The 57,671-nt window shown below is 62.2% G+C and carries 49 protein-coding genes, 2 pseudogenes and 1 riboswitch (2 of these 52 running past the window's edge); of the genes and pseudogenes, 31 read left to right on the top strand and 20 right to left on the bottom strand.

What is annotated here, in order from left to right; all coding sequences use genetic code 11:
- On the bottom strand, positions 1–324 hold the start of the coding sequence (moaA, locus tag PZL22_RS10575; RefSeq protein ID WP_003535091.1) for a GTP 3',8-cyclase MoaA. The gene continues 726 nt to the left of window position 1, outside the view; the window shows 324 of its 1,050 coding nt (coding positions 1–324); its start codon is at positions 322–324; the stop codon falls past the left edge of the window.
- Positions 325–483: 159 nt separating this feature from the next.
- On the opposite strand from moaA, the gene PZL22_RS10570 reads away from it, so the two are divergent.
- Positions 484–858 (top strand): gamma-butyrobetaine hydroxylase family protein, encoded by a 375-nt coding sequence (locus PZL22_RS10570; protein ID WP_013844515.1) that lies wholly within the window; start codon positions 484–486, stop codon positions 856–858.
- 42 nt (positions 859–900) lie between these two features.
- On the opposite strand, the gene PZL22_RS10565 is transcribed toward PZL22_RS10570, so the two are convergent.
- A complete protein-coding gene (locus PZL22_RS10565; RefSeq protein WP_027994208.1) occupies positions 901–1,392 on the bottom strand; it encodes a MarR family winged helix-turn-helix transcriptional regulator in 492 nt (163 codons plus the stop codon).
- Between the two features lie 44 nt (positions 1,393–1,436).
- Here PZL22_RS10565 and PZL22_RS10560 point away from each other — a divergent pair, with 44 nt between their 5' ends.
- Together PZL22_RS10560 and PZL22_RS10555 are read left to right on the top strand one after the other, a co-directional pair.
- Positions 1,437–2,354: an alpha/beta fold hydrolase gene (locus PZL22_RS10560; protein WP_003535085.1), complete on the top strand. Its 918-nt coding sequence runs from the start codon at positions 1,437–1,439 to the stop codon at positions 2,352–2,354.
- A gap of 95 nt (positions 2,355–2,449) precedes the next feature.
- Positions 2,450–3,058 (top strand): pyridoxamine 5'-phosphate oxidase family protein, encoded by a 609-nt coding sequence (locus PZL22_RS10555; RefSeq protein ID WP_003535083.1) that lies wholly within the window; start codon positions 2,450–2,452, stop codon positions 3,056–3,058.
- Positions 3,059–3,104: 46 nt separating this feature from the next.
- Here the strand turns inward: PZL22_RS10555 and fumC are convergent, their stop codons facing one another.
- A complete protein-coding gene (fumC, locus tag PZL22_RS10550; protein ID WP_003535082.1) occupies positions 3,105–4,496 on the bottom strand; it encodes a class II fumarate hydratase in 1,392 nt (463 codons plus the stop codon).
- A 498-nt stretch (positions 4,497–4,994) separates the two neighbouring features.
- Here fumC and PZL22_RS10545 point away from each other — a divergent pair, with 498 nt between their 5' ends.
- Entirely contained in the window at positions 4,995–6,890 is a 1,896-nt protein-coding gene (locus PZL22_RS10545; RefSeq protein WP_003535080.1) for a L,D-transpeptidase family protein, read from the top strand.
- Positions 6,891–6,922: 32 nt separating this feature from the next.
- Here the strand turns inward: PZL22_RS10545 and PZL22_RS10540 are convergent, their stop codons facing one another.
- Positions 6,923–7,606, bottom strand: a complete 684-nt coding sequence (locus PZL22_RS10540) for an HAD family hydrolase (RefSeq protein ID WP_010969520.1) — start codon at positions 7,604–7,606, stop codon at positions 6,923–6,925.
- Positions 7,607–7,825: 219 nt separating this feature from the next.
- Here PZL22_RS10540 and rpiA point away from each other — a divergent pair, with 219 nt between their 5' ends.
- From rpiA to PZL22_RS10515, 5 genes are all read left to right on the top strand, one after another.
- Positions 7,826–8,521, top strand: a complete 696-nt coding sequence (gene rpiA, locus PZL22_RS10535; RefSeq protein ID WP_003535076.1) for a ribose-5-phosphate isomerase RpiA — start codon at positions 7,826–7,828, stop codon at positions 8,519–8,521.
- Positions 8,522–8,629: 108 nt separating this feature from the next.
- A complete protein-coding gene (locus tag PZL22_RS10530; protein WP_003535074.1) occupies positions 8,630–9,172 on the top strand; it encodes a DUF2059 domain-containing protein in 543 nt (180 codons plus the stop codon).
- 204 nt (positions 9,173–9,376) lie between these two features.
- Complete coding sequence (gene gor / locus PZL22_RS10525) at positions 9,377–10,768, top strand: glutathione-disulfide reductase (RefSeq protein ID WP_003535072.1); 1,392 nt, start codon at positions 9,377–9,379, stop codon at positions 10,766–10,768.
- A gap of 232 nt (positions 10,769–11,000) precedes the next feature.
- Positions 11,001–12,374, top strand: a complete 1,374-nt coding sequence (locus PZL22_RS10520) for a class II 3-deoxy-7-phosphoheptulonate synthase (RefSeq protein WP_003535070.1) — start codon at positions 11,001–11,003, stop codon at positions 12,372–12,374.
- A gap of 135 nt (positions 12,375–12,509) precedes the next feature.
- Complete coding sequence (locus PZL22_RS10515) at positions 12,510–12,905, top strand: GFA family protein (RefSeq protein ID WP_003535067.1); 396 nt, start codon at positions 12,510–12,512, stop codon at positions 12,903–12,905.
- Between the two features lie 21 nt (positions 12,906–12,926).
- Here PZL22_RS10515 and PZL22_RS10510 read toward each other — a convergent pair whose 3' ends face one another.
- The 4 genes from PZL22_RS10510 to PZL22_RS10495 all read right to left on the bottom strand — a co-directional run bounded on the left by PZL22_RS10510 (position 12,927) and on the right by PZL22_RS10495 (position 18,926).
- On the bottom strand, positions 12,927–13,865 hold the full coding sequence (locus PZL22_RS10510) for a hypothetical protein (protein WP_015007651.1): 939 nt from the start codon (positions 13,863–13,865) through the stop codon (positions 12,927–12,929).
- Positions 13,866–13,970: 105 nt separating this feature from the next.
- Complete coding sequence (locus PZL22_RS10505; protein WP_284718642.1) at positions 13,971–15,704, bottom strand: TadG family pilus assembly protein; 1,734 nt, start codon at positions 15,702–15,704, stop codon at positions 13,971–13,973.
- A 1-nt stretch (position 15,705) separates the two neighbouring features.
- Complete coding sequence (locus PZL22_RS10500) at positions 15,706–16,128, bottom strand: TadE/TadG family type IV pilus assembly protein (RefSeq protein ID WP_003535062.1); 423 nt, start codon at positions 16,126–16,128, stop codon at positions 15,706–15,708.
- Positions 16,129–17,006: 878 nt separating this feature from the next.
- Positions 17,007–18,926 (bottom strand): LTA synthase family protein, encoded by a 1,920-nt coding sequence (locus tag PZL22_RS10495; RefSeq protein WP_003534093.1) that lies wholly within the window; start codon positions 18,924–18,926, stop codon positions 17,007–17,009.
- A 268-nt stretch (positions 18,927–19,194) separates the two neighbouring features.
- On the opposite strand from PZL22_RS10495, the gene PZL22_RS10490 reads away from it, so the two are divergent.
- On the top strand, positions 19,195–20,877 hold the full coding sequence (locus PZL22_RS10490) for an NAD+ synthase (protein ID WP_284718641.1): 1,683 nt from the start codon (positions 19,195–19,197) through the stop codon (positions 20,875–20,877).
- A 2-nt stretch (positions 20,878–20,879) separates the two neighbouring features.
- Positions 20,880–21,707, top strand: coding sequence for a TolB family protein (locus PZL22_RS10485; RefSeq protein WP_003534098.1), 828 nt, complete (start codon positions 20,880–20,882; stop codon positions 21,705–21,707).
- Positions 21,708–21,717: 10 nt separating this feature from the next.
- Here the strand turns inward: PZL22_RS10485 and PZL22_RS10480 are convergent.
- Positions 21,718–22,739: pseudogene (locus tag PZL22_RS10480) on the bottom strand (LacI family DNA-binding transcriptional regulator).
- A 97-nt stretch (positions 22,740–22,836) separates the two neighbouring features.
- On the opposite strand from PZL22_RS10480, the gene PZL22_RS10475 reads away from it, so the two are divergent.
- From PZL22_RS10475 to bluB, 3 genes are all read left to right on the top strand, one after another.
- On the top strand, positions 22,837–24,030 hold the full coding sequence (locus PZL22_RS10475) for a phytanoyl-CoA dioxygenase family protein (RefSeq protein ID WP_003534100.1): 1,194 nt from the start codon (positions 22,837–22,839) through the stop codon (positions 24,028–24,030).
- Positions 24,031–24,401: 371 nt separating this feature from the next.
- Entirely contained in the window at positions 24,402–25,223 is an 822-nt protein-coding gene (locus tag PZL22_RS10470; RefSeq protein ID WP_003534101.1) for an SDR family oxidoreductase, read from the top strand.
- A 39-nt stretch (positions 25,224–25,262) separates the two neighbouring features.
- Positions 25,263–25,475: riboswitch (cobalamin riboswitch) on the top strand.
- A gap of 45 nt (positions 25,476–25,520) precedes the next feature.
- On the top strand, positions 25,521–26,204 hold the full coding sequence (gene bluB, locus PZL22_RS10465) for a 5,6-dimethylbenzimidazole synthase (protein WP_003534102.1): 684 nt from the start codon (positions 25,521–25,523) through the stop codon (positions 26,202–26,204).
- 458 nt (positions 26,205–26,662) lie between these two features.
- Here bluB and PZL22_RS10460 read toward each other — a convergent pair whose 3' ends face one another.
- The 4 genes from PZL22_RS10460 to PZL22_RS10445 all read right to left on the bottom strand — a co-directional run bounded on the left by PZL22_RS10460 (position 26,663) and on the right by PZL22_RS10445 (position 32,013).
- Positions 26,663–27,790, bottom strand: coding sequence for a DUF2865 domain-containing protein (locus tag PZL22_RS10460; protein WP_284718640.1), 1,128 nt, complete (start codon positions 27,788–27,790; stop codon positions 26,663–26,665).
- Positions 27,791–27,957: 167 nt separating this feature from the next.
- Positions 27,958–28,602, bottom strand: a complete 645-nt coding sequence (locus PZL22_RS10455; protein ID WP_003534106.1) for an acyl-homoserine-lactone synthase — start codon at positions 28,600–28,602, stop codon at positions 27,958–27,960.
- Positions 28,603–28,758: 156 nt separating this feature from the next.
- A complete protein-coding gene (locus PZL22_RS10450) occupies positions 28,759–29,496 on the bottom strand; it encodes a helix-turn-helix transcriptional regulator (protein ID WP_003534108.1) in 738 nt (245 codons plus the stop codon).
- A gap of 204 nt (positions 29,497–29,700) precedes the next feature.
- A complete protein-coding gene (locus PZL22_RS10445; protein ID WP_003534110.1) occupies positions 29,701–32,013 on the bottom strand; it encodes an NADP-dependent malic enzyme in 2,313 nt (770 codons plus the stop codon).
- Between the two features lie 243 nt (positions 32,014–32,256).
- On the opposite strand from PZL22_RS10445, the gene PZL22_RS10440 reads away from it, so the two are divergent.
- Positions 32,257–33,102: a UDP-2,3-diacylglucosamine diphosphatase gene (locus PZL22_RS10440; RefSeq protein WP_003534112.1), complete on the top strand. Its 846-nt coding sequence runs from the start codon at positions 32,257–32,259 to the stop codon at positions 33,100–33,102.
- 248 nt (positions 33,103–33,350) lie between these two features.
- Positions 33,351–34,574 (top strand): MFS transporter, encoded by a 1,224-nt coding sequence (locus PZL22_RS10435; protein WP_003534115.1) that lies wholly within the window; start codon positions 33,351–33,353, stop codon positions 34,572–34,574.
- On the opposite strand, the gene dgcA is transcribed toward PZL22_RS10435, so the two are convergent.
- Positions 34,526–35,509: an N-acetyl-D-Glu racemase DgcA gene (gene dgcA, locus PZL22_RS10430; RefSeq protein ID WP_003534117.1), complete on the bottom strand. Its 984-nt coding sequence runs from the start codon at positions 35,507–35,509 to the stop codon at positions 34,526–34,528. The genes PZL22_RS10435 and dgcA overlap by 49 nt on opposite strands.
- A 185-nt stretch (positions 35,510–35,694) precedes the next feature.
- Between dgcA and PZL22_RS10425 the strand changes: the two genes are divergently transcribed.
- The 6 genes and pseudogenes from PZL22_RS10425 (at position 35,695) to PZL22_RS10400 (ending at position 40,414) form a co-directional block, all read left to right on the top strand.
- A complete protein-coding gene (locus PZL22_RS10425) occupies positions 35,695–36,834 on the top strand; it encodes an ABC transporter permease (protein ID WP_003534118.1) in 1,140 nt (379 codons plus the stop codon).
- Positions 36,835–36,845: 11 nt separating this feature from the next.
- On the top strand, positions 36,846–37,655 hold the full coding sequence (locus PZL22_RS10420; protein WP_003534120.1) for an ABC transporter ATP-binding protein: 810 nt from the start codon (positions 36,846–36,848) through the stop codon (positions 37,653–37,655).
- A 90-nt stretch (positions 37,656–37,745) separates the two neighbouring features.
- Complete coding sequence (locus tag PZL22_RS10415) at positions 37,746–39,116, top strand: MlaD family protein (RefSeq protein WP_003534122.1); 1,371 nt, start codon at positions 37,746–37,748, stop codon at positions 39,114–39,116.
- An 81-nt stretch (positions 39,117–39,197) separates the two neighbouring features.
- Entirely contained in the window at positions 39,198–39,812 is a 615-nt protein-coding gene (locus PZL22_RS10410; protein WP_003534124.1) for an ABC-type transport auxiliary lipoprotein family protein, read from the top strand.
- Positions 39,813–39,964: 152 nt separating this feature from the next.
- Positions 39,965–40,129, top strand: a complete 165-nt coding sequence (locus PZL22_RS10405; protein ID WP_324280307.1) for a type II toxin-antitoxin system RelE/ParE family toxin — start codon at positions 39,965–39,967, stop codon at positions 40,127–40,129.
- Positions 40,122–40,414 (top strand): annotated as a pseudogene (locus tag PZL22_RS10400) (addiction module antidote protein). The gene PZL22_RS10405 and the pseudogene PZL22_RS10400 overlap by 8 nt, the downstream one beginning before the upstream one ends.
- A gap of 75 nt (positions 40,415–40,489) precedes the next feature.
- Here the strand turns inward: PZL22_RS10400 and PZL22_RS10395 are convergent.
- Positions 40,490–40,768 carry a BON domain-containing protein gene (locus tag PZL22_RS10395; protein ID WP_003534126.1) on the bottom strand — a complete coding sequence of 93 codons (279 nt, stop codon included), beginning with the start codon at positions 40,766–40,768 and terminating at the stop codon, positions 40,490–40,492.
- Positions 40,769–40,852: 84 nt separating this feature from the next.
- Positions 40,853–41,764 (bottom strand): oxygen-dependent coproporphyrinogen oxidase, encoded by a 912-nt coding sequence (gene hemF / locus PZL22_RS10390; protein ID WP_003534128.1) that lies wholly within the window; start codon positions 41,762–41,764, stop codon positions 40,853–40,855.
- A gap of 202 nt (positions 41,765–41,966) precedes the next feature.
- On the opposite strand from hemF, the gene PZL22_RS10385 reads away from it, so the two are divergent.
- Entirely contained in the window at positions 41,967–42,227 is a 261-nt protein-coding gene (locus tag PZL22_RS10385; RefSeq protein ID WP_003534130.1) for a hypothetical protein, read from the top strand.
- Positions 42,228–42,367: 140 nt separating this feature from the next.
- On the top strand, positions 42,368–43,555 hold the full coding sequence (locus PZL22_RS10380; RefSeq protein ID WP_003534132.1) for an MFS transporter: 1,188 nt from the start codon (positions 42,368–42,370) through the stop codon (positions 43,553–43,555).
- Here PZL22_RS10380 and soxR read toward each other — a convergent pair.
- Positions 43,552–44,037: a redox-sensitive transcriptional activator SoxR gene (gene soxR, locus PZL22_RS10375; protein WP_003534134.1), complete on the bottom strand. Its 486-nt coding sequence runs from the start codon at positions 44,035–44,037 to the stop codon at positions 43,552–43,554. The two genes, PZL22_RS10380 and soxR, sit on opposite strands and share 4 nt — an antisense overlap.
- A 78-nt stretch (positions 44,038–44,115) precedes the next feature.
- Here soxR and PZL22_RS10370 point away from each other — a divergent pair, with 78 nt between their 5' ends.
- Positions 44,116–44,688, top strand: coding sequence for an NADPH-dependent FMN reductase (locus PZL22_RS10370; RefSeq protein ID WP_033049110.1), 573 nt, complete (start codon positions 44,116–44,118; stop codon positions 44,686–44,688).
- A 52-nt stretch (positions 44,689–44,740) separates the two neighbouring features.
- Here the strand turns inward: PZL22_RS10370 and PZL22_RS10365 are convergent, their stop codons facing one another.
- Positions 44,741–45,202, bottom strand: coding sequence for a tRNA (cytidine(34)-2'-O)-methyltransferase (locus PZL22_RS10365; RefSeq protein WP_003534138.1), 462 nt, complete (start codon positions 45,200–45,202; stop codon positions 44,741–44,743).
- Positions 45,203–45,677: 475 nt separating this feature from the next.
- Between PZL22_RS10365 and PZL22_RS10360 the strand changes: the two genes are divergently transcribed.
- The 6 genes from PZL22_RS10360 to PZL22_RS10335 all read left to right on the top strand — a co-directional run bounded on the left by PZL22_RS10360 (position 45,678) and on the right by PZL22_RS10335 (position 54,260).
- A complete protein-coding gene (locus PZL22_RS10360) occupies positions 45,678–47,531 on the top strand; it encodes an ABC transporter ATP-binding protein (RefSeq protein WP_284718639.1) in 1,854 nt (617 codons plus the stop codon).
- Between the two features lie 59 nt (positions 47,532–47,590).
- Positions 47,591–49,513 (top strand): ABC transporter ATP-binding protein, encoded by a 1,923-nt coding sequence (locus PZL22_RS10355; RefSeq protein WP_080573547.1) that lies wholly within the window; start codon positions 47,591–47,593, stop codon positions 49,511–49,513.
- A gap of 314 nt (positions 49,514–49,827) precedes the next feature.
- The gene (gene petA / locus PZL22_RS10350; RefSeq protein ID WP_003534144.1) at positions 49,828–50,406 is read left to right on the top strand and encodes a ubiquinol-cytochrome c reductase iron-sulfur subunit; all 579 of its coding nucleotides are present in this window, start codon (positions 49,828–49,830) and stop codon (positions 50,404–50,406) included.
- Positions 50,407–50,420: 14 nt separating this feature from the next.
- Positions 50,421–51,701: a cytochrome b gene (locus PZL22_RS10345; RefSeq protein ID WP_003534151.1), complete on the top strand. Its 1,281-nt coding sequence runs from the start codon at positions 50,421–50,423 to the stop codon at positions 51,699–51,701.
- Positions 51,702–51,733: 32 nt separating this feature from the next.
- On the top strand, positions 51,734–52,609 hold the full coding sequence (locus PZL22_RS10340) for a cytochrome c1 (protein WP_003534153.1): 876 nt from the start codon (positions 51,734–51,736) through the stop codon (positions 52,607–52,609).
- 454 nt (positions 52,610–53,063) lie between these two features.
- Entirely contained in the window at positions 53,064–54,260 is a 1,197-nt protein-coding gene (locus PZL22_RS10335) for an IS256-like element ISRm5 family transposase (RefSeq protein ID WP_284718509.1), read from the top strand.
- A 93-nt stretch (positions 54,261–54,353) separates the two neighbouring features.
- Here PZL22_RS10335 and PZL22_RS10330 read toward each other — a convergent pair whose 3' ends face one another.
- The gene (locus tag PZL22_RS10330) at positions 54,354–55,316 is read right to left on the bottom strand and encodes an IS110 family transposase (RefSeq protein WP_284718538.1); all 963 of its coding nucleotides are present in this window, start codon (positions 55,314–55,316) and stop codon (positions 54,354–54,356) included.
- A gap of 692 nt (positions 55,317–56,008) precedes the next feature.
- Positions 56,009–57,671: the 3' portion of an apolipoprotein A-IV repeat region-like domain-containing protein gene (locus PZL22_RS10325; protein WP_284718638.1), read on the bottom strand. The gene runs 4,607 nt beyond the window's last position; only the last 1,663 of its 6,270 coding nucleotides appear in the window; its start codon lies off the right edge, out of view — the gene reads right to left on this strand; the stop codon is at positions 56,009–56,011.

Below are 57,671 nucleotides of genomic sequence, written 5' to 3'. Positions count from 1 at the left end.
TCCCGCTTCGATCTCCTTGCCGAGTTCGCGAATGAGGAACATGATGTTCTTACGCACCAGCGGCTCCCCGCCGGTGAGCCTCAGCTTGCGCACGCCCTTGGCAATGAAGGCGGAACAGAGGCGCTGGAGTTCCTCCAGCGTCAACAGGTCCTTCTTCGGCAGGAAGGTCATGTGTTCCGCCATGCAATAGGTGCAGCGGAAGTCGCAGCGGTCGGTGACCGAGACGCGCAGATAGGTGACCGCGCGGCCGAATGGATCGACCATCGGGGCAGTCGTGGTGTCGAGCGGTCTGGCGTCGGTCTGGTCTATAGCGGCCGTGTTCAAGTCTTTTCTCCCTGCGCATTCAATGTCGTGGTCAAAAAGGGTCGCGTCAAGGCGCTTCCTGTCGCAAACTGTTTCAAATATCTGGAAAGCCGTCTGCGGACGATTTCCGACCGTTCAATTCTGCTTTACTTGAACGGGGCCGAACACGGAGCAATGACGATGAGCGTATTCTGGCCCACCGAACTGCGGATATCTAGGGATCGCCACCGCCTGTCCGTTACCTTCGACGACGGCGCGGCCTTCGACCTTTCCGCGGAACTCCTGCGGGTCCTCTCGCCCTCGGCAGAGGTGCAAGGACACGGCCCCGGCCAGCGGGTGACGGTCCCGGGCAAGCGCAACGTCCAGATCATCTCGGTCCAGCCGACGGGAAATTACGCGGTGCGAATCGGTTTCGACGATTCGCACGACACCGGCATCTACACCTGGACCTATCTGCGAGAGCTCGGCGAGAAAGGCGAAGAGTTGTTCAAGGCCTATGAGCAGGAACTCGCCGACAAGGGTATGTCGCGCGACAAGCCCGAAAAGCCGCGCTGACGTCTGGCTGCGTCCGGTAACCGCCGACCGGGGAAGCCTCGTTCAGCCTCCCGCCGCCAACTCATCGTCCTTGAGCAAGGTGGCGATGATCCGCTCCATCGACTCGGCGACCTTGACGCAGTCCTCGATCGGCTCCCCGCCGTGCGAACTCTCGATGAGCGCCGTCTGAATTTCCATTGCCTCCTCGGTCAAGGTCCTTCCTGCTGAGGTCAGCGACAGACGCAACACGCGTTTGTCTCTTGCGTCGCCCCGCCTTTCGATGAGGCCGCGCTTTTCGAGCTGCGGCAGCAGCATGCTCATGTTTGAGCGGCCGACGAGCAGCTTGCGTGCAAGCTCCTGCTGGGTGATGCCGTCGAAACGGTAGAGATTGACCAGGATGTCCAGGTGCGGCGGCTTCACATCGAGATGGGTCAGCCGCCGCGTCAATGTCTGCTGCATCAGCTGACAGGCGCGGGCAACGGCGATCCAACTTCGAAAACGAGGATGATCCCAGGGAAAGTGGTGGCTTTCGATCTGTGCTTGCTTTTTGTTCATCGTTGTACAATTATGTTCATGGTTGAACATTAGAAAGCGCCACTATGCCATCCTTTGCGATCAAGGTCATCCGTCTATCGCTTAAGGCCGTTTCCGCGTTTTCGGCCGACAAGGCGGGCAAGTCCGCATTCTGGATATTCTGCCGCACCCCGAGCCGGAAGCCAAAAAACGGCAAGGAGGCGGCGCTGCTCAAAGCGGCAGTCCCGATCATGCAACGATCGCGGAAGGTCACGTTGTCCTTTGCGGGCGGCTGGGCTGCCGCTCGGCATTTCGAACGGCGGATGGGCGGCCGCGGGCCGCGGGTACTGGTCGCGCACGGCTGGGGATCTCGCAGCGACTATCTGGCAACGTTGATCGACGGGCTGCTCTCCTCGGGCGCTGAGGTGGTGGCGCTCGACTTGCCGGGACATGGAGCGTCGCCCGGGCGGACGCTGACCATGCCGCAAGCGGTGAGGGCGATCGATGCGGCGTGGCGCCATTTCGACGGATTCGATGTCGGTATAGGCCATTCCTTCGGCGGCGCGAGCCTTGCTTGCGCGGCCGGGGCAGTGCTCTGCGACGTACCGGCGCGCGTTCCCGGGAAACTGGTCCTGATCGGTGCGCCAAGCGAAATGACATGGCTCTTCAGGGGCTTCGGCCGGACGGTGGGGCTCGCGCCGAAGGCGCAGGCAGCTTTCGAGGGCATGGTGGAGCGGCTCTCCGGGCGTCGCATCGAAGGTTTCGATGCCACCCGCATCCTGGCGGCACTCCGCAAGCCGGTTCTGGTCATCCATGCCGAGGACGACAAGGAAGTCCCTGCCGATCACGCGCGCCGCTACGGCGCTGTCGGACCAAATGTAGAATTGCACTGGGCGAACGGTCTCGGGCATCGCCGCATCGTTTCCGCCGCTCCGGTCATCGAGAGGATCACGGAATTCCTCTGGGAGCGCAGGAAAGAGGCTCCCATGTCAAAAATCGCCTGATGGCGTCATCAGGCCGTCATGCTATTCCTCGAAACGGCGCGCAGAGATCGCGATTTTCGGCGTGGCAGCCGTAGCACCGTTGCAGGAGGGATGAGATGACGATTATCGGAACGGTCGAGGAGTTGCAGGCGCTCTATGGCGGAACGAGCGAGGCATCGATCGTCAAGGTAACCAGTGCACTGACGGCCGAATACAGGGAAATGATCGAAGCCTCGCCCTTCGCAGCGCTCGCCACCGTTGGTCCTGAGGGACTCGACTGTTCGCCGCGGGGCGACGATCAATGCGTCGTCCGCATCGCGGACGACAAGACCGTGCTGATGCCCGACTGGCGCGGTAACAACCGGGTGGACTCGCTTGCCAATATCGTGCGCGATCCGAGAGTGGCGCTGCTCTTCCTCGTGCCCGGATCGAATACGACCATCCGCATCAACGGCACCGCCGTCGTCAGCGTCGACCCTGCCTTGACCGGTTCCTTCGAGGTCGATGGGAAGCATCCGCGCAGCGTCATCGTGGTCACGATCGGCGAGGTCTATTTCCAATGCGCCCGGGCCCTGATCCGTTCGCAGCTCTGGAATGCGGAGCGCTTCGCCGATGCGGCCTCGCTGCCGACGCCCGGCGCGTTGCTGAAAGCTGCCAAGGCCGATTTCGACAAGGAAAGCTACGACCGGGAATGGCCCGGCCGCGCCGCGAAGACGATGTGGTAGGCGGCCGCGGCGGCACCATGTCGAGCCGCGGCCGCATGAAGTGCGATCAGGCCGGGCCGATCATGGTTTCGGGGCGGACGACGGCGTCGAACTCCTCGTCCGTGACGTAACCGCCGCCGACGGCCTCCTCGCGAAGCGTGGTACCGTTCTTGTGGGCGGTCTTGGCGATCTTGGCCGCGTTGTCGTAGCCGATCTTCGGCGCAAGCGCAGTCACCAGCATGAGCGAACGGTCGAGCGCCGCCTTGATGTTGTCCTCCCGCGCCTCGATCCCGACGACGCAATTGTCGGTGAAGGAGATAGCCGCATCGGCGAGCAGTTGCACCGACTGCAGGAAGTTGTACGCCATCAGCGGATTGTAGACGTTGAGCTCGAAGTGGCCCTGGCTGCCGGCAAAGGTCAGCGCCGCATGATTGCCGAAGACCTGGACGCAGACCTGGGTGAGCGCCTCGCACTGAGTCGGGTTGACCTTGCCCGGCATGATGGACGAGCCCGGCTCGTTTTCCGGCAGTGAAAGCTCGCCGAGGCCGGAGCGGGGGCCGGAGCCGAGGAAGCGGATGTCGTTGGCGATCTTGAAGAGCGCGGCGGCGGTGGCGTTGATTGCCCCGTGGCTGAAGACCATCGAGTCGTGGGCGGCCAGCGCTTCGAACTTGTTCGGCGCGGAAGTGAAGCCGATGCCGGTGATGGCAGCGATTTCCTCGGCGACCTTCTCGGCAAATCCGACCGGCGCATTGAGCCCGGTGCCGACCGCGGTCCCCCCCTGGGCGAGCTCGCAAAGGCCGGGGAGCGTCATCTCGATCCGTTTGATCGAGGAGGCGACCTGCGCCGCATAGCCGGAAAACTCCTGCCCCAGCGTCAGGGGCGTTGCGTCCTGCGTGTGGGTGCGGCCGATCTTGATGATGTGATCGAAAGCCTTCACCTTCTCTTCGAGCGCCTTGTGCAGGTGCTTGAGCGCCGGCAGCAGATCGTGGATCACGCGCTCCGCACAGGCGATGTGCATGGCGGTGGGATAGGTGTCGTTCGACGACTGGCTCATATTGACGTGATCGTTCGGGTGAACCGGCTTCTTCGAACCCATGACGCCGCCGAGCAGCTCGATCGCACGGTTGGAAACGACCTCGTTCGCATTCATGTTCGACTGGGTTCCGGAGCCCGTCTGCCACACGACGAGAGGGAAGTGTTCGTCAAGCTTGCCGTCGATCACCTCCTGTGCGGCCTTGACGATGGCGTCGCCGATCGCCGGGTCGAGGCGGCCGAGCGCCATGTTGGCGCGGGCAGCCGCCTGTTTGACGATGCCGAGTGCGCGCACGATTGCCAGAGGCTGCTTTTCCCAGCCGATTTTGAAATTGCCCAGCGATCGCTGCGCCTGGGCGCCCCAATAGCGGTCGCTCGCCACTTCGATGGGGCCGAACGTATCTGTTTCCGTGCGGGTCGATGTCATCGTGATACCTGCTTTCGTCATGCGGTTCATGAAGCCGAGGCGGGGAACCGGGTCCAAGGCCGATCTTACTCCCCGCTGCCGGGCATTTCTCTGCCTTGGCCATGCTGCCTTGTAAAGGGGCCGCGGGGGCTCGGAACACCTACAATCGTTTGAATTGCCGCCGAGCGGCAAGCTCCGACCGGGCATCGCCGACATGGGTTTTCGGCCGGCAGCGATGTGTCCTTTCCGTCACATCCGCAATCTTCCGTTGCGCGTCTTCCTTGTGTCGCAGGGAACATCGGCACCGCGCCCGGCCGGGCAAAGTAGATGCAAATCAGATTTTTAGGCGAAGGGGCATGGCTGAAAACGGATCGCGGCGAGACGCGGGCCGCGGATTCGGGAGGCTTCGTTTCCTTTTCATTCACCATCCTTTTCTATAACTCTCGGAGCACGAGGGCGTGGCGAGAATCTGGCGGCGGCTGCATTCGGCGGCGACGCAATACGGGGACGTTTGTATCTATGAGAATCATCAAGTCGGCAGCGATTGTCACGCTCATGAGTGGCTGTGTGGTTGCAACCATGGATGTGCAGCCGGCGTCTGCAATCACCTTCATGGACTTCATCCGCGGAGGCAAGAAGCGCGACGTGCAGGAGCAGGTGCAGCCTCGGCGGCAGCTTCCCGGCGTGGACATGTTCGCGCCGCAGCGGCTTGATCAGAAGGCGGCGAAGCCACCGCGCATCACCGGCCCGCGCTATTATACCTACAAGGCGGAGCCGCTGCGCCGGATCGCGACGGATCGTCTGGTCGATCCCGTCGTCACCGGCTCGGTGCTCAACGGGGCCCTGCCGCCCATGCTGCGCTCGCCGCTTGCCGACGCGCGCCAGTTTCTTCCGGAAGTCGATGTGCGCGCCCCCGCCGAGGTCGCAAAAGCGGTCGAGACTTTCTACGGCACGCGGACGGATTTCCTGTGGATCGAGGGGACGGGCGTCAGCGGCCGTGCCAAGGCGGCGCTTGGCGTCTTGTCCGACGCTGCGAAGGTCGGTCTCGACCCGCTCGACTACGCCGTCATCGTTCCTCCGGAAGATTTCGACCGCGGCGACATGATCGCCCGCGAGAAGGATCTGGTGCGTTTCGAAATCGCGATGTCCGCGGCCGTGCTCACCTATGTCCAGGATACCGTGCGCGGCCGTATCGATCCGAACAGGATCTCCGGCTATCACGACTTCAAGCGGAAAAACGTCGATCTTCTCGGCTTTCTGGAGAAGATCGAGACAAGCAGTGATGTCGCGGCGCTTGTCGAAAGTCAGAATCCGAAAAGCGCACAATTTACCGCATTGAGGCAGGAACTCGAACGGCTTCGGACGCAGGTGGAAGCCGCGCCACGGGTGGAGATCGCACCGGGGACGTTGTTGAAGCCCGGCGAAAGCAATCCGGAACTCGCGAATGTTATCGCCGGAATCAAGTTGAAAGCTTCGGAAGCGTTGAAGACGGAGCATGCGGTCGTGCTCGCGGCATATGAGGGGACGCCGGACTATACGCCCGAGCTGGTGCCGCTCGTCGAGGCCTTCCAGAAGGAATATGGCCTGAAGGCGGATGGCATTGTCGGGCAGGCGTCGATACGCGCCCTCACCGGCGGCGATACGACCGAAGGGAAGATAGACAAGGTCGAAATCGCGATGGAGCAGGCGCGGTGGTTGCCGGATGGGCTTGGCGACCGCTATGTCTTCATCAACCAGCCGGCCTTCACCGCGTCCTATACGGAACAGGGCACGGAGCAGTTCTCCATGCGCGTGGTCGTCGGTTCCAAGGCCAACCAGACATATTTCTTCCAGGACGAAATCCAGACGGTCGAAGTAAATCCCTATTGGGGCGTGCCGCAGTCGATCATCGTCAACGAAATGCTGCCGAAGCTTAGAAACGACCCGGGTTACCTGGACCGCATGGGTTATCAGGTGGAAGTCGGCGGCCGCGTCGTTCCTTCCACCGCGGTGAACTGGTACGGATCGACGAACTCGATCGCCGTGCGCCAGCCGCCGAGCAGCGACAATGCGCTCGGCGAACTCAAGATCCTCTTCCCCAACGCGCACGCGATCTATATGCACGACACGCCGTCGAAGAGCTTCTTCAAGCGCGACCAGCGGGCGCTAAGCCATGGCTGCGTGCGTCTTGCCGATCCCCGGCGGATGGCGGCGGCGGTTCTGGGCGTAAGTGTCGACGAGGTCGGCATGGAAATATCGGGCGGCCGCAACAAGGCGCTGCCGGTATCCGCCAAGGTCCCGGTCTATGTTTCCTACTTTACCGCCTGGCCGAACAAGGACGGAACCGTCGAGTATTTCGACGACGTCTACGAACGCGATATGTATATGAATCGCGCTTTCGAGGCCACGCGCAAGGCGCGGAGTCTGGAAGGATGAGGAGGTGGGCCGCGTTACACGAGCGGCCCCTTTCACTTCGGCTTGCGGGAGAGCACAGTCTCGACCAGATCCGGTGTCAATTCGTCGAAGTGCCCGATGATACGATCGGGCAGCAGGCTTTCGATCGGCACGTCCGAATAGCCGAAGGGCACGACGATCGACGGAACAGAGGCATTTCGGGCGACGAGAACGTCGTTGAGACTGTCGCCGACCATGACCGCCCGTTCGGCCATCCCCCCGGCATTCGAGACCGTCGACAGCAGGTGGTCGGCATGCGGTTTGCGGACGGTGAAGGTATCGCCACCGGAGATCGCCGCAAAGCGGCCAAGTAGTCCCAACCCTTCCAAAAGACGCTTTGCCAGCATTTCCGGCTTGTTGGTGCAGACTGCGAGTTTCAGCCCCGCATCCTGCAGGCGATCGAGCGCTTCGATCAGCCCCGGATAGGGAAGGGATTCACCCGGCATCGATCCGTGATAAAAATCGACGAACTCTTTCATCTGCCAGGTCAGTTCTTCTTCGGCGATCGTTCTGCCGCGAAGCGCGAAAGTCCTCTCGATCATGGCCCGTGCGCCGTGGCCGACCAGATGCGTGAGATCCGCATAGGTCACCGGCTCGATACCGGCTTGCGTCACCGCATGGTTCAAGCTGGCGACAAGATCGGGCGCTGTGTCGACGAGCGTACCGTCGAGATCGAAGACGACTAGGGGCAGGGACACCGGCAACCTCGTTCTGCAAAACCTTGTCCGTCCGGGTAGGCGAAGTCGGCGCGGAATGCAATGGCGACCTAGGTCGTAGCGCTGCCGGAATCCGGTTCCGGCCGTGCATTTTGACTTTTGTTTGCCGCGGCGGGCGTGTAAGTGTCTCAGCGGAATTGGAGGGTGGCGGCCGAGGGCGACGCCCCCGCCTGACGTGGATCGAGAGGGAGCGAGTGGCGCATGGACGCCCGCCAGATGAAGATCAAGGCCGCCGAAGCGGCACTTGAACATGTCGAAAGCGGCATGCGGCTTGGAATAGGCACAGGCTCGACGGCTGAAGAATTCGTCCGATTGCTGGCCGAGAAAGTGGCATCCGGCTTTCAGATCTCCGGCGTTCCGACGTCCGAGCGGACTGCGCGCCTCTGCCTCGAGCTCGGTGTGCCGCTAAAGTCGCTCGACGAACTGCCGGAACTGGACCTGACGATCGACGGGGCCGACGAGGTCGACGGAAAGCTGCGCCTGATCAAGGGCGGCGGCGGTGCGTTGCTGCGCGAGAAGATCGTTGCGAGCGCCTCGACGCGGATGATCGTCATTGCCGACGAATCGAAGGTCGTGGACGTGCTGGGCGCTTTCAAGCTGCCGATCGAGATCAATCCTTTCGGCCAGGTCGCCACGAGGCTCGCGATCGAGAAGACCGCTTCGCGGCTGGGTCTGGCAGGGGAAATCGTCGTACGATCCTCCGGCGATGGAGTCTTCATGACCGATGGCGGACACCTCATTCTCGATGCATCTTTTGGCCGTATTCCTGATGCAGATGCGCTCGCGGTGGAGCTGAACGCCATCCCGGGGGTCGTTGAGCACGGGCTTTTCATAGATGTGGCGTCGATGGCGATCATTGCCGGTCCTGAGGGAGCGCGCACGCTTACGGCGTCTTGAGCTTCGGCTGAGTGGCGCGGGGCGTATCGAGAGACAGATTTTGCACAGGTCAGCCAGGCGGCGGCTATCGGCCGGGCGGCACGTGCCAACACAGGAGCATGGATAAATATGAACAAATTCGCAGGTCTTGCCCGCACTTTCGCTACTGCTGCGATCCTCGTTTCGGTTTCGGTTCCGGCGGTACGGGCACAGGACGTGACGGAAGATCAGATCAAGGCTGCGCGTGCGACGATCGCGGCGCTCGGCGTGACCAACAGCTTCGACAACATTCTGCCGAACCTCGCCGAACGCCTGAAGAACACGCTCATTCAGGCGTCGCCGAACCATCAGGAACTGATCACCGCGACCGTGGACGAGAAGGCGCTCAGCCTCGCCGGGCGGCGTTCGGATCTGGAGCGCGAAGCCGCGACCATCTACGCGAAGACCTTTACCGTCGAAGAGCTGAACGCCATCGCCGACTTCTACAACTCGACCGCGGGCAAGAAGCTTTTGAACGACGGCCCGATCGCCTCGCGTGAGATGCTGAAGGCTGCCGACATCTGGGCGGCAGGCGTTTCGCGCGACCTGACCAGCGAAGCGACGAAGTCGCTCGATGAGAAGATAGGCAATGCGCCGGCGGCAAATGCAGGCGCTGCGGCGCCCGCCCAATAAGCCCTCGGGCGAACCGGCGGTCTGGCCACCCGAAGCTGACCGCACGAGGTCGGCCGCAAGACAGGAGCCCGGAGTGATCCGGGCTTTTCTTTTTTTGCGTCGCAATACTATATCAGGGGCGAAAGGCGACTCCGTTCGCGCTTTCCAGCCCGACGTCTTCCGGCCGACGGCGTATTCGACATTTCATTTCCTGCAGGAGTTCCCATGAGCGCTTTCGACTATGACCTCTTCGTGATCGGCGGCGGTTCGGGCGGTGTGAGAAGCGGGCGGCTGGCTGCGGCGCTCGGCAAGAAAGTGGCGATCGCCGAGGAGTTCCGGTATGGCGGGACGTGCGTCATTCGCGGCTGTGTACCGAAGAAGCTCTATGTTTATGCCTCGCAGTTTGCGGAACATTTCGAAGATGCGGCGGGCTTCGGCTGGACCGTCGGCGAGAGCCGTTTCGATTGGGACAAGCTCGTTGCCGCGAAGGAACAGGAAATCGCCCGGCTGGAGGGTCTTTACCGTAAGGGCCTGGCGAATGCCGGCGCCGAGATCCTGGATACGCGCGCCGAGCTCGCCGGTCCGAACACGGTGAAGCTGCTTGCCAGCGGCAAGACCGTCACGGCGGAGCGCATCGTTATCGCGGTCGGCGGACATCCGAGCCCGCATGACGCGCTGCCGGGCCACGAACTGTGCATCACCTCCAACGAAGCCTTCGATCTTCCGGCGCTGCCGGAATCGATCCTCATTGCCGGCGGCGGCTACATCGCCGTGGAATTCGCCAATATCTTCCACGGGCTGGGCGTGAAAACGACGCTGATCTATCGCGGAAAGGAAATTCTATCCCGCTTCGATCAGGACATGCGGCGCGGCCTGCACGCAGCCATGGAGGAAAAGGGAATCCGCATCCTCTGCGAGGACATCATCCAGTCGGTGTCGGCGGATGCGGACGGACGGCGTGTGGCGACGACGATGAAACATGGTGAGATCGTCGCCGACCAGGTGATGCTGGCGCTCGGGCGCATGCCGAACACAAATGGTCTCGGGCTTGAGGCCGCCGGCGTCAGGACCAATGAGCTCGGCGCAATCATCGTCGACGCTTTTTCGCGCACCAGCACGCCGGGGATCTACGCGCTCGGCGATGTGACCGATCGCGTGCAGCTAACCCCCGTGGCGATCCACGAGGCCATGTGCTTCATCGAGACGGAATACAAGAACAATCCGACTTCGCCGGACCACGACCTGATCGCGACCGCCGTGTTCTCGCAGCCCGAGATCGGCACGGTCGGGATCACGGAAGAGGAAGCGGCCCGGAAATTCCAGGAGATCGAGGTCTATCGCGCCGAGTTCCGGCCGATGAAAGCGACGCTCTCCGGCCGTAAGGAAAAGACGATCATGAAGCTCGTCGTCAATGCCGCTGACCGCAAGGTCGTCGGGGCGCATATTCTCGGCCATGATGCCGGCGAGATGGCGCAGCTGTTGGGGATTTCGCTGAAGGCCGGCTGCACGAAGGACGATTTCGACCGGACGATGGCGGTTCACCCGACGGCGGCGGAGGAGCTCGTCACGATGTATCAGCCGAGCTACCGCGTGAGGAACGGAGAGAGGGTCGGCTGAGCCTCTCCCGTCGGCGTCGTGGCGGTCCACGTTTTCTGGTAGGATGGCTTTCCAAGCCCCCTGTTAACGTTTATAAGCCCGCATCCGCGAAAGTAGTCCGCCCGGGCGTTGTGGCAGATCGCAGGTATCGGCAGGGCTGCCGACGCGGGCGCATGCAAATCCGGATGCCGGGCGGCGTGACGGCCGCAGGGCGCGACGCGGGTCGATCCGCGTCAGACAACAGGTGATGGAAATGGCACAGACTTGGACTCCGAACAGCTGGCGGCAAAAACCCATTCAGCAGGTGCCGGACTATCCGGACCTCGCAGTGCTCGATAGCGTGGAAGCGCGTCTTGCCAAGTATCCGCCACTTGTCTTCGCCGGAGAGGCGCGCCGTCTCAAGAGCGCGCTTGCCAACGTTGCCGAGGGGCGCGGCTTCCTGTTGCAAGGGGGCGACTGCGCCGAGAGCTTCGCCGAGCATGGCGCCGATACGATCCGAGATTTCTTCCGCGCCTTCCTGCAGATGGCCGTCGTCCTGACCTTCGGTGCGCAGCAGCCGGTCGTCAAGGTGGGCCGCATTGCCGGCCAGTTCGCCAAGCCGCGCTCGTCGGGCGTCGAGAAGCAGGGCGATGTGACGCTGCCGAGCTACCGCGGCGACATCATCAACGGCATAGAGTTCACGGAGGAGGCACGCGTGCCCAATCCGGAACGTCAGGTCATGGCCTATCGCCAGTCCGCGGCCACGCTCAACCTGCTGCGCGCCTTTGCCATGGGCGGTTACGCCAATCTCGAGAACGTCCATCAGTGGATGCTCGGTTTCGTCAAGGACAGCCCTCAGGCAGAGCGCTACCGCAAGCTCGCCGACCGCATATCCGAGACGATGGATTTCATGAAGGCGATCGGCATCACCGCTGAAAACCATCCGAGCCTGCGTGAAACGGATTTCTTCACCAGCCACGAAGCTCTGCTGCTCGGTTACGAGCAGGCGCTCACGCGCGTCGATTCGACCTCGGGCGACTGGTACGCGACGTCCGGCCACATGATCTGGATCGGCGACCGTACGCGCCAGCCCGATCACGCGCATATCGAATATTGCCGCGGCATCAAGAATCCGCTTGGCCTGAAGTGCGGCCCGTCGCTGACGGCGGACGGCCTTCTCGAACTGATCGACATCCTCAATCCCGCCAACGAGGCGGGACGTCTCACGCTGATCTGCCGCTTCGGGCACGACAAGGTCGCCGAGCATCTGCCGCGCCTCATCCGAGCCGTCGAACGGGAGGGCAAGAAGGTGGTGTGGTCCTGCGATCCGATGCATGGCAACACGATCACGCTCAACAATTACAAGACCCGGCCGTTCGAGCGGATTCTGTCCGAAGTCGAAAGCTTCTTCCAGATTCATCGCGCCGAAGGTTCGCACCCGGGCGGCATCCATATCGAGATGACCGGCAACGACGTCACGGAGTGCACCGGCGGCGCGCGTGCGCTTTCAGGCGACGACCTTGCCGATCGCTACCACACCCATTGCGATCCGCGCCTCAATGCCGACCAGGCGCTTGAGCTGGCCTTCCTGCTCGCCGAGCGGATGAAGGGCGGTCGCGACGAGAAGAAGATGGTCGTCAACGGCTGATCCAATCGATAAAGCCATCAGTTCAATATTTCTGAACCTGCGGCGCATTCTCTGAATTTGACTTTGGCCGGGCCAGCTTGAAAGCTTGTCCGGCCTTTATGTGTTGAAGTGCATAGGTTCGAAGGGGGGCAGACGATGGAGATAAATGAGGGCGGTTGCCTTTGCGGCGCTGTTCGTTTCAAGACGCGCGGAAAGCTTCGCGAACTGATCTTCTGCCATTGCTCTCAATGCCGAAAGCAAACCGGGCTCTACTACGCGGCCACCAATGTGCTCGACCGTGAAATGGAAGTGGAAGGCGTCGAGAACGTGACCTGGTACCGTTCCAGCGATGAGGCGCGACGTGGATTCTGCCGGCATTGCGGATCGGCCCTGTTCTGGAAGGCGGATGGACTGGACTACACGTCCATTCTCGCCGGTACATTCGACGGGTCGGTGGCGCTCGAGCCCGGCTATCACATCTTTTGCGCGGACAAGGGGCACTATTACGATATCAGCGACGACCTGCCGCGCTTTGCAGGATCGCGGCCGTAGCGGGCAGAGAATGCTCGGCAGTCAAGCAGCCCAATCGGAGGCTTGATCATAGGCACTGGCCAACGCCTCGATCTTGACCGCCTGCCAGGAGACATATTCCTCGATCAGCCGTGCGCTCAGCCAGAACCGTCCGCGTCGTCCATCCTCGGATTTTCCAAGGAACCCGGCTGCGTCGGCTCTGGCGAATATCCGGCGGACATGGGTATTCGATATCAGGTAGTGCTCGGCCAGTTTCGCCAGGCTGACCTCGACCCATACCTTGCCGTCCATTGGCGCGAATTCGGAGACGCGCGTCATGAGATCGTCGAGGATCACACCGCCCGATTCGGACCAGACAAAGATGGCGACACCCTTCGGCGGCGTCGTCCATCTGCTGTCGGAGAGGAGGCGCCGTGCCGCGAGCGGCTGGGCGCGCTCGAAAATCGATTTGTCCGCTTCGACGCGTTCGATCCTGGTGCCGCCGTCAAGGAGATCGATCGTGCTCATCTGACTTTTGAACCAGAGTCGCATCGCGGTTTCGCTGACCTCGGTCGGCTCGAGGGGACGCGCTCTCTTGGTACGTCCGCCGGATGCCGGCTGAAGCATCTTGTAAGCGACCAGTTCCGCGAGGAAAGCGGCGGCCGTGTTGCGGCTGGCGCCCCCGGTATCGCGCATGAATTTGAGCAACCGTGCGGCGGTGATGCCCGATTCCGGGTTGTTGACGTCCCGTTCGAGATGGAGCGAATAGGCCGCTTGCGTCAGCATCCACTTCTGGTGTGACGCCACCAGGCGCGCCACGCGCGGAAAGAGGTCATTGAGGGCGATCAGCGTTCGCGCGCCTGCCTGCAATATCTGCGGGAAATTAGGATTTCGCACCAAGTCGCCAACCGTCAAGCCGGTTGGCACCTGCTGCTCAGAGCTGCCCTTCTCCGCGACCCGCTGCATCTGCTGCGCGTGCCCCCACTCCTGCGCTGGGGGCACTGCATGGTCCCTTCGCCCCACATTTACCATTCACGCGTTATGCTCAATGCGCAAGGCCTGCGTTTTGTTTCACACGAAATTGAAATCTGCACGTGTGCGAGCGCTTTACTGAACAAGAACGGGCCGTTGGCATTTGACGCCGGTGACGCGCACGTCGGCCTCGCCGACGCGCACGCCGACCAGGAGCAGGAGATTGTAGAGCAATTGATCGACGGGTGCGGTCACGGCGCCGAGTGTTTGCGCCAGAGCCTGCTGCAACAAAGTCGGGCTTCCGATCGAGAGGAGACCGCCCACATTGATCTGCGCGTCGAGATTGCCGAGCAGGGTCTTGGTCGTCGATGAGAGGATATCCCTGGTCGAGACGCTCTTGATCGTCCGCGAGGAAACCTCGGCAGGGCTGAATGCCAGGCGAGAGGGTTGCAGGTTCTTGGACTCGACATGGGCGATGCCGTCGATCTTGATGAGACCGTCGAGGAGCCGCGCCCGCGTCACCCGGGCATCGGACGAAAAGCTCGACAGGACGGTGGGATCGACATCGCCGAGGGCGATCTCCGCCACGCCCGGGACCGCATCTATGATCACCGCCGCATTCTCCGGCGTTCCGCCGTAGCAGCGGATATCCGAGAGCTTTGCTTCCGCATGGGCGAGTTCGACATAGATCGGCAGCCGTATGCGGGTCCCGGCGAGAGCCGCGAGACCGTCGATGACGACTTCGACAGCGAGGCGCGTTTGTGCCGTTCTTACGGCCGCGCCGGGTGAACCCAGGCGATGGCTCGGCGTTTCCACGGGCGGTTCGCCGATCGCGAGCCTGACCTTTACCGAGGCGATGCCCGGCAAGCCTGCAACGGCGTCGCGTGCGATCTGATGCTCGCCGTTGGCGATCACCGCAGCGGCGGAGACGATCTGCAATGCACTGACTTTCATCGCCCAGTCCGAGCCCGCATCGACGCCGAGGCTCTTCTTCGGGTCGATGTTGAGGATCTGCGCCAGAGTGAGTGTCTGCTTGTTTCCGACTGTCGCGAGTTCGACGGCCTTGAGCGCTGAAGTCACCGTTCCGGAGAGGCCCTGCACAAGCCGAAGCGACCCGAGCAATTGCGGCATCGTCAGCTCCGCCGTCAGCACGTCTTCGTAGGAAGCGGCCGTGAGACTGAGGCGGGTGGCGATGATCTTGAGGAATGGCTGGATATCGATGTCGGCGTCGATCAATGCCTCGTAATCCATGACCTTCAGCGCAATATTGGTGCCGAGCATCTGGCCGAGGATCGCGTTCAAGAGACCGCCGTTGAGGCTGGCAAGGCGGGAGCCGACGGAGAAGGCAGCGATCTTTGAACTCGCCGCGGTACCGATGACGCTCAAATCCGGCGGCTCGCTGAACAGCGCCGCGAGATAGATGTCGCCCTTCTTCTCGAGCGTAACCTGGACGGCGTCGGCGGGCAGGGCCCCCCTGATGAACCTTTGGCCGGCATCGATCGCCGGGTCGGGGACGTAGCGCCCGCGCACGATCGTCGCCACCCCCTTGGCGGCGGTTTCGACGTCGTTCGGCAGCAGCTTGCCGTCAACCGTCATCAGCCCCGAGGGAGTCGAGACGGCGAAGCCGAGATCGTTGCTCCGGAAGTGGGCGAGGACGGCCTCTTCGGCGGAGCTTACATCGGCGGCCGCCGCAATGGAGGCGAGGTCCGCGACAGACTGCAGCTCGCGCCGCTGAAGGGTAAGATAGCCGTAATCGATGCCGAGCCCCATCGACGCGACCACCAGCGGCATGACGAGCGCCGCCGAGACCCCAATATTGCCGGTGCGGGACTTCAGGCATCGGCGGAAGGCGGTTGTCGCTCCATGCATCTCAGATACCTCCCACGCGTATCGTCGCGTAACGCTCGATCTGCTCGCCCGGCAGGGCAAAGGTGAAAAGCTTCCAGATCGGAAGATCGCTTGCGTCGTAGGAAATGGTGACGGTGAACTGGTTGGTATTGTTGGCGTCATCGCGGACGGTGACGTTCATGCGGGAGGAGTCGATGAAGGTCTGGTTCATCGTCGTGCGCCGGATGTAATCGGTGGCAAGGCGCTCCCGTTCTTCCTGCGAAAGGCCCGCAATCGCAGTCCGCGCCGCATCCGCGGCGACCTGCTGGATGGAATGTGCGGCGCTCAGATAGATCCCGTAGGCTATCAGCGTCAGCACGCACATGAAGAAAAGCGGCGCAATGATCGCGAATTCAATGGCGGCAGCACCCTTCCGACTGGCGAGCAGGCGGTTGAAAACGGACATGCAGCATCTCCGAGTATTCTGTATTTGTTTCCAATTGTCCCTGCAGCTTCAGGGTGCGCCACAATCGTTAATTTTCTTATACTTTTTCAACCCATTGTTTTTGCTTGTGGAATATCGCTTTTTAGGAAATCTTTATCCGCGTTTTAATTGATTCACAGGGCGTCTTGCCACATTTCATGTGGTTGAAAGCAGTCGCCGCAAGGACTTGGCCTGGCTGGATTCCTGTGACGAGCACAGGAATGAGGGAGGCAGGGAAGCAAGGCCTGTGAGAAGTATTCCGAAGGACCGTACCCTCTCTACCTCATCCCTGTGCTCGTCACAGGGATCCAGCAGCGCCGCGTCTGCGGCGCGGGAGAGTCTTTTCAGCCCAAGGACTTGGTCTGGCTGGATTCCTGTGACAAGCACAGGAATGAGGGAGGCGGGGATGCACGGCCTGTGAGAAGTATTCCGAAGGACCGCACCCTCTCTACCTCATCCCTGTGCTCGTCACAGGGATCCAGCGGCGCCGCGTCTGCGGCGCGGAAGAGTCTTTCCGCCCAATGACTTGGTCTGGCTGGATCCCTGTGACGAGCACAGGAATGAAGGAGGCGGAGATGCACGGCCTATGAGAAGTATTCCGAAGGACCGTACCCTCTCTACCTCATCCCTGTGCTCGTCACAGGGATCCAGCAGCGCCGCGTCTGCGGCGCGGAAGAGTCTTTCCGCCCATTGACTTGGTCCGGCTGGATTCCTGTGACAGGCACAGGAATGAGGGGGCGGCGGAGATGCACGGCCAATGAGAAGTATTCCGACGGACCGCACCCGCTCCACCGTCATCCGGTGCTCGTCACAGGTATCCAGCGCGGAGCGCTTGTGCTTCACCCTCCGACCGAGTCCGTTCACAAACCGGCGCTGTAAAGCTCGGCATGGGACTTGAAGAAGCGCTCGGTGCTGTAGCGCTTGCCGAACATCATGTCGTGCTGCAGGAAGCGGTAGTCACGCAGCGATGCGGGGACCTTCGGCTGGCGCAGCCAGTCGGCGACGTCCTTGCCGTTCTTGCGGATCAGCATGTAACGGTCGAGGACGCGGTAGTGGTCGTAGACCTTGCCCAGGAACCCCGTGTAGTAGGGATGCTCGTAGCCGGCCTGTTTCAGGATCTGGTAGGAAAGGAAGGCCGGGCTGATCGTGCCGATGTTCTTCTTCGGACCCGTCTTATTCGACCAGACGACGAGCGGCGTTTCATGTTCGGCCTTCATCTGATCCTTCGGTCCCTTGCGCTCCGCCGTAATGCCCTTCATGTAACCGGTGCTGGAATAGACCGTGTTCAGCGGCGGCAGGTGGTCGCCGAAGAGAACGATGATCGTCTCCCGGTCGCGTTCTTTCGCCCAGTCCATCAGCATCTTGAGGCTGTCGTCGGCCTCCTTCACGCCTTGCGCATAGGTGGCGAGCACCTGGCGATCGGCTTCGGGAAGGTCGCCCTCGACCTTGATCGTATTCTTCGCATAGCGGTTGGCCTCATACGGACCATGGCCCTGCAGGGTCACCGCGAAAAAGAAGAAGGGGTCCTCCACTTCGTCCGCCTGGCGGATGATTTCCTTCGTCAGGGACTCGTCCGACGCGAAGATGCCGCGCTTCTGCATGGCCGGCATGTTCTCTTCCGACCGGAACATGTCGAAACCGAAGGCCTTGTAGACGGCTGTGCGGTTCCAGAACCACCCCTGGAAAGGGTGAATGGCGCGCGAAACATAACCCTCGCCGCGGAAGAACGTGGCGAGCGAGGGAATCGGATTGCGGATATATTGCTGGTAGGGGATGCTGCCATAGGGCAGGAACGCGTTGGAAAAACCGGTCAGCGCTTCGAATTCGACATTGGCGGTCATGCCGCCGAACTCCGGAGAAAAGACGTTGCCGCCCTGCAGTTCACGGATGGTCGGCATGGGATCGGGCGTCAGCTTCACCTTGGGAAGGCGGGTCGGATCCCAAAAGGATTCGCTCATCAGCACGATCACGTCCGGTTTGCCGCGATGGGTCGTGCCGGCGGGAAGCGGCTTTACCGGAATCCGGTCGATCGCGTCCGCCATATAGCCGGCCGGCGCGTTTACATTGGCCATCGGGAGGTTGATGGCAAAGGCAAGCGCGAAGCCGTTATGGCGGTAGTTCTCGGTCTGATCCCACATGATCGGGATGACCCGAAGCCGGTCACGGATCCACGAGAACTGGTTGTAGTCCATGATGTTCCAGAATGCGACCAACAGCGGCAGGGCGAATGCGATCCGCATCAGCCGCTCCCGACGTGTCAACTTGGGAAAGTTCTGCCAGGCGAACCGCAACAGGAGAGCGCCAACGACGATGGCCGCGATCAACCCGGCGACGACGCCGACCGCGGTCCACGGCCTGTCCTTCACGAGTACCGGCATCAGTTCCATGATCTGCCGGCCGAAAAGAAAATCGGTCGGATAGAGCGGATCGGACAGGAAGACCTGCTTCTGCTGACTGATGAATGCCGGCACGACGGCGAGCGGCGCGATGAGCAGCGCGGCCTTGTGTTCGCGACCGAACAGGGCATCGACGCCAAGCATGGCGAGGAAGAACACGGCGACCGTGGTCCAGGCCGGGCGCATGGGATCGGCGAAATAGGCGACGGTGTCGGGCCAGGACCAGCGCACGATCACTTCGACGGTGAAGACGAGCGCTATCGCAATGAGAAGCGTGAAGAGCGCACTGCGGGCGCCCGACAGGGTTCTCGTGTATCTTGCGGAAGAGCTTTCCCCGTCGGCGTAGACTTGAGAGCTGCTCACGGCGGAATCGATACGGGCCAACGGGCGTCTCCAGTTTCACAAATATTTCACTCCACCGTCATACGACTGTCATCTTGAACAGGGGATGAATGGCGGAAACGGCGCCGCCGCCGCCTGGTTCCTGTGGCCGCGCAAGAATTTCTGCACTGCTCGTAACGGTCCGAAAACACGGAGCTTTTCGGATTTTTTCCGCCGGATCTCGATTGAGTGTGGGTTTTTTCCCCCCGGATGCGGTAAGAACAACGCGAACGAAACATGCATTCGCTGACGAGAGACGACGGGCCCGCTCATGACTGCACAGAAAGCCGCTCCCTCAACGCTACGGATCGCCGTGGCACAGCTCAATCCGACGGTCGGAGACATTGCCGGCAACGTTGCAAAGGCACGCGAGGCACGGACGGCGGCGGCGCGCGAAGGCGCCGATCTGCTGCTTCTGACCGAACTCTTCATCTCCGGCTATCCGCCGGAGGACCTCGTCTTGAAGCCCGCTTTCCTGAAGGCCTGCGAACAGGCGGTGGAGAAGCTTGCGGCGGAGACGGCAGATGGCGGGCCGGGCGTCGTCATCGGCTTTCCGCGGCAGGCCGCCGGCCTCCGGCACAATTCCGTTGCGGTTCTCGACGGTGGCAGGGTCATCGCCATCCGCGACAAGGTCGACCTGCCGAACTACGGCGAATTTGACGAAAAGCGCGTCTTCGATGCGGGTGAGATGCCGGGCCCGGTGAATTTTCGCGGCGTGCGGATCGGCATACCGGTATGCGAGGACATATGGGGCGATCTCGGCGTCTGCGAGACCCTCGCGGAGAGTGGCGCCGAAATCCTCCTGTCGCCGAACGGCTCGCCCTACTATCGCGGCAAGGTCGACGTGCGCCATCAGGTGGTGCTGCGGCAGGTGATCGAGACCGGCCTCCCGATGATCTACGCCAACCAGCTCGGCGGTCAGGACGAGCTGGTTTTCGACGGCGCGAGTTTCGCCTTCAACGCGGACAAGTCGCTGGCATTCCAGATGAGCCAGTTCGACGAGGCGGTCGCCGTCTCCGAATGGAAAAGGGGCGCGGGCGGCTGGATCTCGGCCAACGGGCTCAAGTCGCGCATACCGGAAGGCGAAGAGGCGGATTACCGCGCCTGCATGCTGGGCTTTCGTGATTACGTCAACAAGAACGGTTTCAGGAACGTCGTTCTTGGCCTGTCCGGCGGCATCGATTCGGCGATCTGCACGGCGCTTGCGGTGGATGCGTTGGGCGAGGAGCGGGTTCGCACGGTCATGCTGCCCTACCGCTACACCTCGCGCGAATCGTTGCGGGATGCCGAGGCATGCGCCAAGGCGCTCGGCTGCCGCTACGACATCGTAGCGATCGAAGAACCGGTCGAGGGCTTCCTCAGCGCGCTCGCCGACACGTTCGAGGGAACCGAAGCGGGCATTACCGAGGAAAACCTGCAGAGCCGCACGCGCGGGACGATCCTGATGGCGATCTCCAACAAGTTCGGCTCCATGGTGGTGACGACGGGCAACAAATCCGAAATGTCGGTCGGTTACGCCACGCTTTACGGCGACATGAACGGCGGTTTCAATCCGATCAAGGATCTCTACAAGATGCAGGTTTACGCGCTGGCACGCTGGCGAAACGGCACCGTTCCGCCGGGAGCGCTAGGCCCGTCAGGCGAAGTCATTCCGCAGAACATCATCGACAAGGCGCCGTCGGCCGAACTCCGCCCCGACCAGACGGATCAGGATTCGCTGCCGCCCTATCCCGTGCTCGACGACATTCTCGAATGCCTGGTCGAGAAGGAGATGAGCACGGAGGAGATCGTCGCCCGCGGACATGAGGAGGCAACCGTTCACCGGATCGAGCACTTGCTCTACATCGCTGAATACAAGCGCCGCCAGTCGGCGCCGGGCGTGAAGATCACCAGGAAGAATTTCGGCCGCGACCGGCGTTATCCCATCACCAACCGCTTCCGCGACAGGGGGTAATCATGCGCAGTTCGGTGGAGATCTTCGACATTGCGACCGGCGAGACGCGCGTCGTCTGGCAGACGGAGCGGTTGGTCGAGGCACCGAACTGGTCACCCGACGGAAAATTCCTCATCATCAACGGCGACGGCAGGCTTTACCGGCTTGGCTTCGACGGTTCCGATCCCACGGAGATCGACACCGGCTTTGCGCGGCACTGCAACAACGATCACGGAATCTTGCCCGACGGCAGCACGCTCGTGATCAGCGACAAGACGGAATTCGGCAGTTCGGCAATCTATCTCCTGCCGGCAGAGGGCGGCACGCCGCGGCTCGTCACACGCAACCTGCCGTCCTACTGGCACGGCTGGTCGCCCGACGGGCGCATGCTGGCCTATTGCGGGATCCGCGATCAGGTCTTCGACATCTACACGATACCGGTCGATGGCGGGGAGGAACGCCGCCTGACGCAGGGGCAGGGCCGCAATGACGGGCCGGACTGGTCTGCGGACGGGGAGTGGATTTATTTCAATTCGAGCCGTACCGGCCGCATGCAGATCTGGCGGGTTAGGCCGGACGGCAAGGATGTCCAGCGCATCACCGACAGTCCTTATGGCGACTGGTTTCCGCATCCTTCTCCGGACGGCAGACACCTGCTCGTGCTCTCCTATGACGGCGATGTCTTCGACCACCCGCGCGATCTCGACGTGCGTCTCCGCCTGATGGATCCGGACGGCGGCAATGCGCGCGTACTGCTCGAACTCTTCGGCGGGCAGGGGACGGTGAATGTCCCGAACTGGTCGCCCTCGGGCACCGCCTTTGCCTTCGTACGCTACGAACCGGAGGAATAGCCAGCGGGGGTCAGATACGCGGCAGGTTGTAAGGGGTGATTACTTCGACCGCGGAAAGATGCCGCTTTTCGGAGGCGCGCAGTGCGCCCCGGCGCTCCAGGACCGCGTGGAAAGCCATGCGGACGTCCGTTTTCAGGTCGTGGTGAAGAACGAACTGGACCAAGCCCCGACGCAGGAGATCCAGATTGTCCTCATCGAGGTCGTGAGCGACGAAGAGAACGCAGCCGCGCTGCAACTGTCCGAAGGCGTCGAGCACAGCGCGATTGCCTCCGCCGATCGAATAGGCAGCATTGATCTCCGGATGGCTGGTGATTGCCTTAAGGGCAAGAGCGCCTGTCTCCTCGTTCCTGCCATGGCCCTCGCTGATCTCGACCACGCCGATATGCGGATATTTTTCCCGCAGCACGCGGCGAAAACCGATCTCGCGTTCCTCTTCGCCGCGAAAGCGACTGCTCGATATGGTGACCAGCACAGTCGCAGGCCGGTCCGCGAAGCGCTCGCCGATCAGGTAGGCTGCGGTTTCACCGGCGGCGCGGTTGTCAGCCCCGGCATAGGCCGTTCGCGATGAATGCGGCAGATCGGTAACGAGCGTGACGACCGCAACTCCGGCATTTTCGAGCCGCGCCACGGCGGCGGCAATCTCCGGCACGTCGGGCGCCTTGAGGACTACTCCGTCGGTTCCTCGAAGCCGAATACGGTCGAGCAACTGGCTGATGTCCTGCGGCCGCATGGTCTCGGCGAAATGGAAGCGGGACCGGAAACCGTAGGCATGAAGGTCGCGGCTTCGCTTTCGAATGCCTTGCGCACCGCTTCGGTGAAGCGTTCCGGCGCCTCCATCACCACGTCGACGGCATATTTGCGTCCCTGTACCTCAAGGCCCGCCTGCTGTCTCTCGAGTTCACGAATGGCTGCATTGACGCGCATTACCGTTTGCTGACGCACGCCCCGCCGGCCGTTGAGGACGCGATCGACGGTCGCCGTACTGAGTCCCGCCTGGAAGGCGATGTCCTTGACAAGAAACGGATGTGCCACCGGTCCCTCCTGATGGCTTTTTGATGGATTCTTGCTCTATATCAGAAGCAGGCAAGCCGTATAGTCGGATCATCGTCATCCTTGAGGAGGAGAACTGATGAAGACGGACAATCCCGCGCGGGCGCGTCTGGAACGCGTGTGGCTCAATGAGGCGGCCTGCGATATCGAGGAATTTCGTGCGGCGGTCGAGCACCGAGTCAGCCTGGCGGACTATCCGCACGCGGCGGACTGCCAGAAGAACATCCTGATCTATGACAGCGCCCGTCTTGCCGGCGATTGCGCCACGCAGGACGGCAGGCGGTCGGTGCTTGCGGAGATCTGCGAGGCGCTTGCGACGGGACCGGGCGTGGCGGTCTTCAAGCGCGCCTTCACCGATACGCGGGTGATCGACGAAGCAAGCCGCATCTTCGACGAGATCATCGAGGAACAGCACCGCACCAACAGCGGCGGCGGCGATCATTTCGCCAAGCCCGGCGCCAACGACAGAATCTGGAATTCACTCGAAAAGCACTGCCTGAAGAACCCCGAGAATTTCGCGGCCTATTACGGCAACGCCATCATCGCGCTCGTCAGCGAAGCCTGGCTCGGTCCGAACTACCAGATGACGGCGCAGGTCAACCGTGTCAATCCCGGCGGCGCGTCTCAATCGCCGCATCGCGACTATCATCTCGGCTTCCAGACCTCGGCCGTTATAGAGCAGTATCCGGCGCATGTGCACAGGCTCTCGCCGGTCCTGACGCTCCAGGGCGCGGTCGCCCATTGCAACATGCCGGTCGAAAGCGGGCCAACCCTGTTCCTGCCCTATAGCCAGACGTATCTGCCCGGATATCTCGCTTTGAAACGGCCGGAGTTCCGCACCTATTTCGAAGAGAACCACGTGCAATTGCCGCTGGAGAAGGGCGACGTCGTGTTCTTCAACCCGGCGCTTTTCCACGCCGCGGGCAGCAACCGGTCTGCCGGAATCAAGCGTGTGGCCAATCTTCTGCAGGTATCCTCCGCCTTCGGCCGGGCGATGGAAACGGTGGATCGCGAACACATGTGCGCCGTGCTCTTTCCGGCTCTGAAAGTCCTTGCGGCCGGAGGCAAGCTCACGCAGGACGAAATTGCCAATGCGGTTGCCGCGTGCGCCGAGGGGTATTCGTTCCCGACCAATCTCGATCGTGATCCGCCGGTTGGCGGTCTGGCGCCCAGGACGCAGGCACAGCTGATGCACGAAGCGCTCGCCGGCGAATGGAGTGCTGAAGCGTTTGCCGAAGCGCTGGCCGATCAGGCGGCGAAAAAGCTAAGCTAGCCGTCTTGGCTTAAGGCCTTTTGAGATTTTGAGTTTATCACGGCTACTGCGAGATGGATGATGGCGGTGGTGCTCTGGTGGGTTTGTCGGCGCGTAGGGCGGTGCGGACAAGGTTGCCGAGCACGTCGGTCAGCGTGGGGAGGACTGCAATCTCTCCTCCTCATCTCTGTGCTTGTCACAGAGATCCAGCAGCGCCGCGTCTGCGGCGCGGGAGAAGTTCTTTCAGCCCAAGGACTTGGTCTGGCTGGATCCCTGTGACGAGCACAGGGATGAGGAGATCAAACAAGTAGCGGCGGGTATCCCAAATCTCAACAGGCATTAATGCACGCTCACCAAGGCATATTCACCAACATCTCAAAGGGAGGATCAGGATGAGCACGGACCACGCCCGACTGGACGGGAAGATCGCCATCGTGACCGGGGGCACGCAGGGGCTCGGTGCCACGATTGCCGCACTCTTCGCGGAGCGCGGCGCCGCCGGCGTCGTCATTTGCGGGCGCAACGCGGCGAAGGGCGAGGCGAAAGCTGCCGAGATCGCCGCGGCGACGGGTTCGAAGGTCGTCTACGTACCGGCGGATCTCGAGCGGGTGGAGGATGCCCGTGCGGTCGTGGCGGCTTGCGACCGCGCCTTCGGCCGCGTCGATGCGCTGGTCAACGCCGCAGCGATCACCGACAGGGGTACGATCCTCGACACCAGCCCGGAACTCTTCGACCGGATGTTCGCGGTCAATGTGCGGGCGCCATTCTTCCTGATGCAGGAGGTGATAAAGGTGATGCGGCGCGAGAAGACGGAGGGCACGATCGTCAATATCGGCTCCATGTCGGCGAAGGCGGGTCAGCCCTTCATCGCCGCCTATTGTGCGTCGAAGGGGGCACTCGAGACGCTGACCAAGAACACCGCCTATGCCGTCCTTCGCAACCGGATACGGGTCAACGGCCTCAACATCGGCTGGATGGCCTCGGAAGGCGAAGACCGGATCCAGCGCGAATATCACGATGCGCCGGCGAACTGGCTCGAAAAGGCGGCAGCGAGCCAGCCCTTCGGCAGGCTCGTCGACCCGGCCGAGGTCGCGCGTGCCTGCGCCTATCTCTCATCGGCAGAATCCGGCCTCATGACGGGTTCCGTCATCTGCTTCGATCAGTCGATCTGGGGTGCCTATGGCGCCTCGCCTCATCCGGAGGCGCCGCTCTGAAGCTCCCGCTTGCTTGCCTTGCCTTTCGTGGGGACCTGTGGCCATATGCCGCCGTCAGGTGCCCGCGAAATGCGGGAGAATCGGGAAGCCGGTGCAGCTCCGGCACGTGCCCAACGCTGTGAAGGGGACGTTCTCGCCAAAAAAAGCTCTGAATCTTTTCAGAGCTTTGCCACTGAATATTGAAGCTATTCGGGAAGGCGGCGCGAACGGATGATCCGAAGTCAGAAGACCGGCCTGGCGAGATAGACCGGCCCCGCGCGGACGGCGGGAGGTTTCCGCATTGTTGGGGATCGAACGATGCTGCCTGACCCGAACGGCTGCCTTACGGCCGCCGGAGCTTTTTCGTCGGACGAGCGCGCTGCCGTCTATCGTGCCATTGAGACGCGCCGCGACGTGCGCGACGAGTTCCTGCCCGAACCACTGTCCGAGGAACTGATCGCCCGCCTGCTCGGTGCGGCGCACCAGGCGCCGTCCGTCGGCTTCATGCAACCCTGGAACTTCGTGCTCGTGCGCCAGGACGAGACGCGGGAGAAAGTCTGGCGGGCTTTCCAGCGCGCCAATGACGAGGCCGCAGAGATGTTTTCCGGCGAAAGGCAAGCGAAGTACCGGTCGCTGAAGCTCGAAGGCATTCGCAAGGCGCCGCTCAGCATTTGCGTGACCTGCGACCGGACGCGCGGCGGAGCGGTCGTCCTGGGCCGCACCCATAATCCGCAGATGGATCTGTACTCGACCGTTTGCGCCGTCCAGAACCTCTGGCTCGCCGCGCGGGCGGAGGGCGTGGGCGTCGGCTGGGTCAGCATTTTCCACGAGAGCGAGATCAAGGCTATCCTCGGAATCCCGGATCATGTCGAAATCGTCGCCTGGCTGTGCCTCGGTTTCGTCGACAAGCTGTATCAAGAGCCGGAACTCGCCGCGAAGGGCTGGCGACAGCGCTTGCCGCTCGAAGATCTCGTTTTCGAGGAAGGCTGGGGCGTCCGTTAAGATCACGATGTTATTAGGTCGGTCGACCAAAAAACTTGAACGCGATCGATTCCAAGAGGTTAGAGCGGGATGCGGCGGAAAACCGCACACACTTTTCCTCACCCCGCCCCAAGGCCTGTTGAGTTTCGGGATACCCGCCGCGGCTTGTTGATCTCCTCATCCCTGTGCTTGTCACAGGGATCCAGCCAGACCAAGTCCTTGGGCTGAAAGGACTCTTCCCGCGCCGCAGACGCGGCGCTGCTGGATCCCTGTGACAAGCACAGGGATGAGGAAGAGGAGAGATTGCAGTCCTTCGATACGTACAGCGCCGCGCGTCTTATCAGACGCGCTTTGATCTTCTGCATGTTTTTGTCCTTTGATCGGCAACGGTCAAAGGACAAGTCCAGTAGGCCGCGCAGTCGGTACTCAAGGAATTCAAGAGCATCGCCAAGCTTGCAGAATGCTCGCAACGGCGTATGTCAGTTTTCCTGCAGCGGCTGGTAACGGGGCCCAAGCGGATGCTTGAGGTCGATCGCGCTCTCCTCCTGCGGAAGGAAGGACGGACCGACGACGCGGACCTTGTTTTTGGCCGGGTCGTAGGGCCGTTCTGCTATCGGCTTGGCCGGCGCCTTCTTCTCGCTGCCAATGGTTATGACCGACGGGCTGACGACGGTGAGCTTGCCGGCGGAGCCTGCCTTTTGCCCGTTGGCATCCGTTGCGGGGTCCGGGATTCCGCAGCCACAGATGCCGGGTGAGCCGACACTGCGCGCCCGGTAGGCGAAGGCCGTTGGGAGATCGGTGTAGGGCAGGCCGGTCGTCGCCGAAACCATCTGGTCGGCTTCTTCCGTCGCGAGCACATGATAGTAGAGCTCCGTCTCCGCACCCGGGCATCGCGCGCGGCAGAGATCGGCGTCACGACCGAAGTCTGCCGGCGTGGCATGCGAGGAGATGGGAAAGAAGGCGCCATCGCATGTCCTTACGCACATGGTTCTGAGGCTGCCGGCGAAATCGTCATCCGTGAGCGGTAGCTCTGCCCGGAGGGCGTCGAGCAGAAGCGGATAGGCACCGCTGTCCGGCGGCAGGTCGCGCAGGATGTTCCGGTGAACCTCCGTGCCGTCGGCGGCGCTCGCAAACTGGCCTTCGGCGCTTCCGGCATCCCAGCCCTCTCGGGGCGCTCCCGAGCAGCCGTTGAGTTCCATGGCAGCGAGGATGCGCCGACGAACGTCGTCGTCACCACCGCCGATCAGATGCCTACGCTGCGCCTTGAGTTGCCGTAGATTCGCCTCCATGCGCGCGATCGTGTCGTCGAGTTCGGCGCAAGCGGCCTCGTCATCGCCGCCGATGACGACGACGCTGTCGCTGCTGCATTCCATTCGGCGGCGATCGTTCTTGGCGCGGCGCAACTCGATGTTCTGGCGGGAGACCGCACCTGTGAAATCGCGCAGGCTGGCATTCGTCGTGAAACCTGTGGGAAGGCCGGCGAGGCGTGCGCCCAGCCGTTCGCAAACGCCGGACGCTGCGGCCGGGCCGGCTGCGGCCAGCGCCAGCGGTACGAGAACCGCCGCGATGCGCCGGATCTTGGATGCCACCTTCGGGGACGCGGACACGTGCTTCTTCCTGCATTGCAGCGGACCGTTGCCGATGTGTCCGCCTTACCGTCTCATCATAGGACCTTGTCGAGATGGCGCAACGGGAAGAGGGCATCTGCGTTAATTCGCAATGCCCGTGGATGGAAGCTGCGGGCCGTGCGATCTGCACGGCCCGGATTATCGGGTCAGGCGGCGCGTGCCGTTTCAAGCGACATCGGGCGATCGAGAACGGTGCCCTCGATGGAGGCCACCGCCTTCATCGTTTCGAGCAGGTTCCTGCTCACCTCCCACGCGATGGCGACCGCATGGACGGAGCCGATTCTGTGCGGATCGGCGATGCGCTCCCCAGGGCAACCCATGCGGCGGAACATTCGCTCCAGGAACACATCGGTGACCGTGACGATATGGCTGATGCCCGAGGCAAGGCTCATTTCGCCCACACCGCACATCAGTTCGGCCGCGGCGATGGTGACCTGGTTCGATGCGCGATCCTGGGAGATTTCGGGATCGATGCAGAAGCGGCTCGATTCCCACACCGACGCACTACGGATTTCCGGATTGTCCCCGAGCAGGATCGGGAACGTATCGTCCAGCATATTCGGACCGAGCGTCGGAAGGAGCCTGAGGGAGCCACGAATCTTGCCGGTGTCCGGCGAGTACGACATGACATAGAGCGGATTGGCCTTGTCGTAGTGGTCGATTTCCCAGTCCCCTTCGGTCTTGACGTCCCATTTCAAGAAGTCGTGGAACACGCGCTTACGCAGCCGGAACATCTCGTCGATGGCCTGGGGGTGCTGGCTGCGACCGTTTCCGTTCACTATCCTGATCATTTTTTCGCTCCATGCGTGATTACGCGATGTAGCGATGCTGTCAGGCTCGGATGACACATGTAACTGTCTATAGTGACAGTTTATTTCCTTATTTTTTCCCAATAGATTTGTGGGGGAATCTGCGAGTGGCCGGTCCTGTCCCGGGCCGGCAACCCGTCAGATGGTGGGGATCAGAGCATGTCGAACAGCGTGCGCTACAGCTTGCGTGTTGGACACTACATTGAGTTTGCGGCGGGCATTGGTCATGAAGAAACGCACCGTTCGCTCGGATATGCCGAGAATCGTTGCGATCTCCCAGTAGCTCTTGCCGGCCGCCGACCACGTGAGCACCTCCGTTTCCCGCCCGGTCAGGCGGAGATCGCGCTCGTCGAGCGCCCCGGCCATCGCCGAATGTTCGAGCATGGACGCGTGGAAGAGGTTGGCAGCCAGCTGGAAATCGCGCAGATGGCAGCGGCGGTAGGCGGACCACTCAACCGGCGACATGTTTGCACCGATTGCGAGAAGCGCCATGCGGCCCGCAGGCGAGGGGAGCGGTAAGGCCACGCCTTCGGTGGAAAGCCCGATTTCTTCGGCCGCCTCGAAGAGGGGCTCGCATTCCGGAAAGCGGCGCCGCGCTGTCGCCCATTCCACCGGCCTGACGCCGCCGAGCGCAAGCTTGAGGATCGGGTCGATCCTGTAAAGCCCCCTGGCGGCGTAGATTTCGGCGGCGTAGGCGCCGAAAGTGTGATGCAGGCGGCAGATTCTCAAACCATCCGGAAGAGACTCCGCCTCCAGATACAGGAGATGCGAGATGTTGAAGGTTCGACGCATCAGGGCGAAGAAGCGCTCGGGGTCTGCGCAACCTCCATATTCCACGATATCCAGCAAATTGAGGACAGCCTGTTGATTAGCCATGCCGTAACACCGAAACTTGCCCCTATAATAAACATGGTTTACGGCGGCCGGTTTTGTCTAGTGCAATATTTCATAAACGGTGCAGTAATGCCGCTTATGCAATCATAAGTTGACTTTTTAGCCAAATATCGCTGACGCGGCTGCGTCGGTCCCGTGGAAGCGGCGTTTTTCCGCCCTCCAGTGAATGAGGAGGCGCGCCACCCCTCAGACGGGATGGCTTGATTCGACGACGGCCAGCGCTGCCATGTTGACGACGCCGCGCGAGGTGACGGACGGCGACAGAATATGCGCCGGCAGCGCCGAGCCCAGAAGGATCGGGCCGACATGCAGGCTGTCCGTCATGGTTTTGACCACGCCGAGCGTGATATTGGCCGCGTCGAGATTGGGGAAGACGAGCAGGTTCGCTTCGCCGTTCAGCGTGCTGTCCGGCATCACGCGTTGGCGCAGGACCTCGGAGATGGCGGAATCGCCGTGCATCTCTCCGTCCACCTCGAGATCGGGGGCGAGCTCGCGCACGAGCTGCAGTGCGGTGCGCATCTTGAAAGCGCTCTCGGAATCGCGCGAGCCGAAGTTCGAGTGGGAGACGAGGGCAGCACGCGGCGTGATGCCGAAGCGGCGGATTTCGTTTGCCGCCATCACCGTCGTCTGGGCGATCTCCTCCGCGCTCGGGCTGAAGCTCACATAGGTATCGGTGAAGAAGGTCGCGCCGCGTTGTGAGATCAGGAGGCTGAGCGCCGAGAAGTCGAGTACGCCCGAACGCTTGCCGATGATCTGCGATACATCGCGCAGATGCCTGCTGTAGCGTCCCTCGACCCCGCAGATCAGCGCGTCCGCCTCGCCGCGCTTGACGGCGAGCGCGCCGATGACCGTCGTATTCGTGCGCACGATCGTGCGGGCCGCCTCGGGAATGACGCCGAGCCGCCCGACGAGGGCGAAATAATCATCGACATAGTCGCGATAGCGGGGGTCGCCCTCGGGATTGACGACCTCGAAATCGACATCGGGGCGGATTCTGAGGCCGTAGCGCCGCAGGCGGGTCTCGATGATTTGCGGGCGGCCAATCAGGATCGGCTTGGCCGTGCCTTCTTCCAGCAGCACCTGGGCGGCGCGCAGCACCCGCTCATCTTCGCCCTCGGCGAAGATGACGCGGTTCTTCGCCGCGTTCTTCGCTGCAGCAAAGACCGGCTTCATGATGAAGCCGGAGCGGAAGACGAAACGGTTGAGCTTGTCGAGATAGGCGTCGAAGTCCTGGATCGGACGCGTGGCGACGCCGCTTTCGGCCGCCGCCTTTGCAACGGCCGGCGCAATGCGCAGGATCAGCCGCTGATCGAAAGGCGAAGGGATCAGATAGTCGGGGCCGAAGACCGGCGTTTCGCCGGAATAGGCGCGCGCGGCGACATCCGACGGTTCCTCGCGGGCAAGGCCGGCGATCGCGCGGACCGCCGCCATCTTCATTTCTTCGTTGATGGTGCGTGCGCCGCAATCGAGCGCGCCACGGAAGATATGCGGGAAACAGAGGACATTGTTGACCTGGTTCGGGAAGTCCGAGCGTCCGGTGCAGATCATGGCATCGGGCCGCGCGGCGCGGGCCACCTCTGGCATGATCTCCGGCGTAGGATTGGCCAGCGCCATGATCAGCGGCTTTTCGGCCATCCGGGCCAACAGTTCAGGCTTGAGGACGCCGGCGGCCGAGAGCCCCAGAAACACGTCCGCCCCGCCGATGCTGTCGGCGAGCACGCGATTGTCGCTCTCCTGCGCGTAGACGGCTTTCCACTCGTCCATCAGGGCCTCGCGCCCTTTGTAGACGAGACCTTCGATGTCGTGGACCCAGATGTTTTCGCGCCTGGCGCCCAGCGTGACGAGGAGGTTGAGGCAGGCAAGCGCCGCCGCCCCGGCACCGGAGGCCACGATCTTGGCCTCGGCAATGTCCTTGCCGGCGAGTTCCAGGCCGTTCAGGACGGCGGCCGCGACGATGATCGCGGTCCCGTGCTGGTCGTCGTGGAAGACCGGTATTTCCATTTTCTCGCGCAGACGCCGCTCCACCTCGAAACATTCGGGAGCTTTGATGTCCTCGAGATTGATGCCGCCGAAGGTCGGCTCCAGCGCCGAGATGACGTCGACCATCCGATCGACCGTCGGTGCGTCGATCTCGATGTCGAAGACGTCGATCCCTGCGAACTTCTTGAAGAGAACAGCCTTACCTTCCATCACGGGTTTGGAGGCGAGGGGACCGATATTGCCGAGGCCGAGAACGGCGGTGCCGTTCGATACCACGGCGACGAGATTGGCGCGGGCGGTGAAATCGGCAGCGGTCTCGGGGTTGTCCTTGATGGCGAGGCAAGGTGCGGCGACCCCGGGCGAATAGGCGAGCGCCAGATCGCGCTGGTTCCCGAGCGGCTTGGTCGGCTGAATCTCGAGCTTGCCGGGGCGGGGATAGCGATGGAAGAAGAGTGCCTGCTGATCGATGTCTCCGCTGGCGGGAACGGCTTGGGATTTCGCTTTATCGCCCGTGTTCATGCCTTTGCATTCCTTGAATTCTTGCGTGGACCCGAGAGCGCGTTTGTGAAATCGCGTTCACGTCCGGTGCTGATAGATGTCGTGCCTTTTGGCATGAATCGCCCGGCACGTACAGTTTCGACGCGGTTCTTTCCAGCCATGGCTACTCGGCGCTCGCTGCGTGCTCCACGTCCCATGTCATCTTCCTGAAACACGAGTCTGATTTTGACGGTCGTGAAACGGCTAAACCAGGATGAGGCTGGCATGGCGGCGGCATCGGCACCCCAACAGGATTCCGTTCGGAAACTGCGGACGCTTTTCATTTCCGATGTTCATCTGGGCTCGAAAGCGGCCAAGACGGACTTTCTCCTGGATTTCCTGCGGCACCACGAGGCGGAGACGATCATTCTCGTCGGCGATATCGTGGACGGCTGGCGTCTCAAACGCAGCTGGTATTGGCCGCAATCCTGCAACGACGTGGTCCAGAAGCTTCTGCGCAAGGCACGAAAAGGCACGCGCATCATCTACATCCCCGGCAATCACGACGAGTTCCTCCGGGACTTTCCGGGCGTTCACTTCGGCGGTATCGAAGTGGCGCAGCGCTATCTCCACAAGGGCGCGGACGGGCGGACCTATCTCGTGCTGCACGGGGACGAGTTCGACGTGGTCGTGCGCAACGCACGCGTTCTCGCCTATCTCGGCGACTGGGCCTACGACATGGCGATCGCCATCAATATAGGCCTTGCGGCGATACGTCGTCGTCTCGACATGCCTTACTGGTCGTTTTCCTCCTGGGCCAAGCTGCAGGTCAAACATGCGGTGAACTTCATCGGCGAGTTCCAGAAAGTCGTGACCGAGGAAGCCCGTCGTCACGACGCGCAAGGCGTGATCTGCGGCCACATCCATCATGCGGTCATCGAGGACATAGACGGCATCCGGTACATAAACACGGGCGACTGGGTGGAGAGTTGCACGGCGATCGCCGAGCATCACGACGGCACGATGGAGCTCATCACCTGGCACCAGATGCGCGGCGACACCGCCGCTGGGCAGCGAGCCGGGGAGGCCGAGACGATGCCCGTCAGGCGGTTCGCACCGCAGGCCGCCTGAGTGATTCTGCGGGGTAAGGGAAAACTCCCGGAGGGGGCCGACTATCGTTCCGGTGGACAAGCACCCGCAGTGACGAGCGGGATGAGGAAAAGTGTGCGCGGTTTTCCGCCCGCATCCCGCGTCTCAACTTTTTGGAATCGATCACGTTCATGTTTTTAGGTCGACTCGACCTAAAACATCATGATCTAGCCGATGGCAAACACACGCGCGGTTGTGCTAATGGTGGCCCACAGCCATCAGGTCCTTCCATGATTCCGTCATCTGCTCCCGCATTCGTCGCGGGGCCCCCGCCGCGCCATTTCGCACTCCGCATCGCGCTTCTCTTCTCAGCGCCGCTGATCGTCAACGGTTTCGCCATGCCGTACTTTCCGGTCTGGCTGAGCAGCCTGTCGCTCAGCGACTTCGAAATCGGCATAGTGCTTGCAGTTCCGATGTTCGTCCGGGTAATCACCGCACCACTGGCGGGCGTTCTCGCAGACCGCATCGGCGAGCGGACGATCGTCCTGATCTGGTCGGGTATCCTATCCTTCACCGGAGCCGTCGTTCTTTTCTATGCGCAGAGCTTCTGGCCGGTGCTCGTCATCTACACGCTGCAATCGGCGGTTTATTCGCCCTATGTGCCGATCGTCGAGGCGATCGCCCTTTCGGGCGTGCGGCGCTGGGGCTTCGACTATGCGCAGATGCGTGTCTGGGGATCGGTCGCCTTTATCGGGGCGACGATGCTGGGTGGCTGGCTGATCGGAGTCGTCGGCGGGCAGATGGTCCTGCCCGCCATGGCGGCGGGCTTCGCGCTCACCATCCTTTTGGCGGTGGCCGCGCCGCGTGTCGGCCGTCCGCGCAGGCCATCACCGATTACCGCAATCACCGAGCCGCCGCCGCAATCGCTGCGACAGGCGGATCTGCAACTGCTGCTGGTCGGCGTGACGCTGGTCAACAGCAGCCATGCGATGCTCTTCGCCTTCTCTGCCATCTATTGGCAGCATATCGGCTACAGCGGCACCCAGATCGGCATTCTCTGGAGTGCCGGCGTCGCGGCGGAAGTGCTGATGTTCTTCCTCGCCAGGGCGATCGTCCGCCGTTTCAGCATCTGGACGATGATCTTTTCCGGCTGCCTGCTCGCGGTCGTACGCTGGCTGATCTTCCCGATGGATCTCGGCTTCTCGGGCTATTTCGTTCTGCAGTGCTTTCACGCCTTCACCTATGCGATCATGCATACGGGCATGCAGCACAAGCTGGTCGAACGTGTCGCGGAGGAGCAGGAGGCGTCGGCGCAGGGGCTCTACTTTTTCTACACCGGCATCTTCACGGCGATCTTCACCTTTCTGTCGGGCTATTTCTATGCCTGGTTCGGCGTCGACGGCTTCTACTCCATGTCGGTGGTCGCGCTTTCGGGCTGCCTTTTCACCTTCCTCGGCTGGTATCTTCAGCCCCAGAGGCTGGCCTCCGGCGGAAAGACGAGCGAGGCCTCGTAGCGAAGGCCCGGCGAGCGGTCTTTCGAGAGCAGCAGCGGTCCGTCGAGATCCACGAAATCCGCGCCCTGCGCGACGAGCACCGCCGGCGCCATGGCGAGCGAACTGCCGACCATGCAGCCGACCATGATCTTCAGGCCGAGGGCTTCGGCCGCAGCGCGCATGCGCAGGGCCTCCGTCAGCCCGCCGGTCTTGTCGAGCTTGATGTTGACCGCATCGTAGCGGCCGACGAGCCTTTCGAGGTCCTCCGTGGCATGCACGCTTTCGTCGGCGCAGACGGGTACCGGGCGGGGCAGGGAGGCGAGTATCTCGTCGCGGCCGGCGGGCAGCGGCTGTTCGATGAGGCTGATGCCGTTCTCGGCGCAGGCGGCGAAGTGGGCGGCAATGTTGGCTTCCGTCCATCCCTCATTGGCGTCGAGAATGATGCGGCTCGCCGGCGCGCCGCTCCTGACGGCGCGAATGCGCGCCGTGTCGTCTGACGTTCCGACTTTCACCTTGAGAAGCGCCCGATGGGCGTGTTTCGCGGCCTGGGCCCTCATCTCCTCCGGCTCGGCGAGCGACAAGGTGTAGGCGGTGGTCAGAGGCGTCGGGCCAGCGATTCCGGCGAGCGCGGCAGCGGAGCTTCCGCTGCGCTTTGCCTCGAGATCCCACAGGGCGCAGTCGACCGCGTTTCGCGCGGCGCCGGCCTTCATCGCCGTCTGCAGGTCGGTGCGGGTCATGTCCTCTTCGATGAGGGGCCGCACGGTCTCGATGGCGCTCAGCACCGACTCGACCGATTCGCCGTAGCGGGCATAGGGCACGCACTCGCCCCAACCCGATAGCTCGCCGTCGGTGATGCGGCAGGTGACGACGCTTGCCGTGGTTTTCGAGCCGCGCGAAATGGTGAAAGCGCCTGCGATCGGGAAATGTTCAACGGTGGCTGTAAGAGTAATCGGCATAGGGACCCCATGACTTCATCCGCTCCGGACCGCGAATGGCGGAGTTTCGCGAAGCTTGCGGCCCATTGTGTCATTTCTGTCGCACCAAGGGCACTGTACGACTTTGAATTCCCGCATGATTTTGTCATCAAATCGATTCTGGTTTAAGAGACTATGCGGAGAACGAACTGAAAGACCGATATCACGTGACGCGTGCCCAAACAGAGACCGCTGCCGACGTCGTCGTCGATGAGGGCGCCGCCGGAAACGGTCGGCGCTATGTGTTCAGCGGCGACTGGCGGCACGAGACGGCGGAGGCGATGGCCGCCAAGCTGAAGCGGCTTGAAAAGCCCGCGGGCGGCCAGAGCGAATTCGACTTCTCCGGCATCACCCGGATGGATACGGCGGGTGCGTGGATCATTCGCCGCTTCATGAATGGGACAGCCGACGAAGTTCGTTTCACGGGCGGCGAGCGCTACGCCGAATTGGTCCGCGCACTGCCGAAGCAACTGCGTCGCCCGGAAGAGAGTGCGACGAGAATGCCGCTTTTCCAGCGGCTGTTTACGCCCGTGGGCGAGCTGACGGTCTCCATCTGGACCGACACGGTGGCTGCCATGTTCATCCTGGGCTCCGCGGTACGCGGCGCGCAGATGAAGCTCGGGCGTCACGCCGGCGTTTCGCCTGCTGCGATCGTCCACCAGATCGACCGTATGGGTGTCATGGCGACGCCGATCATCACCCTGATGTCGTTCCTGATCGGCGCCATCATAGCGCAGCAGGGAGCGTTCCAGCTCCGCTCTTTCGGCGCGGAAATTTTCGTGGTCGATCTCGTCGGCATCCTGCAATTGCGCGAGATCGGCGTGTTGCTTACCGCGATCATGATCGCCGGTCGGTCGGGCAGCGCGATTACTGCCGAGATCGGCTCCATGAAGATGCGCGAAGAGGTCGATGCGCTCAAGGTCATGGGCTTGAGTCCGGTCGGCGTTCTTGTCTTTCCGCGTCTCGTGGCGCTGACGATCGTCCTGCCGCTCCTGACGATCATCGCAAACTTCGCCGCGCTTGCCGGCGCCGCCATGGTGGCATGGACCTATTCCGACATCACGATACCGACCTTTTTGGCGCGGTTGCAGGAAGCGGTCGATTTCTCCTCGGTCGCGGCCGGCATGATCAAGGCGCCCTTCATGGCCCTCATCATCGGCGTCGTTGCCGCAGTCGAGGGACTGAAGGTCGGAGGCAGCGCCGAGTCGCTCGGGCGGCGCGTGACCTCCTCCGTCGTCAAATCCATATTCGTCGTGATTCTGATCGACGGATTGTTCGCCATGTTCTACGCGGCAATCGATTTCTGAGGTAGGCGAACATGGTTCAGGCGGTCATCGAAAAGCAAGCGGATGCGGGGGGCGAGCGAGAGGCGGTCCTCTCCGTTCGCGATCTGACCGTCGGCTTCGGCGACCATGTCGTTCTCGACAATCTCAATCTCGAAGTGCTGCGGGGTGAAATTCTCGGCTTCGTCGGCGCCTCCGGTACCGGCAAGTCCGTACTGATGCGCACGGTCCTTCGGCTTCTGCCGAAGCGCTCCGGCACGATCGAGATTCTTGGCGCCGACTACGACAGCATGGGCGAGGCCGAGCGCATCGCACTCGATATGCGCCTCGGCGTGCTGTTCCAGCATGGCGCGCTTTTCTCCGCCCTGACGGTGCGTGAGAACATCCAGGTGCCGATGCGCGAATATCTCGATCTGCCGCAAGACCTGATGGACGAGCTCGCGCGCCTGAAAATCGAACTGGTCGGCCTCGCACCGGAGGCCGCGGAGAAATATCCGTCGGAGCTTTCCGGCGGCATGATCAAGCGCGCGGCGCTTGCGCGCGCGCTCGCGCTCGATCCCGACCTCGTCTTTCTCGATGAGCCGACGTCCGGCCTCGATCCGATCGGTGCTGCGGAGTTCGACGAGTTGATCGCCAAGCTGCGGGACACGCTTGGATTGACCGTGTATATGGTGACGCACGATCTGGACAGCCTGTTCTCGGTCTGTGACCGGATCGCGGTGCTCGGCAAGAAGCGCGTTCTCGTCGAAGGCACCATCGAGGATATGCTCACCTGCGACGAGCCCTGGGTGAAGTCGTATTTCCGGGGCAAGCGCGCAAGGGCAATCGTGCGCGAGCAGGATTGAGCCGGGAATGCGCAGGCGGGGGAGCTACGGCAAGCCTGCTCGCAGAAGTACATGAACAGGCGGCAGGGGCCGCAAAGGTAGGTAATGCCGATGGAAACTAAAGCGAATTATGCCATTGTCGGCTTCTTCACCGTCCTGGTCATCGCCGCGGCCTTCGGCTTCGTCTACTGGATGTCGCAATATGGCCGGACCGGCCAGATGGTCGAACTCGTCGTCAACATTCCCGGATCGGCCAATGGTCTGTCGGTGGGCTCACCGGTGCGCTTCAACGGGATCAACGTCGGCAGCGTGCGTAATCTTGCGATCGACGCCAATGATCCTCGCTATTCGATTGCGATCACCGAAGTCTCGGCCGATGCCCCGGTCATGAAATCCACGACGGCGACGCTTGAGGTTCAGGGGCTGACGGGAGCGGCCTATATCGAGCTCAGCGGCGGGCGCAAGGGGGACGAAAACATCCTCAAGACCGCGCTGGAAAAGGGCACCCAGGCGCATATCCTTGCCGATCAGTCGAGCGTCACCAGCCTGCTGGCGACCGCGGACCAGATCCTCGACCGAGCGAATTCGGCGATCACGGATATCCAAAGCTTCGTCACCGACGTCCGTGGCCCGCTGACGTCAACCATCGGCAACGCGGAGCGCTTTTCCAAGGCGCTCGCGGACAATTCCGGTGCGATCGACCAGTTCCTGAAAAGCGTCGAACAACTGTCGGGCTCCGTCAATGCAGCATCGAAGAAGCTCGACGATACGCTTGCGAGTGCCGACAGGCTGATCAAGTCGGTCGACCCGAAGAAGATAGACAACATCGTCAGCAATGCCGAGCAGGTGAGCAACAATCTGAAGGATGCTTCGGGCGGGGTATCGGAAGCGATCGCCGGATTCCGGCGTACGGTGGAAACTTACGATCAGTTCGGCAAGAGCGCGCAAGAGACGTTGAAGCGGGTCGATACGCTGGTGGCCGCCGTCGACGCGCAGAAGGTCGGGCTGGTCGTCAACGACATCACGGCCGCGAGTGCGGACGCCCGCAAGGTCGCCGCACAGGTTTCGGACTTTGCCGAAAAGATTTCCGCCCGGCAGGATGATATCGATCAGACGATCACCGATTTCACGCAAATGTCCAACAAGCTGAATGCGGCATCGAACCGGGTCGACAGCATCCTGGTGAAGATCGACGGCTTCCTCGGCGACGCGGACGCTCCGTCGCTTTCTGCGCAGGCACGCGAAACGCTCGAGTCCTTCCGGCGGGTGGCGGAAAACCTGAATGCGCAACTGGGCCCGATCGCGGAAAATCTCAAGCGTTTCTCCAATTCGGGACTGCGGGACGTGGAGGCGCTCGTCGGCGACACGCGCCGCACGGTTCAAAGCCTGCAGAATACGATTTCCGATTTCGATAAAAATCCGCAGCGCCTTTTGTTCGGCGGCGAAACGGTTAAGCAATATGATGGCCGCACGCGGCGGTGATTCGTTTATCGAGGGTCGCGGGCAGGTTGCGTTGAGGGCGGGGAGCTGAACGGCGCCGCGTTGTTAGGGGATATTTGGCGTATGGGTTTTCCGGGTCTGGTAGGTTTTCGTGGCGCGGCGGCGTCCCGGTCTGCGGTGGTCCTTGCATTGGCGGCGATGCTGGCAGGGTGCGGCTCGCGCCAGGCGGCGAACGACACGTTCAGCCTGGCGTCCGTTCCTGCCGTGGAGCGTCCGGGGGCTACAAACCGCCAGCTTCTCGTTCCGGAACCGACGGCGCTGAAGACTCTGGGCAGCGACCAGATCGTGGTTCGCCTTTCGAGATCGGAACTGCAATATCTCGCCAGAGCCCAATGGGGAGACAGTCTGCCGCGCATGGTGCAGGACAGGCTCGTCCAGACCTTCGACAACACAGGCAGGATTCGCGTCGGCAAGCCCGGCCAAGGGCTCGCCATCGATTATCAATTGATAACCGAGCTCAGAGCCTTCGAAATATCTACCGATGGAGCGGCAACGGCGGTCGTCGAGATATTCGCCAAGATACTGGATGACCGGAACGGCACCGTCCGCAAACAGCAGGCCTTCCGCGCCGTCGTGCCCGTGCGAGGCGCCGGCAATCCCGCTTTCGTCGCCGCGCTCGATGCCGCGTTCGCCCGGGTCGCGGCCGATATCGTCGGCTGGACGCTCAGCTCTATCTGAGGGAAGTCCTCCAGGAGCTATCGCCTCTGTCCCGCCTTGATAATTTGTATCTTATAAGATACGTTTCATATGATTAGAATGCTGCAGTCGGCCACGCGCTTGCTGCGTCTGGCGCAAGGGAATCCCGGCGACGTCTCGCCGGTGGGAGAAGTATCAGTGAACTGCGCATTCATCACGGCCCTGGGTATCGGGTTTATTTCCAGAAGCGCGGGGAACTGATCATTCTGCTCTTGTGTGCTGGGGACAAGGGCACACAGGATAGAGACATCGGAACGGCGAAAGAGATCGCCGCCCAATGGAGTGATATCGATGTCTGAAAAGTTTACCGAGTTTGACGTGTCAGATCTGCTCACCAGCGAAGGCGCCATTGAGGCTTTTCTGACCGAGGCAATGGAAACGGGGATGCGCAACATATCGCTTCCGCCCTCGGAGCGGTTGCTCGCGTCAAAGGGATGACCAAGATCGCCCGCGAGACTGGCCTTGCTCGTGAACACCTGTATCGCTCGCTTAGCGAGAACGGGAATCCGACACTCGAGACAACGCTTGCCGTGCTCAAAGCCTTCGGTTTTCACCTGATGCCGAAACGCGATGCGGCCGTCTGACGCTGGATGAAAGCCTGAACTGAATTTATTGTTCCTGATCTGAGATCAGCCGCTTTTCTGCAGGTGAAAGGCTGTTCAACCCCTCCCGACCTTCGCGAGTTCGATGCGATTGACCACCTCGGCGACCCCTTCGACCGATCGGGCCGCCTCTTCGGCGCGGGCGATCTCCTCTTCGGTCGCCACCGTACCTGCGAGCAGGATCGTACTGCCCGAGCCGGTCACCGTGACCTCTATGGCGTTGAGGCCGGGCGCGACCGCAAGACAATGAGCGACTCGGCGCTCGAGTTCGGCCGGATCTTCGGCAGGCAGCCTCTCGGGGTCACCGCCGAAGAATGTCCGTTTCTTGAAGACCATGCGTCGCTCCTTCTCTCCTGGAGAGGGAAACGCCGAGGCGGCGCATTTGTTCGCCGTCTCTAGGGTGGCCGAATAAGCTGCGATTCACGGCCAGCGTACGAGTGGGGGCAGGGAGGAGAGAATCGACTCCACATTGCCACCGGTCTTGAGACCGAAGATCGTGCCACGGTCGTAAAGAAGGTTGAACTCGACGTACCGGCCACGGCGCACGAGCTGCTCGTTTCGATCCTGCTCGGTCCAGGGCTTGTTGAAATTCGTCCGGACGATTCTCGGATAGACGAGTGCGAAGGCCTTGCCGACATCGCGCGTGAAGGCGAAATCCGCATCCCAGCCGCCGAGCTCCTCCGCAGAACGCAGCCAATCGTAGAAAATCCCGCCGGTGCCGCGCGGCTCGTTCCGGTGCTTCAGATAGAAATACTCGTCGCACCACTGCTTGAATTTTGCATGATCGGCGACGGGGTGCCGATTGCAGGCGATCTCCATGGCACGATGAAAGAGCACGGTATCCGGTTCGGTCATGATGCGCCGGCGGTCAAGGACGGGCGTGAGGTCCGCACCGCCGCCGAACCAGTTGCTGGTGGTCACGACCATGCGCGTGTTCATGTGCACGGCGGGGACATTGGGGTTGACCGGGTGGGCGATCAGCGAAATGCCCGATGCCCAGAAGCGCGGATCTTCGCTCGCGCCGGGTATCTGTTCGCGGAACTCCGGCGAGAACTCGCCGAAGACGGTGGAGGTGTGAACCCCCACTTTCTCGAAGACGCGTCCTTCCATCATGGACATGCGACCGCCGCCGCCGGCGCCTTCCTCGCGCAGCCAGTCCTTGGCGACGAACCGGCCTGCCGGACGATCCGACAGCGGACCCGTCAATTCGTCCTCTATCGCCTCGAAGGCGGCGCAGATCGTGTCGCGAAGGCTTTCGAACCAAGCCTTTGCCGCTGCCTTCTTGTCTTCGATGTCGGCCGGCAGGCCCTGTGGCAGTTGCGGTCTCTCCATGGGAATGCACTTCCGTTCGCGGATTTCCCTACTGAAAACCGCCGATTCGATGTCGCCGCCACAGTCCATATTTTCAGCTGCTTGGCAACGGTGCCACGGCGACAGCGACAGTCTACCGCAATCAAGGCCTCGGCGGAGGATCGGGACAAATGACTGGCAATAATGCGGCGCTCATCCTATCTTTTCGCCAGAGGTATGGCCCATGGCGAAGATACCCCCAGGACCGCCGCTGGACGGCTTGCGGCGCCAGATCGCCCGGCATCGCCGGGAGCATCCCACACGAAGAGACGGGCTTTTCGTGCGCGAGACGTTTCGGCTCGAGCGCGACGCCGCGCGGGCCAAGGCGCGGGAGTGGTTCGATACCTGGCCAAAGGCTGCCTATTGGACCGAAGTCGAGAGCTGGCGCCAGCTCGAAGGCGGCGAGATCGAGTTCACGATGCGCCGTCTCCCGAGCGCAGACTGATTGCGCCCAATCCCACCGCTGGCACCGACAGGCAAGAAAAATCTTCGGCGATCGATAATAGCGTGGCCAAGGTCATGGAGGCGCGCTAAACCATTTGGTGTCTCCCTCTCGCCATTGCGCGTACTCCCGAACCTGCCCCGATGCCCGTTCTCCGTTCCATCATCGTGCTCTCCATCACTCAGATCATCGCTTGGGGAGCGATGTTCATGTTCGTCTCGGTGACGGCGGCCGGAATGGCGGACGATCTTCTCCTGAGGCCCTCGGCAATCTATCTCGGCCCGACCGTCATGCTGGTCGCGATGGCCTTCTGCTCACCGTTGCTTGCGCCGGTCTACGCGCGCCACGGGGCGCGGCTCGTGCTCGCTTTCGGTTCTGCAGCCGCGGCTCCGGGGCTGTGGTTGCTGGCCGGCGCCGGAGGTCCGGTTTCCTATTTTGCGGCCTGGGGCATTCTTGGTCTGGCCGGAGCCGCAGCACTCACGACTTCGGCTCAGGTGTTCCTGACAGAGATCGCGGGCGAGGGCGCGCGTCGTGCCATCGGGGCGCAGATGCTCGCCATGGCGCTCGCGCCCACGATCGCCTGGCCGGTCACGACTTTCTGCGAGGCGGCTCTCGGCTGGCGCGGCACATTCGTCCTCTATGGCGCGGTCATGCTCCTCGTCTGCGCGCCCTTGCATTTTTTCGCCTTGCCCAGACGCGAGCCGCTGAAACGCAATCCCCGGGTCCCCAATTCGAATCAGTCTGCGTCGCCGGCTGCTGTTCGTCGCCAGTGGCGCGTCGTTGCCCTGATCACGGCGGCGGTCGCGCTCAACGGCTTTGTTACCTGGGGCTTTCAGCTCGTGGTGATCGATCTTTTCCGCAGCTTTGCCGTGCCCGGCTACCTGGCGGTCGGCTTCGGATCGGCCATCGGTTTCATCCAGCTCTCGGCGCGGCTTTTCGATTTCCTCGGCGGCAATCGCTGGGACGGTTTGACGACGGGCTTGGTAGCCGCGGCGATCATGCCGCCGGCACTGCTGGCGCTCGCGCTTGGCGAAGGGGCGGAATGGTCGATCGTTCTCTTCCTCGTGCTCTATGGCCTTTCAAGCGGCGCCATGTCCGTCAGCCGGGCGACGATGCCGCTCGTCTTCTTTTCCTCTACGGAATATGGGGCGGTGGTGGCGCGCCTCGGCCTGCCGCTCAACCTCGCTTTCGCGGCGGCCCCGCCGTTCTTCTCCTTCCTGCTTGGCGAGGCGGGCAACAGGTGGACGCTGGCGTTCGCGCTTCTCTGCTCCCTCGGTGCATTGACCAGCATGGCTCTGCTCTCCCGTATGAGGCCTGCGAAGCCGGGTTAGCTCGCCTCATGCTCCGTCCCGTCGGCGGGATCGATGAGGCGCGGCCCCGTTCCTTCGGAGGCAAGAACGTCCCATGGATTGCGCAAGGGACAGTCGCGCATCGACAGGCAACCGCAGCCGATGCAGCCTGTGAGCTGATCGCGCAGCGCGGTCAGGTTGGCGATCCGCTCATCGAGCTGCTGCCGCCAGGTCTTCGAGAGCCGTCCCCAGTCTTCGACCGTCAGCGGCCGGTCGTCGGGGAGCACCGACAGGGCCGACTGGATCTCGGCAAGCGGGATACCCGTACGCTGGGCAACCTTGATCACGGCCACCCGCCTCAGCACGGAACGCGGGTAGCGCCGCTGATTGCCCCGGCTGCGATTGCTGCGGATGAGGCCCTTGGTCTCGTAGAAATGAAGCGTCGACACCGCGAGGCCGCTGCGTTCGGCCACTTCGCCGACCGTCAGCTCGCGCTTGATATCATTGGGCTTATCTTTTTTCACGGCTGCTATTGACCTCAACTATAGTTGAGGTTCTATAGCATGAGCTCCTTGCAACCGACAACATGGAGCCGACACAGCATGACTGAGAAGATGACCCTTGCCTTGATCTACGGCAGCGCACGGCAGGGCCGTTTCTGCGATACGGTCGCCAGCTGGCTCATTCGTGAGCTCGAGACATCCGACGTGTTCAGCCTGACGATCATCGATCCCGTCAGAATGAAAAGCGCTCGCGGCGACAAATCCGCCGGACCAGCCGAGTGGATGGAACGGAAGGTCGCCGAAGCGGACGCATTCATCGTCATCACTCCGGAATACAACCACGGCTACCCGGCGGCGCTGAAGGAGATGATCGATGCGGTCTATGAGCCCTGGCACGCAAAACCGGTTGCCTTCGTTTCCTATGGCGGCGCATCGGGCGGCATAAGAGCCGTCGAGCAATTGCGGCAAGTATTCGGCGAATTGCATGCCGTCACCCTGCGCGACGGCATCTCCATCGCCAAGGCCTGGTCGAAGTTCGATGCGGCGGGAAATCTCTACAAACCGGAAGAGATGCGAGCGCCGCTGTTCCTGATGATCGACCGGCTGACCTGGTGGGCGCGCACGCTGAAATACGCGCGCAAGGCGACCCCTTATAACGAGATCGCCGCATGAGCGCCGTCAGGATCGCCGGACTCCCGTACCGTTGATGGCCGCCCGTTTCGGCTCAGAAAGCACCGGTCTGCCGCAGCGCTTCCCCGGCGATCATGGCGGCTGCCATGGCGATGTTGAGCGAACGCTGGCCGGGCGCCATCGGTATGAGGATGCGCGCGTCGGCCCGCTCGTGGACGTGATCGGGAACCCCGGCGCTTTCCCTGCCGAAGAGAAGGACGTCGTCCGGCCGGAAGCTGAACCGCGTGTAGGGAGCGGCCGCCTTGGTGGAGGCGAGCACGAGGCGTCTGCCGGTGCTCGACCGCCATGTTTCGAAACGCTCCCAGCTGACGTGCCGCGTCATGGTTACCGCCGCGATATAGTCCATTCCCGCACGCTTGAGATTGCGGTCCGAAAGATCGAAACCGGCCGGCTCGATGATGTCGACCGAAAGACCGAGGCAGGCGGCGAGCCGCAGGATCGTTCCGGTATTGCCAGGAATGTCAGGCTGGTAGAGGGCGATGCGGAGGTCGTTCATGCGCTTGCCGAAAGATTGGATCGTGGGAGTGATTGTGATGACCGTCTATGCCACCGATCGGCCTCACGATCCATGGTCGGGTGTGCTCCGACACGGTTCATTCGGGGGCGCTGCTTTTGCCGCCGCTAATTTGTGCCGTATTGGCAACAGACCACCGGCCGGTGAAAAAATGGGCAAGAAAATGCCTGCGACAATCTGGCATGGCGGCGCGAATGAGGATAAAGCTCAGTCCTCTTCAACGCGAACCGAAGGAGGCATGCATGACTGTTCTGATGTTGACGCGCCTCCCACGAGTAGCACGGCCTTTCCTGGCCTGACCGGTTCCGCGCCTCTGCTTCTTTCGACCGAGCGATGCGCGCTCCGGTTTATCCGGAGGTCATGGTCCGCTCGCGGGCGTCATTTCCGGGTTGCATTTTTCAAGATAAAGAATGCGGGGCGACCCGCTTTCCTTCAAGATATCTGAAGGGGCTAGACAATGTTCGGCTGGTTTGAATCCCGCCTCGATCCTTATCCGACGGAGGACCCGACGCTTCCGCCGAAGGGTCTCTTTGCCTTTTGCTGGCACTACACCAAGCCCGCGGCTCCGTGGCTCTTGATCATGTCGATCTGCACCATGCTGATCGCGATCGGAGAAGTGGCCCTGTTCCAGTTCCTGGGCAATGTGGTCGATTGGCTGTCCACCGCCGATCGCGAAACCTTTCTTGCGACCGAGGGCGGCAGGCTCGCCTGGATGGCAGCGCTGATCCTCATCGGCCTCCCGGGGCTGGTGGCGCTCGACTCCTTCGTGATGCATCAGGTGTTGCTCGGCAACTATCCGATGATCGCGCGTTGGCAGATGCATCGCTATCTGCTGAGGCAGAGCATGACGTTCTTCGCCAACGAATTTGCCGGGCGGGTGGCGACGAAGGTCATGCAGACGTCGCTTGCCGTCCGTGAAACGGTGATGAAGATCCTCGACGTCTTCGTCTATGTGGTGAGTTATTTTGCGACGATGTTGATTGTCGTGGCGGCCGCTGATTGGCGCCTCGTGATGCCGCTCGGGTTGTGGCTCGTCATCTATATCGTGATCGTCACCTATTTCGTTCCGCGGCTGCAGAGGATCTCCAAGGAACAGGCCGACGCGCGCTCGATGATGACCGGCCGCATCGTCGACAGCTACACCAACATAGGCACGGTCAAGCTCTTCTCCCATGCAGGGCGGGAGGAGACATACGCCCGCGCGGGCATGGACGAATTCCTGGGCACTGTTTACCGGCAGATGCGGAAGGTTACGCTCTTCCACATATTCGTCTACGCAAACAACTGTATCGCCCTTTTCTCTGTCGGCGCTCTCGGAATCTATCTGTGGCTGACGAGCGGAATCTCCATCGGCGCGATCGCCGTCGCGATCGGTCTTGCCATGCGTGTCAACGGCATGTCGCAATGGATCATGTGGGAAGTTTCGGCGCTGTTCGAGAATATCGGCACGGTCTATGACGGCATGGGCATGATGACCAAGGCGCATGACATCGTCGACAAGCCGACTGCCGTGACGCTCAAAGCCGACCAGGGTGCGATCAGCTTCGAGGGCATCCGCTTTCACTACGGTAAGTCCAAGGGAGTCATAGACCGGCTGTCGCTGGATATCCGGCCCGGGGAGAAGATCGGTCTGGTCGGCCGCTCCGGCGCCGGCAAGACGACCTTGATGAACCTGCTTCTGCGCTTCTACGATCTGGAATCCGGCGCGATCCGGATCGACGGCGTGGACATCTCGACGGTCACGCAGGACAGCCTGCGTTCACAGATCGGCGTCGTGACGCAGGACACGTCGCTCCTGCATCGCTCCATTCGCGACAACATCGCCTATGGGCATCCGCAGGCAAGCGACGACGACATCATTGCCGCCGCGAAAAAGGCGAATGCCTGGGACTTCATCCAGACGCTCGAAGACAACATGGGCAGGCGAGGGCTCGACGCTCAGGTCGGCGAACGCGGCGTCAAGCTTTCGGGCGGCCAGCGGCAGAGGATTGCGATCGCCCGCGTTTTCCTGAAGGACGCACCGATCCTCATCCTCGACGAAGCGACCTCTGCGCTCGACTCGGAGGTAGAGGCAGCGATTCAGGAAAATCTCTTCGCGCTGATGTCCGGCAAGACGGTGATTGCCATCGCCCACCGCCTGTCCACGCTGACGGAGATGGATCGCCTGGTCATCCTCGAAGCCGGCCGGATCGTCGAGACCGGTTCTCACAGCGAACTCGTCGCCAGGCGCGGCATCTATGCCGATCTCTGGTCTCGCCAGTCCGGCGGCTTCATCGCCGACGAGGTCGAAAAGGAGGAGGCGGCGGAGTAATCCGCGGCCTCCCGCGCCTCAGCGGGCCGAGTCCAGCGGTCCGGAGTTACGCAATTGTAATGGGCGCGACAGCGAAAACGGATTGCCCGGATTTCAGAACCGCCTATATCGGAACAATGCTGCGCGCCATCGTCAAGATTTTCGAGAACTGGATTGACCCCTTTGCGCCGCGCGAGCGGTTGCAGCCGCCGCGATCGCTCTGGGGTTTTGCCTGGTTTTACGCCAGCCAGGCGAAAGGTCCTTTTTTCGCCATGGCCGTTCTCGGCGGGCTGGTGGCAATGCTGGAAGCCGGCCTGTTCTATTTCGTCGGCCGGCTTGTCGATGTGCTCGATACGATCCGGCCGGAGGACGGCTGGCAAGGGTTGATTTCGACCAACGGGCCGGAACTGCTCTTCATGCTGCTGACGGTCCTGGTGTTCCGCTTCGTTGCGGTGACGCTTGCCGCACTCGTGGAGGAGCAGTCGATCATCACGGGCTTCCTCAACCTGGTGCGCTGGCAATCCTATGTCCATGTCGCGCGGCAGTCGCTTGCCTTTTTTCAGAACGACTTTTCCGGGCGGATCGTTACCAAGGTCTGGACCGGCGCACAGGCGACGAGCGACCTGATCGTCTCGCTGCTGCAGGTGGTCTGGTTCATCGTCATCTACACGGCTTCGACCATGGCGCTGATCGCCCAGTTGGACTGGCGGTTGGCGGCGATGGTCGCCTTCTGGATCGTGATCTTCCTGGTGCTCGCCCGCTATTTCGTCCCGCGTGTACGAAAGCATGCCCGCGACACGGCGGAGATGGCGTCGATGCTGAACGGCCGCATGGTCGATGCCTATGCGAACATCCAGACGCTGAAGCTCTTCGGCAGTGACGAGGAGAACGATCGTTACATTCGGGGGGGATTCCACCGGTTCCAGGGAGCAGTCATCCCTTTCACGCGCCTGCTGACGGGGGTGAGGGCATCGCTCGCGCTTTTGTCCGGCATGATGATCGCGGCGATCGCGGTCTACGCGGTTCACTTGTGGCTGGCGGGCGCGGTCAGTTCCGGCGCCGTCGCGTTCACCCTGGCGCTGGTCCTGCGCCTCAACATGCTGCTCGGGCGGATGATGTCGCAATTCAATGCGATCATGCGCAATATCGGTACGATCCAGAATTCGGCCGAGCTGGTATCGCAGCCGATCGGGCTGACCGACCGGCCCGGCGCACCGGAACTGCAGGTCAGCCGTCCGGAAATCCGCTTCGAACATGTGACGTTTCACTACGGCAGGGGCGGCGGGGTCATCGACGACTTTTCCCTCACCATCCGCCCGGGCGAGAAAGTCGGCATCGTCGGCCGTTCGGGTGCCGGCAAGTCGACCCTCGTCAATCTGCTGTTGCGCTTCTACGATCTCGAAGCCGGGCGGATCCTCATCGACGGACAGGACATCGCCGCCGTCCGGCAGGAATCGCTGCGCAGCCAGATCGGCATGGTCAGCCAGGACACGTCGCTCCTGCACCGATCGATCCGCGACAATATCCTCTTCGGACGACCGGGGGCGGGCGAGGAGCAGTTGATCGAGGCGGCGCGCAAGGCGGAAGCCTATGACTTCATCGTCGATCTGCAGGATCAGCGCGGCCGTAGAGGCTTCGATGCACATGTGGGCGAGCGCGGAGTCAAGCTTTCCGGCGGCCAGCGCCAGCGCATCGCGATCGCCCGGGTCATGCTCAAGGATGCGCCGATTCTCGTGCTGGACGAGGCGACTTCGGCGCTCGATTCGGAAGTGGAAGCGGCGATCCAGTCCAATCTGGAGCGGCTGATGCAGGGCAAGACGGTGCTGGCCATCGCGCATCGGTTATCGACGATCGCGGCGCTCGACCGGCTCGTCGTCATGGACAGGGGCCGTATCGTCGAGGACGGCACGCATGCCGAACTGATCGCCAATGGTGGTCTCTACGCCGATCTCTGGTCGCGCCAGTCGGGCGGTTTCATCGCGCGCGAAGAGGCCGCGGAATAGGGCGCTCCGCGGTGCGGCTATAACCCGTCAAGTCCTTGTGCCAATTGGTCGCGCCTTTCCCCGCGACAATCTGCCCGCGGCCCCTTGTCAAGGCTGGACATAATCTGCGATCAGGCATAGAACGCGCCGGATTGATGGGGAATCTGCGTGCAGAATTTTTCCCGGATTCTGACATCCGATCCGTGGCTTGCCTCAAGGGGCCGGATGGGGTGCCAGCGTTTGACGGGGCGTGATTCCAGGCTCGGGACGGGGCAGGAAGCGCGCCGGGGGCGGATGCGGTTTCCGCAACATTTGCGTGAGAGGATGTTTTAGCCGTGAGCGAACACGAGACTTCAAGCGAGACCATGGGCGAGCCCACTCGCCGCGATTTCCTATACCTGGCTACCGGTATGGCCGGCGTCGTCGGCGCCGGTGCGGCGGCATGGCCGTTCATCGACCAAATGCGTCCGGACGCATCCACGCTGGCGCTTGCTTCGATCGAAGTCGACGTTTCGAGCTTGCAGCCGGGCATGTCGCTGACGGCGAAGTGGCGCGGCAGACCGGTCTTCATCCGCAACCGCACCGATAAGGAAGTGGAAGAGGCCAAGGCCGTCGCACTCGAAGAATTGAAGGATCCGGTGGCCCGCAACGCCAACCTTCCGGCCGATGCCGAGGCAAGCGATCTCGATCGTTCCGCCGGCGAAGGCAAGGAAAACTGGATCATCATGGTGGGTGTCTGCACCCATCTCGGTTGCGTGCCGCTCGGTCAGGCGGGCGACTTCGGCGGCTGGTTCTGTCCCTGCCACGGCTCGCACTACGACACGGCCGGCCGTATCCGCAAAGGCCCGGCACCGGAAAACCTCGCCGTGCCGACCTTCTCGTTCGTTTCCGACACAGTCATCAAGATCGGTTGAGGGGACTACTGATAATGAGTGCTGATCATTCAACCTACACGCCAACGACGGGCATCGAGAAGTGGGTTGACTCCCGTCTTCCTCTGCCCCGGCTCGTTCACGACTCGTTCGTCTCCTATCCGGTTCCGCGCAACCTGAACTATGCTTACACCTTCGGTGCGATGCTCTCGGTGATGCTGATCGTGCAGATCCTCACCGGCATCGTCCTGGCCATGCATTATGCCGCAGAAACGAGCGTCGCCTTCAATTCGGTCGAGAAGATCATGCGCGACGTCAATCACGGTTGGCTGCTGCGTTACCTGCACGCCAATGGCGCGTCGTTCTTCTTCATCGCGGTCTACCTGCATATCGCCCGCGGCCTCTATTACGGCTCCTACAAGGCGCCGCGAGAGATCCTCTGGATCCTCGGCGTGGTCATCTATCTCCTGATGATGGCGACCGGCTTCATGGGCTACGTGCTGCCCTGGGGACAGATGTCCTTCTGGGGTGCAACCGTCATCACCGGCTTCTTCTCGGCCTTCCCGCTGGTAGGCGAGTGGATCCAGCAGTTCCTGCTCGGCGGCTTCGCCGTCGACCAGCCGACGCTGAACCGCTTCTTCTCGCTGCACTACCTTCTGCCCTTCATGATCGCCGGCGTCGTCGTCCTGCACATCTGGGCGCTGCACGTTACCGGCCAGACCAACCCGACCGGGGTAGAGGTCAAGTCCAAGTCCGACACCGTGCCCTTCACGCCCTATGCGACGCTGAAGGATGCGCTCGGCGTATCGGTCTTCCTGATCGTTTATGCCTGGTTCGTCTTCTACATGCCGAACTTCCTCGGACACCCGGACAACTATATTCCGGCGGACGCGCTGAAGACCCCTGCTCATATCGTTCCGGAATGGTACTACCTGCCGTTCTACGCGATGCTGCGCGCGATCACCTTCAACGTCGGCCCGATCGACTCCAAGCTCGGCGGCGTTCTGGTCATGTTCGGCTCGATCCTGATCCTGTTCTTCCTGCCCTGGCTCGATACGTCGAAGGTCCGGTCGGCCGTCTACCGCCCGTGGTACAAGCTGTTCTTCTGGATCTTCGTTGCTGACTGCATCCTGCTCGGCTGGCTGGGTTCGCGCCCGGCGGAAGGCCTCTATGTCGTGATGTCGCAGCTCGGCACGTTGTACTACTTCGCCTTCTTCCTCGTCATCATGCCGATCCTCGGTCTGATCGAGACGCCGAAGCGCATTCCGAACTCCATCACCGAAGCGGTGCTGGAAAAACAGAATGCCAAGGCGCAGTTGAAGCCCGCACGCGCCTGACCGGAACAGCGATCGATAAGGAATCCACAACAATGAAAAAGCTTGTTACAGGCATTCTGTCACTCGCTGTCGTCGCCGGTCTCGGTTTGGGGGCGGCATTGGCCCAGGGAGAGGAAGAGGGCGGCGAAGAGCACGCTGCCGGCGCCACGCCTCACTATCCGATCCACAAGCCGGAACAGCAGGACTGGACCTTTGCCGGCCTCTTCGGCCACTACGACAAGGGGCAGCTGCAGCGCGGCCTGAAGGTCTACACCGAGGTCTGTTCGGCCTGCCACTCGATGGAGCTCGTCTCCTTCCGCACGCTCGAGGACCTCGGTTACTCCGAAGCACAGGTGAAGGCCTTCGCAGCGAACTATGAAGTCGAGGACGGTCCGAACGCGGATGGCGAGATGTTCACACGCAAAGCCGTTCCGTCCGATCACTTCCCGCCACCCTTCCCGAACAAGGAAGCGGCGGCTGCATCGAACAACGGCGCGGCACCGCCGGACTTTTCGCTGATCGCGAAGGCACGCGGCATCGAACGCGGCTTCCCGCAATTCGTCTTCGACATGTTCTGGCCCTACCAGGAAGGCGGTCCCGACTACATCCATGCGCTTCTGACCGGCTATCAGGATCCGCCGGCGGGCGTGGAAGTGGCCGAGGGCACGCACTACAACCCGTATTTCGCCAGCGCCGCGGCACTGGCGATGGCACCGCCGATCTCCGACGACCAGGTCACCTATGACGACGGCGCCCCCCAGACCGTCGACCAGTACGCCAAGGACGTCTCCGCGTTCCTGATGTGGGCTGCCGAGCCGCACCTGGAAGATCGCAAGCGCACCGGCTTCATGGTCATGGTGTTCCTGCTCATCTTCACCGGCCTCATCTACCTGACGAAGAAGTCGGTCTACGCGAACAAGGAACATTGATCCGTTTGCTGGTCAGCAGGCGCGATTGACAGGAAGCCTCGGTTTTTACCGGGGCTTTTTTGTTGCGGGGCAGCCGATCGTTCGAGCAGTGCGTTTGCCGCCGCCCCTCATCCGCCTGCCGGCACCTTCTCCCCATTTCATGGCTACGGCATGCACATATCTCTTGCGGTCCGGTGCGGCGGATACTGCTCATGAAAGGATCCCTCGGGAACCCAACCGCCTCAACCCCGCTCGGTCGGGGTTGCCCCTCAACCGGCTGCCGCCACCTTCTCCCCGCAGGCGGGGAGAAGGGATATGCCGCGCCCGCTCGCTCCCTCGGGCGGGCGGTGAATGCGGGGTTCAGTTGGCGCCGCTTGTCGGTAGTGTGCTGAAGGTTCTGCAAATTCACTGAGAGAGGCGGTCATGGCAGGCTGGTGATGTTGACGTCACCTGATTCCCTGGAAGGAACGCCACCATGACCAAGACTGAAGGTAGGACAGCCAGCGCCGCCGTCAAAGACATTTTGCTTTCGAACCCCGATGGGCTGCGCGAGGTGATCCGCACGGTGATGCAGGAGGTGCTGGAAGCGGAGATGGACGAGGCGCTGGGAGCTGCGAAAGGCGAGCGCACGCCGGAGCGGCTCGGCTACCGTTCGGGCCACTATGGCCGCACGCTGATCACGCGGGTGGGCAAGCTCGAGCTGCGGGTGCCGCAGGATCGCTCGGGGCACTTCTCCACCGAATTGTTCGAACGCTATCAGCGCTCCGAGCGGGCGCTGGTGGCAACCTTGGCGGAGATGTATGTGCAAGGGGTGTCGACGCGGAAGGTCAAGGCGATCACCGAGGAGCTGTGCGGCCATGCCTTCTCGGCGTCATCGATCTCGGCGATCAACAAGCGGCTGGACGAGAGCCTGAAGGCCTTTGCCGAGCGCTCGCTTCAAGAGCCGTTTGCCTACCTGGTTCTCGATGCCCGTTATGAGAAGGTGCGCGAGGCCGGTGTGGTGATGAGCCAGGCGGTGTTGATCGCTGTCGGCATCGACTGGGACGGACGGCGGCAGATCCTGTCGGTCGAGATGGCCGGCCGTGAAAGCCGTTGCGCCTGGAAGGACTTCCTCGTCAGGCTGAAAGGGCGCGGTTTGAAGGGCGTCGAACTGGTGGTCTCCGACGACCATGCCGGTCTCGTCGCGGCAATTGGCGAGGTGATCCCGGAAGCTGCCTGGCAGCGCTGTTACGTGCATTTCCTCAGGAACGCCCTCGATCACCTGCCGCGCAAACATGGCGACGATTGCCTGCAGGAGCTTCGATGGCTCTATGATCGCCGCGACCTTGATGAGGCGAAGGCCGATCTCGCCGCGTGGCTGGGAAAATGGTCGGTCCGCTATCCGCGCCTGACCTCCTGGGTTGAGGAAACCATCGAGCAGACGCTGACCTTCTTTCGTCTGCCGCGCCAGCATCACAAGCACCTCAAGAGCACCAACATGCTGGAACGCCTCAACGAGGAAATCCGCCGCAGAACCTACGTCGTGCGCATCTTTCCCAACACCGAGAGCTGCCTACGCCTCGTCCGCGCGCTCGCCGTCGAAACCCACGAAAACTGGATGGAGGCCAATCGCTACATCAACATGGACGACCTGCGAGAGCACAAGAAACTCGCACTCCGTCAAGCCGCATGACCAGCACGCATGACCGCCCAATTTTGCAGAACTTGACGCACACAACCCGCTTGTCCCTTCTCCCCGCCTGCGGGGAGAAGCGCAACCATTAGACTAAGCGCAAGAATTTTGTTGTGGCGCGCTTTTCGTCCATGGGGTTTGGCGCTTGACGACGGTGTTGGCGAAGATGATGAGTTTGCGGACGCAGGCGATGAGCGCCGCTTTGTGGGATTTGCCTTTTGCGGTGAGACGGCCGTAGAGCTCAACCAGCGTCTCGTTCCAGCGCTGCGACGCCGGTAAGGCGGCATTGAACAGGGCCCTGCGGACGCGCGCCCGTCCGCCGGCGATATGGCGCTCGCCTTCACGCTTGCCGCTCTGGTCGTCATAAGGCGCCACGCCGGTCAGCGCGGCGATCTCCTCACGGTCGACCCTGCCGAGTTCGGGCATCAGAATGACCAGGGTGAGTGCCGTACGGATGCCGATGCCGTCGATGCTTTCGATCAGATCAAGCTTCCGGGCGAGATCGTCATGCTCGCGGACAGCGGCCTGCAACAGCGCGAGCTGGGCTTTGCAACGGCTCTTGAGCTCACCGATGGAACGATCGATCTTCTCGAGGATCCGCCTGTCGGTGAAACGCTCGCGGGTCTTGAGGCAGGCTATATCGGCTTCGATCTGCTCGATGAACAGCAGCCATTCGCCAAACGCGATCAGCCGGCTATCCGGCGCATGGCATCGGGCATCCGAACGGGCAGCGCACTCGGCGATCAGCGCGGCGTCGAGCTGGTCGTTCTTGGCTCGGCGCAGCTTATAGAGGCCGAAAGCGCGCACTTGCCGCGGCTGCAGCAGGACGACCTCAAAGCCTCTCTGATGCAGATACGCAATCACGTCGCGCTCATATCCGCCGGACGCTTCGATCCCGACCCGTCCGATCCCCTGCCGCTCGAGCCAGTCAGCCAGAGTCTGCCAGCCGTCGGCGTTGTTGGGCACTTTCTGTTTGTCGCTCACCGGGTAGGTGGCGACATCAAGCCATATCTTCCCGGTATCAATACCGGCCGCTTTCATGCTAATCTCGGTCATCCTTGTCGTCCCTGCCTTGCATACGAACCAGGTTGTTCCAGCAACCATTCGGGCCACGATGAGGAACCGACCGCGATCCTGCTTCTCCGTAACCCCCAAAGGTTCTGGTGCCGGCGATCCGACGGTCGGCGCCTTTGGCCGGGCGGCCGCCCGGCCAAAGGCATACCGAATCCTTTACAACATTTCTTATGCAAGGTGCCGGCAGGCGGATGAGGGGCGGGTGACCGATAATGCCAATGTCAGCGCATACGAGTTTGATCCCGAGGACCCATCCGCAAGCCTCGCCACTGCTGGAAATACAGATGCCGCCACTCCGGAGTAAGTCCGCGAGGGGCTGGACAACAAGAGATATGTGCATGCCGTAGCATCGAAATGGGGAGAAGGGACAAGCGGCGCGCCCTTCGCCCTGACCTGAATATGTGCGGAGCCTTGCCGCGAGTCCCCTTCGCCCCGCTTGCGGGGAGAAGGTGCCGGCAGGCGGATGAGGGGCTGGAGCAGTCCACCTCATCCTCTTTAGATCACGATGATTTTAGGTTGGGTCGACCTGAAATCATGAACGTGTCGATTTCAGAATTTGAGACGCAGGATGCGGGTCAAAGACCGCACACACTTTTCCTCATCCGCGCTAACCCAATAAAAAACGGCCCCGTCTTGCGACGAGGCCGTTCCCGAGAGACCGATTACGGTTCGTGTCAGCTGAAGCGCCCTGCCGCGTGGGCAAGCATGGTGTAGACCTTGCCGGTATCGGACGTCAGATAGGTCTGCGTGATGCGCTTATCCGGATCGTTGCGCGCCACATCGGCGAGCAGCTTCTCGAAATCGGCGATATACCGGTCGACGGCGGTGCGGAACTCCGGCTCGCGATCGTATTTGCGCTTGATCTCGTCGAAGGTCTGCTGCCCCTTCAGCGTATAGAGCCGGCGGGTGAAGACATCCCGTTCGCCGCGCTGATAGCGCCGCCAAAGCTCGACGGAGGCGTCGTGGTCGATCGCGCGCGCAATGTCCACCGAGAGCGAATTCAGCGACTCGACCACATGGCGGGGGTTGCGGTTGTCCCCGGCCTTTGCGACCGGCTGGCTTTCCGCCGACCGCGGCCGTGCTGCTGCAGGCTCTTCCTCGCGGGACGCGGCGCGCAGGAGATCGCGCATCCAGCCGCCGCCTTCTTCGGCGCGTTCCTCCGTTGCCGGCGGCCGGGCAGGCTGCAGCGGACGGGTGGCCTGCTCTATGCCCAGGCTTCCGCGCAGAGCGGCATTCGGGGCCGGCTGAGGTGCGGCAGGCTGCGGCGCGACGACTTGCGGTGCGGCGGCTTGTGGTGCGACGACGCGGGCGACCGGGGCAGCGGGGGCTTCCTGCTGGCGAACCGGCTGGGCGACTTCGAGCTGCGAGGACGACTTGCCGATGATCTCGGACAATTCCTGCAGCGCCTTGATCTGCTCGCCGACGGCGCGCCGCATCAGCGCGGCATTTTCCTTGGCCTCTTCCGGAAGGTCGAAAGCACCGCGCTTCAATTCTTCGCGGGTCATGTCGAGTTCCTTGCGGATTTCGCCGGCGGAACGACGGATGTCGTCGGTTGCGCCGTTGAAACGGCCGATCGCATCTTCGATCGCCTGGCGGACTGCTTCGCGCAGCTGCGCCGCGACGCCGTCGGACTTCTTGCCGCTCTCCGCCAGCATGCGCTCGACGTCGGAAACCGAGGCACCGATAGTGCCGCGCAGCCGCGACGCGGCGTCCTTGGCACGCTCTTCCACGGAGGCGAACGCTCCTTCGAGCGCCTGGCCGGCTTCCTCGCCGGTCTTTGCCATGACCTGACGCAGGGCCTCGGACGCGCTGAGTGCACGTCCCTCCACCTGCGAAAGCGTCTTGTTTGCGTCGGCGAAGGACGATTCGACGCCGGAGCGCAGCCTGTCGGCGATCTGGCGTGAGCGTTCTTCGGCCTGCGAGAAGACCCCTTCGACCGAAGCGGCAGCTTCATCGCTCGCCTTCACAAGCGTATCGCGCAGGGCTTCGGCAGCCTCGGTTGCCCGCTGTTCGGTGTTCGACAGCAGTCGGCCCACATCGGAGAAGGAGGATTGGATGCCACTGCGCAGATTGCCGGCAACCTGGCCGGAGCGTTCCTCGGCGCGCTGGAACGCGCCGTCGACGAAGCCCTCGAGTGCCCGCATGGTCCGCTCGATCTCCTCCGAACGCTGGACGAGGCCGACAGACAGCGTCCGGAGAGCGTCCTGGCGCTCTTCGAGCGTGCTGACCAGGTTCGACTGGGCGGCGGCTAGGAGGTCGGAAGCCTGTCCGAGAACCTTCGAATGGTCCTCGAAGCGGCCGACGATGCCGCCGATCTGCGACAATGTCGAGGAGGAA

The sequence above is a fragment of the Ensifer meliloti genome (genome assembly GCF_030064585.1).
GTDB classification, from domain to species: domain Bacteria; phylum Pseudomonadota; class Alphaproteobacteria; order Rhizobiales; family Rhizobiaceae; genus Sinorhizobium; species Sinorhizobium meliloti.
The sequence above is the reverse complement of the archived record's forward strand: the minus strand, read 5'-3'. Positions and strand labels throughout refer to the sequence as shown.

What these genes read in the sequence shown, in the direction of transcription:
- PZL22_RS10570 (WP_013844515.1), top strand. Translation starts at nt 484, where the DNA reads ATGAGCGTATTCTGGCCCACCGAACTGCGGATATCTAGGGATCGCCAC.
- PZL22_RS10565 (WP_027994208.1), bottom strand. Translation starts at nt 1,392, where the DNA reads ATGAACAAAAAGCAAGCACAGATCGAAAGCCACCACTTTCCCTGGGAT.
- PZL22_RS10560 (WP_003535085.1), top strand. Translation starts at nt 1,437, where the DNA reads ATGCCATCCTTTGCGATCAAGGTCATCCGTCTATCGCTTAAGGCCGTT.
- PZL22_RS10555 (WP_003535083.1), top strand. Translation starts at nt 2,450, where the DNA reads ATGACGATTATCGGAACGGTCGAGGAGTTGCAGGCGCTCTATGGCGGA.
- fumC (WP_003535082.1), bottom strand. Translation starts at nt 4,496, where the DNA reads ATGACATCGACCCGCACGGAAACAGATACGTTCGGCCCCATCGAAGTG.
- PZL22_RS10545 (WP_003535080.1), top strand. Translation starts at nt 4,995, where the DNA reads ATGAGAATCATCAAGTCGGCAGCGATTGTCACGCTCATGAGTGGCTGT.
- rpiA (WP_003535076.1), top strand. Translation starts at nt 7,826, where the DNA reads ATGGACGCCCGCCAGATGAAGATCAAGGCCGCCGAAGCGGCACTTGAA.
- PZL22_RS10530 (WP_003535074.1), top strand. Translation starts at nt 8,630, where the DNA reads ATGAACAAATTCGCAGGTCTTGCCCGCACTTTCGCTACTGCTGCGATC.
- gor (WP_003535072.1), top strand. Translation starts at nt 9,377, where the DNA reads ATGAGCGCTTTCGACTATGACCTCTTCGTGATCGGCGGCGGTTCGGGC.
- PZL22_RS10520 (WP_003535070.1), top strand. Translation starts at nt 11,001, where the DNA reads ATGGCACAGACTTGGACTCCGAACAGCTGGCGGCAAAAACCCATTCAG.
- PZL22_RS10515 (WP_003535067.1), top strand. Translation starts at nt 12,510, where the DNA reads ATGGAGATAAATGAGGGCGGTTGCCTTTGCGGCGCTGTTCGTTTCAAG.
- PZL22_RS10505 (WP_284718642.1), bottom strand. Translation starts at nt 15,704, where the DNA reads ATGCATGGAGCGACAACCGCCTTCCGCCGATGCCTGAAGTCCCGCACC.
- PZL22_RS10500 (WP_003535062.1), bottom strand. Translation starts at nt 16,128, where the DNA reads ATGTCCGTTTTCAACCGCCTGCTCGCCAGTCGGAAGGGTGCTGCCGCC.
- PZL22_RS10490 (WP_284718641.1), top strand. Translation starts at nt 19,195, where the DNA reads ATGACTGCACAGAAAGCCGCTCCCTCAACGCTACGGATCGCCGTGGCA.
- PZL22_RS10485 (WP_003534098.1), top strand. Translation starts at nt 20,880, where the DNA reads ATGCGCAGTTCGGTGGAGATCTTCGACATTGCGACCGGCGAGACGCGC.
- PZL22_RS10475 (WP_003534100.1), top strand. Translation starts at nt 22,837, where the DNA reads ATGAAGACGGACAATCCCGCGCGGGCGCGTCTGGAACGCGTGTGGCTC.
- PZL22_RS10470 (WP_003534101.1), top strand. Translation starts at nt 24,402, where the DNA reads ATGAGCACGGACCACGCCCGACTGGACGGGAAGATCGCCATCGTGACC.
- bluB (WP_003534102.1), top strand. Translation starts at nt 25,521, where the DNA reads ATGCTGCCTGACCCGAACGGCTGCCTTACGGCCGCCGGAGCTTTTTCG.
- PZL22_RS10455 (WP_003534106.1), bottom strand. Translation starts at nt 28,602, where the DNA reads ATGATCAGGATAGTGAACGGAAACGGTCGCAGCCAGCACCCCCAGGCC.
- PZL22_RS10450 (WP_003534108.1), bottom strand. Translation starts at nt 29,496, where the DNA reads ATGGCTAATCAACAGGCTGTCCTCAATTTGCTGGATATCGTGGAATAT.
- PZL22_RS10445 (WP_003534110.1), bottom strand. Translation starts at nt 32,013, where the DNA reads ATGAACACGGGCGATAAAGCGAAATCCCAAGCCGTTCCCGCCAGCGGA.
- PZL22_RS10440 (WP_003534112.1), top strand. Translation starts at nt 32,257, where the DNA reads ATGGCGGCGGCATCGGCACCCCAACAGGATTCCGTTCGGAAACTGCGG.
- PZL22_RS10435 (WP_003534115.1), top strand. Translation starts at nt 33,351, where the DNA reads ATGATTCCGTCATCTGCTCCCGCATTCGTCGCGGGGCCCCCGCCGCGC.
- dgcA (WP_003534117.1), bottom strand. Translation starts at nt 35,509, where the DNA reads ATGCCGATTACTCTTACAGCCACCGTTGAACATTTCCCGATCGCAGGC.
- PZL22_RS10420 (WP_003534120.1), top strand. Translation starts at nt 36,846, where the DNA reads ATGGTTCAGGCGGTCATCGAAAAGCAAGCGGATGCGGGGGGCGAGCGA.
- PZL22_RS10415 (WP_003534122.1), top strand. Translation starts at nt 37,746, where the DNA reads ATGGAAACTAAAGCGAATTATGCCATTGTCGGCTTCTTCACCGTCCTG.
- PZL22_RS10410 (WP_003534124.1), top strand. Translation starts at nt 39,198, where the DNA reads ATGGGTTTTCCGGGTCTGGTAGGTTTTCGTGGCGCGGCGGCGTCCCGG.
- PZL22_RS10395 (WP_003534126.1), bottom strand. Translation starts at nt 40,768, where the DNA reads ATGGTCTTCAAGAAACGGACATTCTTCGGCGGTGACCCCGAGAGGCTG.
- hemF (WP_003534128.1), bottom strand. Translation starts at nt 41,764, where the DNA reads ATGGAGAGACCGCAACTGCCACAGGGCCTGCCGGCCGACATCGAAGAC.
- PZL22_RS10385 (WP_003534130.1), top strand. Translation starts at nt 41,967, where the DNA reads ATGGCGAAGATACCCCCAGGACCGCCGCTGGACGGCTTGCGGCGCCAG.
- PZL22_RS10380 (WP_003534132.1), top strand. Translation starts at nt 42,368, where the DNA reads ATGCCCGTTCTCCGTTCCATCATCGTGCTCTCCATCACTCAGATCATC.
- PZL22_RS10370 (WP_033049110.1), top strand. Translation starts at nt 44,116, where the DNA reads ATGACTGAGAAGATGACCCTTGCCTTGATCTACGGCAGCGCACGGCAG.
- PZL22_RS10365 (WP_003534138.1), bottom strand. Translation starts at nt 45,202, where the DNA reads ATGAACGACCTCCGCATCGCCCTCTACCAGCCTGACATTCCTGGCAAT.
- PZL22_RS10360 (WP_284718639.1), top strand. Translation starts at nt 45,678, where the DNA reads ATGTTCGGCTGGTTTGAATCCCGCCTCGATCCTTATCCGACGGAGGAC.
- PZL22_RS10355 (WP_080573547.1), top strand. Translation starts at nt 47,591, where the DNA reads ATGGGCGCGACAGCGAAAACGGATTGCCCGGATTTCAGAACCGCCTAT.
- PZL22_RS10345 (WP_003534151.1), top strand. Translation starts at nt 50,421, where the DNA reads ATGAGTGCTGATCATTCAACCTACACGCCAACGACGGGCATCGAGAAG.
- PZL22_RS10340 (WP_003534153.1), top strand. Translation starts at nt 51,734, where the DNA reads ATGAAAAAGCTTGTTACAGGCATTCTGTCACTCGCTGTCGTCGCCGGT.
- PZL22_RS10335 (WP_284718509.1), top strand. Translation starts at nt 53,064, where the DNA reads ATGACCAAGACTGAAGGTAGGACAGCCAGCGCCGCCGTCAAAGACATT.
- PZL22_RS10330 (WP_284718538.1), bottom strand. Translation starts at nt 55,316, where the DNA reads ATGACCGAGATTAGCATGAAAGCGGCCGGTATTGATACCGGGAAGATA.